Genomic DNA, 47,485 nt, shown 5'->3' with positions numbered 1-47,485 from the left:
CCGGGCGGCCCGGGGCCCGCGCGGCGGCGGGGGGGGGGCCGCGGCCGCCCCCACACCCCCCCCCCCCCCCCGGGGGGGGGGGGGGGGCGGCGCCCCCCCCCCCCCCCCCCCGACCCCGTTTCCGGGGACAGCCCTGCCCTCGGAAAGGCGTTTTAACAGCATTTTTCATGATGAGGAGTCACGTCCATGGACGCACACGACGCACGCCGTTGGCAGGACACCTGGCACGCCCGCCGAGCGGCCTTCCTCGACGAGTGCCGCCAGGCCCGCGAGGATTTGCTGCTCGAACTGAAGGACCCGCAGACCACGCAGCGCAGGGTCCTCGCGGACATCGTCCAGCTCTGCGCCGGCTCCCTGCACTGGAAGGAGCGGGGCTACGACACGGTGGCCGCCGACCTCGACTCCTTCCGCGCGGTGCTGCCGGTGATGCGGTACAACGACTTCGCCGCCGAGATCGACCGGGAGACCCGGACCAAGGGCGGCGTGCTCTCGTGCAGCCCGGTGCTGCGCTGGCTCAAGACCAGCGGCACGACCGGCGTACCCAAGCAGGTGCCGTACACCCTGCACTGGCTGCTCACGTACCGGGTGCCGGCGATCAAGGCGATGTGGGGCACCTACCTGGAGCACCACCCCGAGCTCCTCGCCCACCCGTACGCGACGCTGGACACCCAGACCACCCGCGAGGACGTGTACGACTTCGTGCACGGGGTGCAGCACCAGGCGATCAGCAACCGGCACCCGCAGATCAACACCCTGGACTGGAACCCGCCGTGGTACGAGTCGCCGTGGCTGGGCCCCGACGCGCCCGCCGGGCACGCCGCCCGGATGTACCACCGGGCCCGTCATCTCGTCGGCAAGGACCTGCACTTCATCTCCGCGATCAACCCGAGCACGCTGGTGTCGATGCGGGACCTGATCGCCGAGCACGGCCCGGCGCTGGTACGCGACCTGCGCGAGGGCACGCTGGAGGGCGTGCCGTACACCGAGCCGGACGAGCAGGCGGCGCGGCATCTCGAATCGGTCCTCGCACAGGGCGAGTTCAGCCTCAAGGACGTCTGGCCCTCGCTGACGCTGTACAGCTGCTGGCTGTCGTCCTCGGCCCAGCTGTACAAGGCCAAGCTGGAGGCGGTGCTGCCCGGCGTGGCCAAGATGCCGTTCATGAGCTGCGGCACGGAGGGTGTCACCACCATTCCGGTCGACGACTCGCTGGACAGCCAACCGCTCGCCGTGGGACAGGCGTTCTTCGAGTTCGTGCCCGCCGAGGTACCGCTCGGCGACCTGATCGAGCGGGGTGAACCGGTCGACACCCTGCTGATCGACCAGGTCGAGGTCGGCCGCGACTACCACCTCATCATGACCCAGGGGAACGGCCTCTACCGACTGTGGACCGGAGACGTCTACCGCATCGACCGGATCGTCGACGGCACCCCCTGGCTGCACTTCGTGCACCGCGACGGCGTCTACCACTCCTTCACCGGCGAGAAGATCACCGAGTCCCAGGTGACCGACGCCATCCAGCAGGGTATGGCGGCCGGCGGCCTGGACACCGGGCTGTACCTCTGCGGTCCCCAGTGGGGCGACCTGCCGCGCTACATCGTGGTCAGCGAGGCTCCGCAGCCCTGCGCCGAGCTGGACCAGCGGCTGTCGACGGCGGTGGACGAGGCGCTCAAGGTGATCAACATCGAGTACGCCTCCAAGCGCGACAGCGGTCGGCTCGGCGGTCTGGAGGTGATCACCGTCGAGCGCGACGCGATCTCGGCGCACATCGAGGCGCGCCGTCAGCAGGGCAACGCCACCCAGTACAAGTACAAGCCCTTCCAGAAGGACATCGACTTCGTCGCCGAACTCGTCCGCCGCTGAGCACTGTTCGAAACCTCACCCCACCTCCCGAAAGGAAACACCCCGTCATGATCGAGACCAAGAGGCCGCCGCAGAACACCCGCCGTGAGATCACCGACGTCCCCTCGGACGCCGGCAGCCTGGCCCTGCACGTGTGGCGACCGCAGAGCGGGCGCACCAAGGGCGCCGTCTTCTACTTCCACGGGCTGCAGAGCCACGCCGGGTGGGCCTGGGAGGTGGGCCCGCGCTTCGCGGACAACGACGTGGCCTTCTACGTCCTGGACCGGCGCGGCAGCGGGATCAGCCCCGGCGACCGCCAGGACCTCCCGGACGCCGAGACGCTGCTGCAGGACTACATACGCGCGGTGGCACAGGTGCGCGCGGAGATCGGAGAGGGCGTTCCGCTCTCGCTGTTCGGCCACTGCCTGGGCGGCTCCTTCCTGGCCGCGCTGCTGCAGCACCCGGATTTCGACACCCGCTACGACGCCGCCGTCTTCTGCTCGGCCTGGCTGGGCAAGCTGCACGCCACCCTGGACGAGGACGGGCTGCGCGCGCTGGCCGCAGAACGCGGCACCCAGCCCTGGGACGCCGACCTGAAGTCCTCCGACTTCACCGACGACCCCAAGTACCGCCACTTCATCGACCACGACGACCTGGCCGTCCGCACACTCACCCGGCGCTCCCGGGCGACGCTGCTGGAGCTGGAGCGCCGCTATCGCCGACCGTCCCGGACGCTTCCGGAGGTGCCGTTCACCTTCGTCTCCGGCATGACGGACCCCATCGTCGACCTGGACAGCGCGCACCAGGCCTTCGACGCGCTGGTGTCCGGACGCGGCACGATCACCAAGCTGCCGACGGACAAGCACTACCTCTTCTACACCGGCGTCGCCGACCAGCTGGTCGACTGGATGTCGGCCCACACCCTGCTGCAGGGGCTGGTCCGCGATGCCTGAGGCGGCTGAGGCGGTGGCTGAGGCGATGCCCGAGGCGATACCCGAGTTGATACCTGACACGACGTCGGATGCGGTGTCCGAGGCGGTGCTGTACTGGGTCAGGCTGCCCATGGCGACCCCGTTCGACCACCCCGCCGCCCGGCGCCGTACGTCCGACAGCCTGGTGCTGCGGATCGGCGTCGACGGGGTGTACGGCGTCGGGGAGTGCGCTCCGCGGCCCTACGTCACCGGGGAGACGAGCGACGGCGTCGTGGCGGCGCTGTCGCAGGTGCCGATGGACGCGCTGCTGGCCCGGATCGCCCGGACGCACCCGGCCGACCTGCTGCGACAGCTGCGCGCGGAGGGGTTCGCCGGGACCTTCGGGATCGACGGCGGCAACAACCTGGTGTGCCTGCTGGAAACCGCCGTCCTCGACCTGCTGGGACACCGACTGGGCCTGACCGCCCGGCAGTTGATCGGCGCTGAGCGGGAGAAGGGTGGTCAGGACGGCGAACGGCTGGCCGTCTCGCAGGTGCTCGATCTGAGCATCGGCGTTGAGGAGTTCCTCGCGTCCCGGGGGCCGTTCCACTTCGTGAAGATCAAGGCGTCCGACGACATCGACCGCGACGCCCGTACCGTACGCGCCATCCGGGACCACGTCGGTGACGGCGTCCCCGTCATGGTCGACGCCAACATGAGCTGGACGCCCGCGAACGCGGCGAGCAGGGCCCGTCGGCTGGGCGAGTGCGGTGCGACCCTCATCGAGGAGCCGCTGCCGAAGCGTGACTGGGCGAGCCTGCGCGCCCTGCGCCGGGAGTCGGGCCTCGGCATCATGCTCGACGAGTCGGTCTGCACCCTGGACGACGCCCGCGACGCGGTGGCGGCCGGGGCCTGCGACGCGCTCAATGTGCGGATCGCCAAGAACGGCGGCCTGTTGCGCGCCGCCCGGCTCGTCGACTTCGCCCGCGCGCACGGGCTCGGCTTCCAGATCGGGGTCCAGGTCGCCGAGGTCGGCCCGTTGATCAACGCCGGCCGGGCGCTGGCCTTCGGCAACCGCGACGCCATGACCGTCGAAGCGGGACAGTCGGACCGGTTCTTCCCCGACATGATCGTCGCACCCCCGCCGGCGGTGGACCGGCGCACGAACACCATCGCCCCGGCCGCGGGCCCCGGTCTCGCCATGTCCCTCAACGAGGACGCCGACCGCTGGGCCGTCCTGCGGTTCACCGGCAGCCGGACCGGCTGGCAGGACGCGACCCCGGCCGCCCGCTGACCCCGTCCGCCCTGATCGGTCCGCCCTGATCGGTCCGCCCTGATCGGTCCGCCCTGATCGGCCAGTTCTGACCGCCCCTGCTCAACTCCCGTACATACAAGCTTCCCTGGAGATCCCATGACCCCCTTCTTCGAGTGCGTCCACCGCGGTGAGCACCACTTCGGCTTCGGGATGCCCGGCCCCGGCGACCCGCTGCACCTGTATCCACTCAAGGACGCGGACCTGCACGCCGCCGTGACCGCGGCGGCCGGTGACGGCGCCGCACTCGCGGCGGCGCTCACCGCGGGCAAGGACCCCGTCGTCGTGCCGGCCGAGGAACGCGCCCAGGTGACGATGCGTCCCCCGCTGCTGCCCGCCTCGGTGGGCGACGCGATGGTCAGCGGTTTCATGCAGACCCACAACGTCAAGGTCGACGCCACCACGCAGGCCCAGCCGAACTGGTTCCTCAAGGGACTCGGCGACGTGCTGAAGGTGTCCGGCGACGAACTCTCGGTACCGGCAGGCGCGGTGACCGTCACCGAGGAGGCCGAGGTCGTCCTCGTGTACGTCACCGACGAGGCGGGCGACGTCCGGTACGCGGGGTACACGTTCGGCAACGACCTGACCGACATCGGCCGGTTCCGGCAGCACAACGGGCACCTGTCGTACGCCAAGCTCTGTGACGCGGCAGTGGCGCCGTGGCTCTTCCTGGGTCCGCCGCCCGCCTCGGTGACCGGCGAGGTGACGATCGAGCGGGAGGGGCGCGAGGCCTGGCGGGCCGACTTCACCACCGGCACCGACGCCATGCACTACCGGATCGCGGACATCCTCCCGGCGCTCTTCGCCCACCGGGCGCTGCGGTATCCGGGCCGGGTGCACTACGTGTACCTCGGGGCCGACCGCAGCAGCTTCCACGGCGGCTTCCGGATCGCGGACGGCGACCGCGTCACGCTCGACTTCTTCGAGCACGGCGTCGTCGTGTCGAACACGGTCGACTGGCCCCGGGCCGCGGCGGCGGGCCCGGTCGACCGGTGACCGCAGCCCGGCCGGTGCGCAGGCTCGGCTCCATCGAGGCGGAGCAGGCCTGGGCGCACCTCCTCGCGGAGGGAGCCGGCCAGGTCACCACCCGGGTCACGGTCCTGGCGGCGTTCGGCGCCCAGTACCTGGACCAGGTGGTGGCCCGATGGGCGCAGCGGTTCCCCGCGCTGTCGCTGCGCATCGGCGAGGAGGGCGACGACCTGTGGTTCCGGCACAGCGGCGACGACGCGCCGGGCCGGGCGAGGCAGGAGGAACTCGGACCCGAGCGGACGCCGGAGCAGTTGCTGGCCGAGGAGATCGGGATCGTCCTGCCGCCGTCCGGGCCGCTGTGGCGGCTGCGGATCGTCCATGCCCGGCGCGAGTGCGTGACCCACTTCTACCTCACCTGTCATCCCGCGATCAGTGATGTCCACACGGTCGGACGACTCGTGCGCGTCCTGCTCGACCTGTTGTTCGGGGAGGAGGACGGGCGCCTGGGGCCGCATCGCTTCACCGAGCAACTCGTGCCGGACCAGGACGATTTGACCTACCGGGCGTCGGCCGTGACGGCCGGTCCGGTCGTGCCGTGGCCCTTCGCCGCGGGGTCCGCGCCGTCGGAGAGCGCGGAGAAGGCGGAGAGGGCCGAAAGAGCAGCGGCCCGGGGCGAGACGCTCGGGAACGGGCTGTGGCAACTGTCCCTGTCGCCCCGTCAGCACGCCGGGCTCAAGAGCTGGTGCCTGGCCCGGCGGATCACGGTGGACCAGCTCCTCGTGGCCCTGGCGGCCACCGGGTCGGCCCGCGCGGCTGGCGACGAGCGGGTCGAGGTGCTCACCGCCCGGTCGCTGCGGCGGCGCTACGCCGAGAGCACCCGGCTCTCCGGCATCGGGTGCTGTACGGCCACCCTGTACACGCAGTTGTGTACCGGCGACGGCTCGCCGACCGACCTCGCCCGCGCCTACGCCGCTTCCGTCACGGCTGCCGACGCCGCCTGGCGGCCCGAGCAGCTCCCGCACACCCTCATCCGTGCGGCAGTCGCCGACCGGACCGGCGCAACCGGAGTGCGGTTCGCCTCCGAGGGGAGCACGGACACCGTCCTGGGCGGCCATGCCCGGCGGGTGACGGAGTTCCTGAGCGCGGTGCGACCGGGTGCAAGGGATGCAGCATCCCTCCAACTTTCGGTATTTCAAGGCAAGTTGAGAGTGCTCGCCAGTGGGGCAGGCGCAGTGGAGCTGGCCGCGACACTGCCGTACACGTTGACCAACTCGCCGAACTTGTGTTCACCTCTCCGCTCGGGCTAAGAAAAATAACGATCGTTCTCTATTGTTTTGCCATCGGGTCCTACAGGGCCACGCACCACGCACACCCGCGACGAATGGTTGGTGACCGATGGCGCTCCCCAAAGCGTTCTGGCTCCTCTGGTTCGGACAGACGTTCAGCCGCCTCGGAACCCTGGCGCCCGCGTTCCTCATCCTCTACCTGAAGCAGGACAGCATCGTCGACGCGCACACGACGCCGCTGATCGTCGGCCTGTTCGGCGTCGGCATCGTGCTGTCGGGGCTCGTCGGCGGGGCTGTCGCCGACCTGATCGGTGCACGGCGCACCATCGTCGCCGCCCAGCCGCTGACCGCGGTCACCGCGCTGGCGCTGGGGTTGACCACCAACCTGTACGCGGCCTGCGCCCTGTCCCTGGTCGCCGGCTTCCTGTCCGCGGTGGACCGGCCGGCCGGGGCCGGACTGATCGCCGAACTCGTGCCGCAGGACCAGTTCGCGAAGGCCTACAGCCTCTACATGGTGGGCTTCAACGTGGGCATGACGCTGAGCCCCGTCATCTCCGGTGTCCTGCTGACCTGGTACCCGCCCGCGCTGTTCTGGATCTGGGCGCTGTGCTGCGTCATCTACGCGGCCCTGGTGTGGCGGCTGCCCGCCGATGCGGTGCGGCAGGCCGGCCGGCCACGCGGATCGTCCGCACTGCGCAGCGCTCTGAAGGGCATCGCGGAGCCCTTCCACTCGCCGGTGCTGGTCGCCTTCCTCACCCTGACCTTCCTGCTGGCCTGCATCTACCTCCAGGTCAACTCGGCGCTGCCGCTGGACATGCGGGACGCGGGACTGAGCCCGGGCGGCATCGGATTCGTGCTGGCCGTCAACGCGGTCCTCTCCGTCGCCCTGCTGCCCCTCTCCCCCAGGCTCGTCAAGGGGCTGCCCGACCATGTGCCGCTGATCCTGGCGAGCGCGCTGTGGGCCATCGGCTTCGGTCTCAACGCCTTCGCCCACGGCATGACCGGCTTCATCGTCGCGACCGTGGTGTGGACGCTGGGCGAGGTGGTGTGGGCGCCCATGTCGGCGACGTTCATCGCCAACCGGTCTCCGGCCGGGCGGGCCAGCACCTACCAGGGGTCGTACTTCTTCGCCTGGAACGCCGCCTTCGTGGTGGGCGGCCCGGCGGGGCTGGCCGTGGCGAACTCCTACGGCTACGGCTCCCTGTGGTCCGCCACCTTCCTCCTCGGGGCCGTCGTCGCGCTCGCCTTCTTCTTCATCACCCGCCTCCCGGGCTTCGCGCTCGCAGACGACCTGGCGAAGCCGGGCCCGGAGGCCGAACTCACCCTCACGTCCCCGCAGTCCTCCCAGGGAGCAGAGTCATGACCGCACGCACCGCACCCACCCCACGCACCGCACTGCTGATCGGCGCCGCCGGCGGCATCCTCAGCGAAGTGGCCCTCGGCCTCGCCGAGGAAGGGCACACGCTGGTCCTGTTCGACCGCGACGAGGCGGCCCTCGAGGAGCTGGCGGCCCGACTCGCCGAGCACACCAAGGTCGAGACGGTCGTCGGCGACATCACCGACCTCCGCGCCGCCGAGCGGCAGTTGACCGACATCGTCGCCCGGCACGAGATCGGCATCCTGGTCAACGGCGTGGGCGGCGACACCCGCATCATCAACTACGCCGACCTGACCCAGGAGCACTTCGACCAGACCTTCCTGGAGAACGTGCTCAGCACCTGGATCGCCATCAAGGTCGTCGGCCCCGCCATGGCCACCGCCGGATACGGACGCATCGTCAACTTCGCGTCGGCGGGCGGCCGTACGTACAGCCACTTCAACAACGCGGCCTACGTCGGCGCCAAGGGCGCGGTCCTCGCGATGACCAAGCAGATGGGGTACGAGCTCGCCGGCAGCGGGGTCGTCGTCAACGTGGTCGCCCACGGGCCCATCGCCACCGCCCGGGTGGCCGGTGCCTTCGAGCGCCGCGACGCGGAGTCCAAGAAGAGCGTGCTCTCCCGGCTGCCGATGCGCCGCTACGGGACCGTCGCCGAGGCCGCGGGCAGCGTGCTGCACCTCTGCTCCGAGAGCGCGGGCTACTCCACCGGCACCGTGATCGACATCAACGGCGGCCTCTACATGTGAGCCCCGCCCCACTCCCTAAACGTCAAGACCATCAGGAAGGAACCCCCGTGGCGAAGTTCGTAGTGGAGTTCGAGTACAGCGTCGACCGCGAAGGGCGCCAGGAGCTGCATCCGGCGCACGCCGCCAACCTGTACGACCTGGCCGAGCGCGGCGTCCTCCTGCTGGGCGGCCCGCTGGCCGACGTCAACGCCGGCCTGCTGGTCTACGACGTCGAGGGCCGGGAGCAGCTCGACCAGCTGCTGGCCGAGGAGCCGTACGTGAAGGGCGGCATCGTCGCCCGGACCCGCGTCCGCGAGTGGTCGCCCGGCAAGGGCAGCTGGATCGAGGCGCTCAACCAGCCGACGCAGCACGCCGCCTGAGCGCCCCGCGCCGCCCCATCGATACGACTTGATACGAGAGAGGGTCACCTCACGTGCACACCGAGCCCGTCGGCCTCGTCTCCCTGAACCATGACCGGCTGCACGCCGGGATCGTCGATCCGGAGATGGACTCGATGCGGATCCTGAGCGAGACCGCGATGAAGTTCCCCGAGGCTCTGTCGTTCTCCTCCGGCGCCCCGCACGACGGCAACCACGACCTGTCGAAGCTGTCGTACTACATCGACCGCTACATCAAGCACCTGGAGGACCAGGGGGTGCCGCAGCAGCGGATCACCCGTCTGATGTTCCAGTACGGCCCCGTCAACGGCTTCATCCAGGACGAGGTCGTCCGGATGCTGAAGCACGACGAGGGGATCGACGTCAGCCCTGAGGCTGTCATGATCACTCACGGCTTCCAGGAGGCCACCCTGGTCGCCCTGCGCGGCCTGTTCACCTCCCCCGACGACGTACTGCTCGCCGTATCCCCGGCGTATGTCGGCATCCGCGGCGCCGCCCGGATGCTGGACATCCCGGTCCGACCGGTTCCCGAGGGCCCGGACGGACTCGACCCGGAGGACGTGGCAGCTGCGGCACGCGCCGTGCGCGCCGCGGGCCGGCGTCCCGTCGCGGTCTATCTGGTCCCGGACTTCTCCAACCCCTCGGGCACGGTGGTGCCCCTGGAGAGCCGCCGCCGGCTCCTCGAGGTGGCCGCCGAGGAGGACCTGATCATCCTGGAGGACAACCCCTACGGGCTGTTCGCTCCGGACGGCGAGAAGATGCCGACCCTCAAGTCGCTCGACGAGCAGCGCCGGGTCGTCTACCTCGGCTCGTTCGCGAAGTCCGCGTTCCCCGGCGCCCGCCTGGGCTACCTGATCGCCGACCAGGAGATCGAGGGAGCCGAGGGAGCCCAGGGAGCGGAGGGAACCGAGGGCACCAAGCGCACGCTCGCCCAGGAACTGTCCAAGGCCAAGGCCATGTTCACGGTCGGCTCCTCGTCTCTGTCCCAGGCGGTGATCGGCGGCATGCTCGTCGACCACGACTACGACCTGACCACGCCCACCCGTGAACTGGCGGCGGTCTACCTGGAGCGTCTCGACGCCACCCTGCAGGCGCTGGCTGAACACTTCCCGCCCGAGCGGTACGCCGAGCACGGCGTGCGCTTCAACACCCCGCACGGCGGCTTCTTCGTCGTGGTCGAGGTCGACTTCGACGCCGACCTCACCGCCATGGAGCGCTCCGCGCGCGACTACGGCGTCAGCTGGGCGCCCATGAGCATGTTCCACCTCGACGGCGGCGGCCGACGCGCCATCCGACTCGGCGTCAGCAACCTCGAACCGCAGGCCATCCGCACCGGCATCGCCCGCCTGGCCCGCTTCGTCGCCGACACCCCGCGCACCGGGGTCTGAAGGACGGCGACACCCGAAGTCCCAGAGGTCTCGTCCCAGAGTTCCAAGGTCTCAGAGGTCTCGAAGTCCCAGAGTTCCAAGGTCCCAGAGTGCCAAGGTAAGGACACCAACATGAGCAGTCTGACCGAACCGCCGGTCGCGGTCGTCGTCGACGGCTACTCCGCCGGGAACTACTACCCCGAGGCGTTCGGGCGGCTCGGCGCCCGGGTGCTCCACGTGCAGAGCACCCCCGAGCTGATCCCCTCCATGCTCGCGCCGGATCTCGGCGCGTACGCGGAGAACATCGTCTCCTGTGACGAGCAGGTGCTGGCCGACAAGCTCCGCCCGCACCACCCCGTCTGCGTCATCCCCGGCCAGGAGTCCGCCGTCATGCTGGCGGACCGGCTCAGCGAGGCGCTGGGCGTGCCGTCCAACGGAACGGCCCTGTCCCCGGCCCGCCGGGACAAGTACGAGATGATCGAGGCCCTGCGCCGGGCGGGTGTGCGCTGTGCCGACCAGTTCAAGAGCGGCGACGTCGAGGCGGTCGTCACCTGGGCCGAGGAGCGCGGCAGTTACCCGGTCGTCGTCAAGCCGCTGAGCTCGGCCGCGTCCGACGGCGTCCACATCTGCCACGACGCCGCGCAGGTCCGCAGCGCCGCCGGGACCGTGCTGGCCGTACCGGACATCTTCGGCGGGACCAACACCGAGATCCTGGTGCAGTCCTACCTCAAGGGCACCGAGTACATCGTCGACACCGTCAGCAGCGACGGCCGGAGCTACGCCTGCGGCGTGTGGCAGTACGAGAAGACGCTGCTGCTGTCCGGCAAGAACATCTACAACCGGGACATCCTGCTGGACGCGGACACCGATCCGGTTCCGGCGCTGATCGCCTACGTCGACGAGGTGTTGGCCGCGCTCGACGTGCGGTGGGGTCCCGCGCACGCCGAGGTGATCGTGACCGACGAGGGCCCCACCCTGGTCGAGATCGGCACCCGGCTGAACGGCAACATCGACGCCGGTTTCCACGACGTGTGCCTGGGCCACAACCAGGCCTCCCTCGCGGCGCTCGCCTACACGCGCCCGGAGGAGTTCCGGGAGCAGTACCTCGGGCGGACGTACCGCCGGGTCCAGCCGGCCGTGGTCTACAACACGCCGACGGAGCTGGACGGTGTCGTCGAGTCCGTCGAAGCGTCGGTGGTCGAGGGGATCTCCGGGCTCGGCAGCGTCCACCGCGTCGCCGTCAAGCTCGCGCCCGGCTCCCGCATCCGGCCCACCGTCGACCTGCTGACCAGCTCGCTGCGCGTGTATCTGACGGCCCCGGACGAGGAGCGGCTCACCGCCGAGTACCTCCGGGTGCGCGACCTGAAGGACGACGTCTACCGCGTGCGCTGACCGGCCGGCTCCCTTCCGGACCGCCACGGGTCGGAACCTGCCAGAGGTGTGAACCCTCACAGGTCTGAACCCCCCACAGGTCAGTACCCCTGCGCGTCAGTACCCCCCGCGCGTCAGTACCCCGCGCGCGTCCCAACCCCCGCGCGTTTTCCGCCCGTCGGGCGATCCCGCATGTCTTCCGCCCCGTCGGGCGATCCCCCGCACCACCCATCCTGTTGCGTCATGTGAGTCATGGAGGACAGCTGTGCACAGCCGTATCGGTATTTTCCTCTCGCCCGTCCACGAGACCGGCCAGGACCCGCACCTGGCGATCCGCCGCAACCTCGACCTGGTCGAGTACGTCGACGAGCTCAACTTCGACGAGGCATGGTTCGGTGAGCACCACACGCTGGGCTGGGGCCTGGTGGGCGCGCCGGAGACCCTGATAGCCGCCGCGTCCCAGCGCACCCGCCAGATCAAGCTGGCCCACGGCGTGGTTCCGCTGTCCGGCCACCACCCCTTCCACGTCGCCAGCCGCGCGGTGCACCTGGACCACCTCACCCGTGGCCGGTACATCCTGGGCGTCGGCCCCGGCGTCCCGTTCGACGCGAAGATGTTCGGCCTGGAGCAGCCGGTGCAGCGGCGCCGTCTGGAGGAGGCTCTGCCGACCGTGCTGGAGCTGGTCAACGGCGACGAGCGGATCACGCAGAGCACCGACTGGTTCGAGCTCAACGCCGCCAAGCTCCAGCTGCCGCGGTTCAGCCCGCAGGGCATCGAGGTCGCCGTGGCGACCTCCGGGACCTCGCAGTCCAGCCCGCGCCTGATCGGCCGTTACGGCCTGAGCATGACCTCTTTCGCGCTGCCGTTCGCGCTGATGACCCCGGGCGCCCCGGCCCACATCGGCCTGGCGCACCAGTGGAAGTACGCCGAGGAGGCCGCGGCAGAGCACAACCAGACGCTGGACCGCGACAAGTGGCGTATCGCCCTGCCCGTCCACGTCGCCGAGACCCGCGAGGAGGCGTACAACGACGTCCGCGAGGGTTACGACCGCTGGCTGTTCGAGTACTTCGGCAAGGCCGCGGGCCGCGACGTCATCGACGAGCACACGCCGCGTTCCAGGGCGCTGGAGGCCCGGGTCGAGGCGGGCGGCGCACTGGTCGGCTCGGTGGAGGACGTGGTGGAGGGCATCCGCCGGATGCAGGAGATCACCGGCGGCTTCGGCTCCCTGCTGGTCTACGTCGCCGACTGGTGCTCGTGGGAGAAGACCAACCGCAGCATGGAGCTGCTGGCGCGCTACGTCGCGCCGCAGATCAACGGCTCGGCGGCGCGTCCGCAGGAGGCCGTGGACTGGGCCATCGCCAGCCGTCAGAAGTGACCGCGGCGGGCACCGGGCGACCTGGCAGCAGGGCGCTCGGACGAGCCCGACCACGTCCGGGCGGGCCGGGGCCGGCCGACGAGCCGGCCCCACCGCCGGGCAGCAACCCCACCACACCCCACCCACGCCACGCCCCATCACGTCACACCCATCACGTCGACCACGTCGCCCGACGGCGGTGCCGGATCAGGGCAAGCCGGATCAGGGCAGGAGAGCGGAAGAACTGATGCTGGACCAACTGGATCAGATGGACCATCTCGACCAACTCGGCCAACTCGACCAGCGCTCGTTCCGAGACATTCTGGGCCGGTTCACCACGGGAGTCGCGCTGATCACCGCGCGGACCCCCGAGGGTCCCGTGGGAATGGCCGTCAACTCCTTCACCTCGGTGTCCCTCGACCCGCAGTTGGTCGCGATGTGCGCCGCGCACACCTCGACCACCTGGCCGGCCATCCGCGCCGCGGGCGGCTTCGCCGTGACGATCCTCGGCGACCGCCACGCGGAGCTGTGCCGGACGTTCTCGCTGCGGGGCACCGACCGGTTCTCCGGCCGGGACTGGGCGCACACCCGCGCGGGGCACCCCGTCGCGCCCGACGGTCTGGCGTGGCTGGACTGCCGCATCACCCAGGTCCACCCGGCCGGCGACCACGACCTGGTCATCGCCGAGGCCACCGAGGGCGCCCTGGCCGAAGAGGCGGGCCCTCTGGTGTTCCACGCCGGCCGCTTCGCGGAGCTCGTCGCCTGAGGCCCGCTCCGTCCCCTGTCGGGTCGGCGTCACCCGCTCCACCCCGACTGAAAGAAGGGCTGTTCCGCGTGCACGTGACCGATCATCCGCGAGCTCTCCTGCCGTCCCAGCACGGAGCGGAGGAGGGCGGCCTGACCTTCGTCAGAACCGCCCCCCGCCATCTCGTCGACCGCGCCGCGGTCGCCGAGGTGCTGATCACCGACTGGCAGCGGCTCGGTGCAGAAACCTTCCGCCTCGGTGCCCAGTGGCCGCGTGGGCACTCGTTCTACACGCCGCTCGCCGGTAGTTGGCACGATCCCCTGCTGATGGCCGAGACGCTGCGACAGGCCTCGTCCCTCGTCGGGCACCTCTACTACGGGGTGCCCGACGGACACCCCTGCTCCATCGAAGCGCTGGACGTCGAAGTGGTGCCCGCCGCGCTCCTGTTGGGGCAGCGCCCGGCCGAGGTCAGCCTGGAGGTCTCCTGCCGCGACGTCCGCCACCACCGGGGCCGGCTGGCCTCGATGACGCTGGAGGCAGGCTTCCTGCGCGGCGACACCTTCGCCGGAACGGGCCGCCTGGTCCTGCGGAACCTGGAGCCGCCCGCAGAGCCGCCCACGGACGCGGAGGCGGACGCGGAGGCGGACGTCCTGCCCGAGCTCTCCGAAGCCGTTCCCGCGGTCGTCGTGGGCCGACTGCACGAGCACGACGTGGTGCTCGGCATGAGCAAGCGGCCCTCCGAGCCGGGTACGTACACCTGGCAGCTACGTGTCGACCCCACCCACCCGGTGCTCTACGACCCATCGGCCGACCGGATTCCGCCGATGCTGTTCCTGGAGGCCGCGCGGCAGGCGGCGCAGGCGGTGTGCGCGCCGTACCGGATCCTGCCGGTCGACATCCGCAGCGCCTTCCGCGCACGGGCGGAGCCGGGCCTGCCCTGCATGGTGACCGCCATGCAACTGCCGTCGCAGGACGCCGGAGAGGACGCGGTGGTCCGGGTGACAGCGACCCAGGACGGCCAACTGGTGTTCGACAGCGTCGTGGTGGCGAGCCTGTGCGACTGAGGTGTGCCCCGGGGCAGACGCAGGCTTGAAAAAAATACAGAACGTTATGTATTCTTTTTCTGTCCGCCCCTGACGAAAGAACCCAGCTTGGGGAGATCTCACGTGCCCACGCACCGCTCGCATCGATCCCGACCGGACGTCACCGCCTTCGCGGAGAACCTGTTCGCGGTCCTGCCGCGCACCGACCAGCGCAAGTGGGCCGAGGTCTACCTGCGCGGCCTGCTCACCGTGTCCGGTCGCAAGTCGCTGCGCCAACTGGCGCTGGCCGTACCGGGTTCGCCCACCGCGTCGCAGTGCCTGCAGCAGTTCATCAACGCCAGCCCCTGGGACTGGGCGCCGGTGCGCCGGGAGTTGGCCCGCACCGTCGCGGCAGCGCAACCGCCGGACGCCTGGACGATCGACGCCGCCGTCATCCCCAAGCGGGGCGAGCACTCGGTCGGGGTGCACCGCCGGTACGTCCCGGAGGCCGGCCGCGCGCTCAACTGCCAGGTGGGGCTGGGGTTGTTCCTGTCGAACGAGGAGTCCAGCATCCCGGTGGACTGGGAACTCTTCCTGCACGAGAGCTGGCGCACGGACGCGGACCGACTCCAGCGGGCCCGGATTCCCGACGAGGTGTCCGGCCGCTCCGAACTGGCGCAGGTCCTCGACCTGTTGGACCGCCGACCCGTCGAGTCGGCGTCGCCCACGACGCCCCTGGTCGCCGACCTGTGCGAGCTGGCCTGCGCCGACCGCCTGCCGGCCGAGCTGGCCGGGCGCGGTGTGGACTACGTCGTGCGCGTCCCGTCCACCCAGCTCCTCGCCGCCGTCACGGCACCGGGCCGCCCGGCGGCGGCGCGCGCGGCCGTGGACCTCCTGCCCGCCCGGCCCGCGCGGCGCGGCGTGCCGATGCTCGTCTCGGTGCCGGTCCGACTGCCCGGCTCGGAACTCCCGCACCGGCTCTGGGCCCACGAGCCGCGGACGCCGGGTATGCCGGAGACACAGCCCCACGCCAGGCGCTACTACCTCACCAGCCTGGCCGAGGCCGGTGCGGACCGGATCATCTCGCTGCTGCGCCATCTGGAGCGCACCCGGGCCGCGATGACAGTCCTGGGCGACGGCTTCGGGATGCGCGACTTCGCGGGGCGCTCCTTCCTCGGCTGGCACCACCACATGACGATGACGTCCGCCGCCTACGCCTACAGCCGCATGACCGAAACCAGCCGCCTGCCCACGGTCCGTATCCCCCACCCCGCCCACCCCACTCCCTGCGCCGGCCTGCCCCGAGCCCGCACACTCACCTCCCGCCCGGGCCACCGGCGCGGCCGACCTGCGGCACGGGTGTAGCGACTACCTGCCGTAGCAGGTGCGGCGGTGACCGAGAAACCGAGCTGACTCTCCGTCAGTTACTGCCGGTGCTCCGGATCGCACGGAGGATCCGGTTCGCCCAGTCGGCGGGTCGCTCGTGGCCGAGAAGTTCGGAGAGCCGGTTCATGCGGGCTCGACGTTCGATCGGGGCGAGGTCGAGAGCTCGACCCAGGACGGTGCTGAGGTCTTCTATGGAGTGGGGATCGGTGAGCAGGGCAGCCTCTCCGAGCTCGGTCGCAGCGCCGGCGTGGCGGGAGAGGACCAGGACTCCCGGTTCGACCTGATCGTGGGGAAGCGCGCTCCGGGCGGCGATGAACTCCTTGGCGGTGAGGTTCATGCCGTCCTGGAGCGAGGTGATCCAGAGGACGTCGGCCGTCAGGTACTCGTCGACGACCTCGGTGCTGGACAGGCGGCGGGGCAGATAGTCGACCGGTTGCCAATGTCGTTGCCGCCACCGGGCGTTGATCTCGCCCACGCGTTGTTCGAGGTGCCGACGGGTGGTGTCGTACGCGGTGATGCCGGCCTCGGGCGGCGGGCAGACGAGCCGGAAGGTGAGTCGGCCGCGCAGTTCGGGTCGGCGGGTGAGCAGGTGGTCGATGGCGTCGACCTTCTGGATCGGGGCCTTGACGTAGTCGAGGCGTTCGACCGAGAGCACCACGTGGCCGGTGGCCGTTCGACGGTGTGGGGCGCGGAGGCGGGCGAGCTTCTCGATGACCGGCCGGTCGATTCCGAGCGGGTGGACGGCGGTCGGCGGCGGATGAGGCAGACCGGCGAGGGCCCCACGGAAGTGTGCGGCGAAATCGTCGGTGTGGAAACCGGCCCAGTCGAGGCAGGCCAGTGAGGAGCGCAGTTCGGCGGCGACCGGGAGGGCGGCGAAGGTCTCCGGGGCAGGGAACGGGGTGTGGTGGAAGAGCCCGGTTCTGAGGTCGGGTCGGATCCGACGCAGCAGACCGGGAACGAGCCACAGGTTGTAGTCGTGCAGCCAGACCGTGGCGCCCGGGGCGGCCTCAGCGCTGATGTGCTGGGCGAAGCGGTCGTTGACCGTGCGGTAGTCGGCCCAGAAGCGCTCGTCGAAGACCGCACGATCCGGCTCGGACATCAGGATCGGCCACAGCGCGTCCTTGCAGGTGCGGTGGAAGTAGCCGCTCCAGGTGGCCGGGTCCACCGGCACGGTTGCCAGGGGCGGGGAGGCGGGTCGCGGGAGCGGGGCCTGCTGGTCGCGCCCGGTCAGAGCGGTGACCCAGATGCCCTGCAGGCTGCCGCCGACGTCGGCGAAGGCGCTGGTCAGGGTGGGCAGGATGCCGTTGGGGCTGGTGGGTGGCTGCCAACTCTCGCCGTTCCAGTGCAGCGGCGGTCGGTGGTAGGCCACCACGAGGGAGTGTCGTCCTGCGGACCGCTCAGAACCGGGCTCAGAACCGGGAGCGGGACCGGGACCGGGACCGTGGGTCGGGCGGAGGCCGGGATCGTGACGGGAGTTGAGCCAGCCGAGGTCTCGCAGCGCCGCATGGATGCCTGCCGCGCCGGCCTGGCCGGGACGGTGCACGCGTGGGTCATCGGCGAGAGCCGTGAGCAGTGCGGGTTCGGCACCTGCGACGACCACTGCGTGCGCGCCGGTCCGGAACAGCGAGAGGTCGTTGAGCGAGTCTCCGGCGACCAGGATCGAGTCGGGCTGCCAACCCAGCTTCTCGGCCAGCGCCCGAAGCGCGTTCCCCTTGGAGGCTCCTGGCGGCAGGACGTCGAAGTAGCGGCCCGCCGAGTACACCCACGTGCAGCCGAGAGTCTCGACGGCTGCCGTGAGTTCCCCGGTGAGCCCGTCGGGGCCGAGGTGGTAGGAACAGCGGCCGTCTTGCACTACGCCGTGTTGGTGGACGAGTTCGGGAAAACGGCGCAGCGCGGCGCGGATCCGCTCCGCCCCCGGCCATCCGGCCCGCAGCTGTTCCTGGATCGGGTCGACGGGGGTGAGGTCGGCGCCGTCGATGACGGTGGCGCCGACATCGGCGATGATCCACCGTGGCCGAGGGACGAGCGGATCGCGAAGGACCTCACGGATGGAGGCCAGTCCGCGTCCGGTGGCGAAGACCAGGGTCAGCTCGCCATGACGGGCCAGGGCGTCCCGTAATCGACGCCGGTCGTCGCGAGTACCGCCGAGCAAGGTGCCGTCCAGATCGGAGACCAGAATCCTTGGCATGCAACGGACAGTAACACGATCACCACGCGCGGTGAAGTATTCACCTGATGTTGGTGATCACCGCCGGGGTGACCGGTCGAGGTGGCGGTCGAGTTCCGTGGCGCGCAGGGCCGCGCTGGAGCCGGGGCCGGTGGTCGCGGCAGCTCCGCAGACCGACGCGGCGGCAAGACAGTCGGACAGGCTCCAGCCGTGAAGAAGCCCGTGCACCAGACCGGCGTTGAAGCAGTCACCCGCCGCCGTCGGGTCGATGGCGTCGGCCCGGGACGCGATCGGGACGTCGAGGCGCTCGCCGTCCCGGACGGCGGTGGCACCGTGCGCGCCGCGCGTGACCACCAGGGTGGGCACCAGGTGGCAGAGGGCCGCGATCGCCTCATCCAGGTCGTCGGCGCCGGTCAGTCGCAGGGCTTCGCCGTCGTTCGGCGTGAAGACGTCGACCAGCCCGAGCACGTCGCGGACGGCCAGATCGTCGAGGGTCGCGGGCGTGTCGTGGCAGTCCATGACCACCAGCGTGCCGAGGCGCCGTGCAACCCGGAGCGCCGCTACCGTCCCCTCATCCCAACGCAGTTGGGGAAGCATCAGAACGCGGGGGCGGAAGCGCAGCAGCAGCGGGACGAGCGGCTCGGGGTCGATCGGGTCCTGGAAGCTCACCATCGCCCGGTCTCCGCCGGACGACAGGGCGACGGTCAGACTCCGTACCGGGAACGGGTGCCGACGGAAGGCGGCCTCGTCCAGCCCCTCCTGCTCGGCGCAGGACAGCACGTGGGCACTGAACAGGTCCGTGCCGAAGTCCGCACTCCACACGACCCGCCGTCCGAGCCGGTGCAGCGCCATCGCCAGCGTGTACGCACCGCCCGGCACCAGACCGAAGCCGTCCGCGAAGACCTCCGTCCCCGGCAGCACCGGCCGCCCCAGTCCGTGGAACACCAGGTCCGTGAAGTAGGCCCCGGCAACCAGGACTTCACACGGTCGCACGGCCCCGTTCGTCTCCATCCGGCGAGCATAGGGTCACCGAAACGGCCGCACGGGGTGAAACGGCTTCTCCTCCCGGTCACGCTTGTCGGTATCAGCGTCGTAGGACGTCACCTCAACCACCAGCTGCACCCGGTCAGCACTCGCCCACTCCTCCGGCCCGGCGAAGATTCCTCAGTAAGCGGTGGAAGGAGCTACCGGACGTGGATGAGACAGTCGGTCAGTGCGTCCTCGAACAGCGCATGCAGTCCATCGGCGTCGACTTCGACGCGGCCGACGACCAGCAGTGCGATCAGCCCGTGGGCGGTCGCCCACAACCGCAGGACGTGCTGCTCGGGATCAGGATCTCCCGCGGTCGCGAGCAGGTCGGTCATGAGGTCGCCGACCGCCTGCCCCTCCGCCCAGGCGTCGATGGCGGGCACACGCACGCCGCCCAGGCCGTACATGAGCTGATAGAGGTCGGGTTCGGTCAGGGCGAAGTCGAGGTAGGCATGCCCCGCACGCCGCAATGCCGCGGCCGCAGCCGCTGCGTCCCCAGCGTCGGAGTCGAGCCCGGTCTGTCGGCCGGCCGTGGCCATGGCGTCCCGGAGCCGGGCGAACCCCTCGCGTACCAGGGCGTGGAGGATGTCGTCGCGGCCGGTGAAGTAGCGGTAGGCGAAGTTCGCGGAGTACTCGATCTCCTCCGCGAGCCGGCGCATGGTCACCGCGTCCCACCCGTCGCGGCGGGCCAGGTCCCGGGCCGCGGACAGGATCGTCTCCCGCGCGGCGGCCCGTTCCCGGTCCCTCCGACGCTGCGCCGGCGTCAGTTGTCCGTCAGACGTCACTGGTCGCCGTTCTCGCCGTTCTCACTGGTCTCGCCGGCGAGTTGGGCGAAGAACGCCTGACCGTCGATCTGGTCCCAGTGCTCGACCGCCATCCCGTCGACGACCCGCCAGATGTCGATCGAGTTCATCTCCACCGGGCGGCCGGTGGGCGGCATCCCCAGGAACGGACCCCGGAACGTGGCCCGGTAGGTGAAACGGCCCGCGACGCGGTCGCCGTCGACCAGGACGTCGTCCAGGGTCACCTCGGTGTCGGGGAACGCGGCGAACCACGTCCTCCAGAACTCCCGGTTCGCCTCGCGGCCGTCCTCGACGTGGAAGTTGTGGTTGATGTAGTCCTCGGCGACGAAATCGTCGACCGCGTCGGGGTCGCGACCGTTCATCATGTCCGCGAACGCGTGGGCGACGGTCTGGGCGCGGTCCTGCGTAGTGCCGGTGCTCATGACTCCACCTTTAGATCGGTTACGACGTAACCAGTGTGTACATCGTAACCGATCTAAGTCAAGCGATCTTGTCCGGCATGCGGACGCGTCAGATCCGTTCGGCGGTCAGCTGCCAGCTCGGCAGCAGCAGCCGGCCCTCGTCGTCGATGTCGAGGGTGCTGAGGTCCATCGCGGAGCCGCCCTTCTCCAGGAGGCTGCGGACCTTCTCCTTGGTGAACGTCGTGGCGTATCCCCGGCGCTCCAGCCGGTGGATCGTCCACCCGTCGCTGAAGGTCTCGCGCAGGTACTCCTCGGAGTTCCGGTAGGCCGGGATCTCCGCGGGCAGCCGGTCCGAGAAGCACAGCAGGTGCAGTCGCGCTCCGGGCTCGCAGATCCGGTGAACCGCGGAGATGTAGCTGCGCTGCGCCTCTTCGTACAGGCAGTGCATCAGCGCGCTGTCCACCACCGTGTCGAACGGGCCGACGACCCCCTCCATGGTGGTCGCGTCGGCCACGACGAACTCGGCCTTCAGCCCGCGCTCACGGGCCTTGTTCCGGTTCTTCTCGATCACGCTCGGGGACACGTCGATCCCGGTGACCTGGTAGCCGCGCTCGGCGAAGAACAGCGCGTTGTCCCCGAGTCCGCACCCGGCGTCCAGCACGCGGCCGGTGATCTCGCCGGCCTGCTCCAGCTCGCGGATGACCGGCTGCGGCTCCTTGATGTTCCACGGGATCATGTCGAGACTGGCGCCGATCTCGCCCGGCTGGGTCTTCCCGTCCCGGTACAGCTCCTCGTAGTCGTGCGGCTGCAGAAGCTTGAGGTCCTGCTGTCCTGCCATGAGTGATTCACCTTCCACGTGGGGCGTTCAGGCGGCGCGGCGCTCGTCGGCGCGGCGGTCAGGCGGCGCGGCGGTCAGGCGGCGCGGCGGTCGTCGGCCGGTCGGCGGCGCAGGCTCGCGCGCTCCAGGGCCGGGTGCGTGTAGGCCGGGTCGAGTGCGCCGATGTCGGTGCCGGGCGGGACGATCGCGTCGATCTGGTCGAGCAGGTCGTCGTCGAGGGTGGTCTCGGCGCCTGCCAGCAGGTTGTCGAGGTGTTCCATGGTGCGGGGCCCGATGATCGCGGAGGTCACGCCGGGGTGGGCGATCGCGAAGGCCATCGCCAGGTGCGCCATCTGCAGACCCGCCTTGTCGGCGAGCGGGATCAACTGCTCGACGACATCGAGCCGGTGCTCGTCGCTGAGGTGCTTGAAGCCGTACTTGGCCCGGTGCGTGTCCGCCGGCCGGCCCTTGCGGTACCGGCCGGTGAGCAGGCCGCCGGCCATCGGGCTCCAGACCAGCGCGCCGATCCCGTACTGCTGGCAGACCGGCAGCACCTCGCGCTCGATGCCGCGGTTGAGGATCGAGTAGGCGGGCTGCTCGGTGCGGAAGCGCTGCAGGCCACGCCGTTCGGCGACCCACTGCGCCTCGACGATGTCCGAGGCCGGGAAAGACGAGGAACCGATCGCCCGCACCTTGCCGCTGCGGACCAGGTCCGACAGCGCCGAGAGGGTCTCCTCCACGTCGGCCGTCGGGTCCGGCCGGTGGACCTGGTAGAGGTCCAGGTGGTCGGTCTGCAGGCGGCGCAGGGAGTTCTCGACCTCGGCGATGATCCAACGCCGGGAGCTGCCGCGGTGATTCGGGTCGTCGCTCATCGGAGCCCAGACCTTGCTCGCGAGGACGACGTCGTCGCGGCGGCCCTTGAGCGCCTTGCCGACGATCTCCTCGGACTCGCCCTTCGAGTACATGTCGGCGGTGTCGACGAAGTTGATGCCCGAGTCCAGAGCCTTGTGGATGATCCGGATCGAGTCGTCGTGGTCGGGGTTGCCGATGGCCCCGAACATCATGGCCCCCAGGCAGTAGGGGCTGACCTGGATGCCGGTCCGTCCCAGTGTGCGGTACTTCACGCGGTCCTCTCAATCGACGGAGAAACGGACGGTCACTCAGACCGTCTGCCGGGCAACCAACTCGTAGAAGGCGGTGACGGTGTGGGCCTGCCGCAGTTCGCTCTGGGGCAGAACCACCTGGAACTGCTTCTCCACCTGCGCGACGATCTCGATCAGGTTGAGGGAGTCGGCCTGGAAGCGGTTGACGAAGTCCTCGGTGGGGTCGATCTCCTCCGGACTCAGTGCCAGGACCTCCGCCACGATCGCGCGGACCCTGGAGATCGGGTCTGAGATCCGGTCGTCGGTGTCGTTCATCCGCCATCCTTTGTTCGCGCCGTTGCTGGTGTGGTTGCGAGCAGACTCGCGGCCGGACGGGAGACGACCAGGACCGAGCCCACGGTGAGGACGGTTCGGTCGGCCGCCCGTGTCTCACCGGTGAACTCACCGACCGCACCGGAGTGGTGGTTGAGCCGCACATGGTGTTCCAGGACATCCCCGGGGATGGCCGGCGCGGCGTAGGTGAGGTCGCGGATGCCGACCATCAGCGGGATCTCCTCCGGCGGGCCGAGTTCGGCGAGCGACCACAGCAGGGAGACGGCCTGGCCGAACGACTCGAGCAGGAGCGCCGACGGATACGCGAACCCGTCGATGCCGGTGCCGTCCTCCAGGTCCCGGTAGCAGGCTTCCCCGCCGGTGACCGCCTTGGTGGCGACGAGCGCGTCGGGCGGCGAGAACTCTCGGACGGTGTCGAGCAGGAGCATCGGGGGACGCTGCCGGAGCCGGCCGCGCACCTGGCTGTGGTCAAGCATGGGACGTCACCGGTTCGAGCGTGACGGACAACTCGGCCGCCATCCGGCCGTCGGCACGCGCGCCTCGGGCGTGGACCCCGACCCGCCCGCTCGCCTCGGGAGTCACCAGCAGCGAGAGCTCCAGTTCGTCGCCCGGAAGCAGCGGGCTGGCGAAGCGGGCGCGGTCGATGCTGCGCAGTTGAAGCTCAGCCCCGCTGGCGAAGCAGGCTGCCTGGCGCACGGAATCGATCAGGAGAACCCCCGGCAGGATCGGGAAGTCCGGATAGTGCCCGGCCATCTGCGCGGTGGCCTGATCCACGGGCATGCGCAGCGTCACCCGGGTGCCCTCGGGGGTCTTCTCGGTCCGAGGCGGGCGGCCCATCGCGTCGAACACCGTCGCTCGTCGGGTAGGCATGGCGGTCCTCAGCCCAGGCTCGGTCGGGAAAGGAGGCGCTGCGCGAGCTCCTCCACGTAGTCGGTGATCGTCTCGTCCCGGTCGAGGTAGGGAACCACCTCGCGCGTCTGCTCGTAGAGCCGCCGGGTCGCGGCCGACAGACCCTCCGTGCCTCGGATGTCGACGGCCTGGCAGGCGCAGAGCAGCTCGAAGGCGACCACGTAGGCGACGTTGTCCAGCACCTCCCTGGCACGCCTGGCAGCGACGAAGCCGAAGGAGACGATGTCCTGGAAGTCCGCGGTCGAGCTCAGCGACTGGATGGACATGGGCATGGCCTTCGCCCGGGTCTCCGCGGTCAGCGAGGCGGTCATGAACTGACCACCCATCAGCCCCAGTCGCAGGCCCGGGTCCTCCCGGCACAGGAAGGCCGGCAGCCCCTCGCTGTTGCTCTTGTCGAGGTAGCGGTCGATGCGGCGGTTGGACAGGTTCATCAGCGTGGTCATCGCGATCGCCAGGTGATCCATGGCCATCGAGACGTACTGCCCGTGGAAGTGCCCGTTGTGGAACACCTCGGCCTCGTCGGGGTCGACCAGCGGATTGTCGTTGGACGAGTTGAGCTCGTCCTCGACGACCTGCTCGATCCAGGCGAGGCTGTCCACGACCGGCCCGAGGATCTGCGGGGTGCACCGGATCGAGTAGGCGTCCTCGATGGACTGCGATCCCGCCTTCGTGTCGTCCCCCATCTCGCCCGAGAGAAGGTGTTCGGTGTCGAGTTCGTCGACCGCGAGCGTGGAGTCGGCCAGCGTGTTCCACAGGAACTCGGCGACCGCCTGCTGGCCCTTGTGCGGCTTGAGCTTGTGGACCCGCGGGTCGAACGGCTTGGTCTTGCCGGCGAGGCCCTCCACCGACAGCGCCGAGACCAGCAGATACGACTGCAGCAACCGCCGGGCCCGCGCAACGTTGATACTGCCCAGGCCCACCATGCCGGAGGTGCCGTTGATCAGCGCCAGGCCCTCCTTGTAGCTGAGCTCCATCGGCTCGATGCCGACCCGTCGCAGCGCCTCGGCGCCCGGGAGGACCTCGCCGTCCAGCCTCGCCTTCCACTGGCCTATGCAGACCAGGGCGATCGCGGCCAGGGGTCCGAGGTCGCCGCTGGTGCCCAGCGACCCCTTCTCCGGCACGCACGGCACGACACCCGAGTTGCGGATCGCGATCAGCTTCTCCAGGTTGGTCAGGGAGATGGCCGAGTTGCCGCGGGACAGCGACACGATACGGGAGGTCATGATCGCGCGGACCGTGGTGTCGTCGAGGCGGTCGCCCACGTTGGTCGCCACCGCGTTGAGCAGGTTCTGCTGGAGCTGCCGTGCCTTGGAGACCGGCACCAGCCAGTTGACGAACCCGCCCATGCTGGTGTTGACGCCGTAGATGACCCGCTCCTCGGCGACGAACTTCTCCAGCATCTGGCGGGATGCCGTAACGCGTCCGCGAACAGCGTCGTCGATGGCCACGGGGTCGGCGGAGACTGCGGTCGACTCGATCTCGGTCAGCCGAACGCGCTGGCCCAGGGACAGGGTGTACGTCACGTGTCTCTCCTAAGCGTTGGTGGCGTGCTGTGCATTCGGTGCGCGCCGCGGAGCGGCCAGTGATCGGGTGAGCACCGCGCGGTCGACCTTCCCGTTCTCGGTCAGGGGGAGCTCGGGCAAGGCGTGGATCGATCGGGGCACCATGTAGGCGGGCAACTCCCGCGCGCAGAAGTCGAGTGCCGCGCGCACGTCGAGTTCCGCTTCCGGGCGGTCGAGGACGACGGCCGCCATCAGGACGTGGTCTCCGGCGCGCGGCACCAAGGTGGCCGCGGCTGCCGTCACCGTGGGAAGGCGCGTCAGAGCGGCCTCGATCTCGCCCAACTCCACCCGGTTTCCACGGATCTGCACCTGGTAGTCGGACCGGCCCAGGAAGTAGAGCTCGCCCTCGTCGCCCAGGCGGGCCAGGTCGCCCGTGCGGAGCACCACCTGACCGTGTCGCGGCTCGGCCGGGTCGGGCACCAGCACCGCGGCCGTGGCCTCGGGGTCGTTCCAGTAGCCGGTGAAGAGCGACGGGCTGCGCAGATAGATCTCCCCCGTCAGGCCGGGCTCGCTGACCACCTCTCCCTTGCGGCCCACGAGGGTCATCTCGGCCCCGGAGTGGGCGTGTCCGATCGGCAGCCGGTCCTGATCGGCCGGCAGCGGATTCGGGACGTCGGTGAACGAGGCGGCCATCGACTCCGTCGCTCCGTAGCCGTTGACGAGTCGTACGCCGGGAAGCGTCTCCTGCAGCCGCCGGAGCTCGGGGATCGGGAACTCCTCCCCCGCGAAGACGACCGAGCGCAGCTGCCCGAGCTCTTTCAGGAGGTCCGGATCGACGCGCAGGACCGGACGCCAGAGTGACGGAACGCCGTGAACCTGGGTGACCTCGGCGTCCTGCAGAAATCCGACCATGCGCCGCGGCGAGTCGAGGTTCGCGCGCGGTACCGGGACGAGCGTGCCACCTGCGGCGAGGGCGACGCCGATCCCGAACAGCGCGAAGTCGAACTGGAGCGGTGAGGTGCCGGCCACCCGGTCGTCGGGTGCGACCAGCCCGTCCGACAGCATCGCGCGGAGGAACGTGACGATCGACCGGTGGCTCATCACCACGCCCTTGGGGGTGCCGGTCGACCCGGAGGTGAAGATGATGTACGCGGTGTCGGTGGCGAGCACGTTCCGCCGCCGGCGCACCCTGCGCGTCGGCGGGCGCTCGACCACGAGCCCGCCCGGGCCGAAGTGCGCGCTGCCGACCCCGGCTGTCGGCTCCCGGTGCTCGAGGCCCTCCGCCCGTGCGTGGAGCGCGGGTTCGACCGACCCCAGGATCGAGCGCAGGCGGGCGTCCGGCGACTGCGGGCTCACCGGCACGAACGGCAGACCCAGCTTCGCGCAGGCGAGCAGCAGGGCCACCGACACGGCCGAGGTGTCCGCCTCGACCACGACGCGGTCACCGACATCAAGGCCGAGGCCGTCCAGGACCGCTGCGTACTCCTGGACCTGACGGTCGAGACGGCGGTAGGAGATCTCCTGCAGAGCGCCGTTCTCGTCCGCCTCGACGATTGCCGGCTTCTCCGGAGTGGTCGCTCCAGGCCCCATGAGCAGCCGATAGAGGTTGTCCGCGGAAGGATGCGTGCGTTCCATGGCTTCTCCCGTCTCAGTCGAGTGGTTGTGGCCAGCAGAGCCGCTGGTCCTGCCGTGTCGCTTCGGGGCCTTGGGAGGAACTGTCGGGCACAGCGTGCGAGCCGGACTGGAGCCGGTCTGGAATGCCCGGTCTAGGCGAGTGCCTGAAGGCACTCCTCGAAGAAGGCGAGGGCGCGCAGGTGGTAACTGCGCGCCGCCCAGCCGAGACTGATGTTGTGGCCTGCACTGGACTGGCGCTCCACCCGGACGACCGGGGCCTTGCTGAGCCGGGAGGTCAGCTCGGCCAGGTCCGGCTCGTCGTGCAGCCACCAGGCCTCGTGCTCGGCGAAGGTCAGCCGCAACGGGACGTCGATCCGCGGCGCCAGTTCCTCGAACATCTCCGGCCACAGGTCCACCTCGGCGGCCTCGCGGACGGGTATCGGGGCGACCAGGGCCTCGGCCGCGCGGAAGGTGCCCGGGGGGTAGAGACCCAACGGCCCCCAGTTGTGCTCCCATTCCAGGTGGCGGCGGAGCCGCTTCCGGTCGGCCGACGGAGCGCTGTAACGGTGGCCGACACCGGAGGCGTCCACGGCGAGCAGGCCGGGGGTGCGCGCGGCGGTCACCAGGGCGAGCTTGCCGCCGTAGGAATGGGCCAGCAGCACGAACCCCCGTCCGACAGCGTGCCGTTCGGCGAACGCGTCGAGCGCCCCGGACAGGGCGGCGGCCTGCTCGTCGAGGGTCAGGCCGTCCGGCACCTGCTCCGCGGACTGCCCGTACCCGGGCCGATCGAGGGCCAGCACCGTGAAGCCGAGCTGGGCGCCCAACGTGAGCAGGGACAGGTCCGGCTGGGCCTGCCCGTCGAAGTAGCCCGCGCGCATGCCGCCGCCGTGCACGGCGACGACGGTCGCCCGCGGCGGCCCGGCGGGCGGCTCGGCCAGCAGGCCGGAGAGCGTGAGGCCCGCGGTCCCGGTCCCGGTGTCGATCCCGGCTCCGGTCTCAATCCCGGTCCCGGTGTCGGTCTCGGTCCGGGTGTCGAGAAGGATCGGCCGCACCCCGGCCGAGTGGGTCGGCAACGGCTTCTCCCGGTCCGTCCTGGACCGGCTCACGGCTGGTTCGGGGTGAGTCGTGGCGGCACCGTCCAGGTGAGACCTGACGACTCGGCGGCTGTCGCGGGGCCGGCCCAGGGATCCTCCTCGTGGATGTCGAGGACCTGCTCGCGCAGCCACAGGTCGAAGGGGTGCTGCGACTCCGTCCAGCGCTTCCTGGTCCGCTCCGGGTCCGCGGTCTCGAACTGCACGATCACGTGGTCCCGGTCGGGCCGCGGGTCGATGCGGAGCACCTCGTGGGTGATGCCCAACCTCCGCCGGGAGGCCTCGTACTCGCGTCGGCGCGGCCCCTGCAGCTCGGCGGTGAGCCGGTGCCAGTCCGTGGACCTGCCGCTGTTCAACGGCACGGTGCGCACCACGGACCGGACGCCCGGAGCGGTGTGCCGGCCGCCCTTGCGGGGCGCCAGCATCCGCATGCCGAGCGCGGCGAACATGTTGGACGCCACACCGTGCTCCCAGCGCTCGGCGATCCGGCCCTCCTTGTCGAACCGCCAGAGGACGATGCCGACGGAAAGGAACGCACGGCCGGTTGGAGCCATGCCGAGCAGTTCGCCCTGGTGGGTGCCGCGCCAGGTGTTGTGGATGACGACCATGTCGTCGTGTGCGCTGATGTCCTCGATGGTGACGTGGAAGTCGGGGAACGCCTCGCGCAGGCCGGCGATGGTGTACTTCACGCCCTCCGTGCCCTCGGGCGCGCCGGGCAGGCCCGCGTGGTCGACGATGTCCGGCCGGTACACCTCGTCCACGAGCGAGAAGTCACCCTGGTTGACGAACTCGGCGAAGACGCGCCGGATCGTCGCCTTGTTACGTTCCTCGGTGCTTTCCTCGGTGCTGTCCTCGGTGTTTTCCGACGCCGCCGGGTCCGTGGCCGCAGTGGTCACAACAGCAGTCCTTTCAGCGTGAGTTGAGTGCGAACGCGCTCACGTCGCGTCGGCGACTGCGCGCGGGGCCCACCGCGTGGCGTAGGCGACGTGCTCGTTTTCCGCCTGCTGGAAGGTCTTCTTCCAGCCGAGTTTCATCACCCGGTCGCGCAGCCAGATGGCGGCCGGGTTCTGCAGCGAGCCGATCACGCCGATGCGATGCGCCAACTCCTGCATCGGCGCGGTGCGTTGCTGCCGCTCGGCCTCGTAGGCGCGCAGCGCCTGGGTGACGGTGGCACCGGGTGCGGCGAGCTGGTCGGCCAGTTCGAGGGCGTCCTCGATGGCCAGGCAGGCGCCCTGCCCGATGTTGAAGCTCATGGCGTGGGCGGCGTCGCCGAGCAGGGTGACCCGGCCCCGGCCCCAGACCGCGTCGGGTTTGCGGTCCACGACATCGCCCCGAATGATGCTCTCCGGAACGGTCGCGTCGAGGATGCGCTCGACCGGGGCGGTCCAACCGGCGTGCCGGGCGCGCAGCATGTCCAGGGTCTGCTCGGGCGTGCCCTCGTCGCGCTCACCGGCCGGGCCGTTGGCGACACTCATCCAGTGCACGACGCCGGGGGCGATGTCGTAGTACGTGAAGCGGACCCCGGGACCGAACAGGGCTCGGAAGCTACCGGGCTGGAACTCCTCGGCTGACATCTTCGCGTGGCCACGCCAGGCGATGTAGCCGGTGTAGTCGGGCGGCTGGGGGCCGAGCAGTTGGGAACGGACGGCGGAGCGGACGCCGTCGGCTCCGACCAGCAGGTCGCCGTCCTCTGAGGTGCCGTCGGCGAAGCGGACGGTCACCCCGTCGGCGTGCTCGGTGTACCCGGAGACCTCGGCGCCGGTGACGATACGAGCGGTCACGGCCTCGCGCAGGATGCCGTGCAGGTCGGAGCGGCTGATGGCGACGGTGGGCTGCCCGTAGCGCTCGACGAACTGGCCCACCGGGTACTCGCCGATGACGCGACCGGTCGAGGTCGCGAAGTGGCACACGTCCTGCGCGGGAGCGATCTTGGCGACCTGGTCCGCGACCCCGAGGTGGGCCAGCGCCAGCATGCCGTTGGTGAAGATGTGCAGACCGGCGCCGCCGTCGCGCAGTTGGGGCGCGCGTTCGAAGACGACGGAGTCGATGCCCTGCTGTTGGAGGGCCAGTGCGGTCGCGATGCCGCCGAGCCCACCACCGGCGATGAGAACCTTGCGTGCCATGGGTCCCTCCTGGAGGTCAGTGCGTCTGGTTCGGGCGTCTGGTTCGGGCGGATGGCGCGGATGCTTCGGGGTCTACGTCGGATAACTGACGGATGATCAGCTCGGCAGCGATGCGTGCCAGGTCACCGAAAGCCCGGTGTAGACGTACCGGCTGGCCTCGATGCCGAGCAGCACGATCCGGTCGCCGGGCCGGATACGCCCCGAGGTCCAACCCGCGTCCAGCGACAGCGGCACCGCGGCCGAGCCGGTGGCCCCGACGTCGGCCAGGTTCTCCACGATCCGCCCGCTGAGTGCCTGGATGTCCTCGGCTGACAGTCCGGCGCTCTCGTACTCGTCGGCGAAGTAGTCGGCGTTGCCTTCCGGCAGCACGATCGCGTCGAACTCGCCGAGCGTCCGGCCGTCCTTCCTGGCCATCTCCTGGATCGCACGGACGAACACGTGCGGGCTGAACGCGGTGGTCCCGGGTACGTCGAGCTTCATCTGGATCAGCTGGCGGCGGCGCAGCTGCTCTGCCTGCGGCACGTCCGTGCCGCCGCCGATGATCTCCATGCCGGGCTTGCGCAGGCCACCCACGCAGGCATTGACGAAGGCGAACTCGTCGGCTGCGTCCGCCGGTTCAGCGACCGGTTCGGCCCGCAGGACCACGGCTCCCGCACCGTCACCGAACGTGTACAACGTGAGCCGGTCCCGCATCCGCACGCGCGCCGGGTCCTTGTCCAGGAAGAGCGGCGCCAGGATCGGCGAGCCGGCCTCGCTGCCCACCACGAGGGCGGTGCGCGCCGTCCCGTCGGCCAACTGCCGCCGCGCCAGGTCCAGCGCCTGGACCCAGCCGGCGCAGGCCCCGCGGATCTCGATCGCGGCAACGCTCTCCAGGCCCAGGTAGTGCTGCAGGGTGGTGGCGACGCCGGGCAATGTGTACTCCGGCGTCGCCGTGCACACCACGATCAGGTCGAGCTCGTCGGGCTCGACCCCGGCCCGTTCCAGGGCCTGCCGGGAGGCACGCTCGGCCATCCGGCTGTTGTTGATCCGGTGCTCGCCCGTGGCCGGGTCGATCATCCAGTACCGGGTCTTGACCTGGATGCCTTCGAGGACGTCGTCCGGCAGCGGCCCGACGAGCTTCTCCAGCGCGGCGTTGTCGATCGGATCGCCGGGCACGTACCCGCCGGTGGAGAGAATCTTCACGTCGTACGCGGTGGTCATCGGGCAGACTCCGTTCCGGGCAGGTGAGCGGGGCAGACGGGGCAGACGGGCGACAGGACCAGCGAGGTGTGGGTGCCGCCGAGGGACGAGCTGTTGATCAGGACCGGCCCGTGGTCCCCGCCCTCGCGCCAGGCGCCGACGGCGAGGACCGCCGACAGGTGGGCTCCAGCGCCGACCGGCTCGCCGAGCACCCGCTTCGGGGCCTCGAACCGCACCTGGTCCACGCCGAACACCCGGTCCACAGCGGCCTGTTCGGCACGGTCGGCGGCGGCCAGTCCGGCCGCGTTCGCCCAGACCGCCGACACCTGGTCAGGCCCGACCCCGGCGCTGCGCAGTGCCCCGCGCATCGCCCGCTCCACACCGTCGCCGGACGGGTCCCAGCGGCCGATGCCGCAGGCGTCCGACGCGGTCGCGTGTCCCCGGACCACGGCGAGGATCGGGGCGCCGCGCCGCTCGGCACTCGCCCGGCGCTCCAGCACCAGCGCGATGCCGGCCTCGGCGAGCGTGTACCGCCGCCCGGCCGCCGAACCGAACAGCGGGATGCTGCGGTACGCGTCCAACGTGGCCGGCGAGAACGCCTCCACCGCCGGCACCAGCAGGCACTCGGCGCGTCCGGCGCGCAGCATGTCGTACGCCACGCCCAGCGCTGCGGCGCCCGCCGCGTGACCCGACGTCAGCGTCGACGTCGGCCCCTTGGTACCCAGGCCCATGGCGACATGGCCGGCAGCGCCGTTGAACACGGTGTTCGTGAAGACGGCCGGGTTCGCTTCCTGCGCGCCCTCGGCCAGCACCGGGACGGTGAACCGTTCGCCGCTCTCCATCGGCCCGATCCCGGTGCCGAGCACCACACCGGTCGCGGCGACGGCAGCCGCGTCGCCGTCCACCGCCGCGGCGCCCAGGGCTGCCCGGCTCGCGGCGACCGCCAGCTGGGAGACCTTGTCCATGCGCCGGCGCTCCCTGGCGGTGCCGGCGGCCGAGCGGTCGAACTCGACCCGGGCCACCCGCAGTCCGTCCTCGAAGGCACCCTGCCGACGCCCGGACGCGTAGGCCTCCCAGAGCGCCTCGCCCCCCTCACCGGCCGAGGTGATCACACCGAACCCGGTCACCACGACCTCGTCCGGACCGACGGCCGGAGCCGGCGCGGAGGGGCCGCCGGGGCGGGCGAAGGCGATGGTCGCGTTGGCGCCGGCGAACCCGAAGTTGTTGGACAGCGCGGTGTCCAGCACCATCGGGCGGCCCGTCCCCGGCACCGGGTCGAGACCGCACTGCGGATCCACTCCGCCGAAGTTCGCGGTGGGCGGCGCCACCTGGTCGCGCAGGGCCAGCACGGTGACGATGCCCTCCACCGCACCCGCCGCGCCCAGCAGATGGCCGATCATCGACTTGGTGCTGGACAGCGAGGTCTTCACGGCGGCGGCCTCGCCGAGCGCGGCACGCACCGCGTTGCTCTCCGCCGAGTCGTTCTTCTCCGTGCCGGTTCCGTGCCCGTTGACGTACCGGACGTCGTCAGGGGTCAGGCCCGAGGTCGCCAAGGCCGCGCGGATCGCCCGGGCCGCGCCCTCGCCCTCGGGGTGCGGCGCCGTCGGGTGGTGGCCGTCGGCGGTCAGGCCGTAGCCCAACACCTCGGCGACCACCGGGGCACCGGTGCGCTCGGCCGCCTGCCGCGACAGCAGAAGGAGCATCCCGCTGCCCTCGCCCAGGGTCAGGCCCGACCGGTCCTTGGAGTAGGGGGCTGCGGGCTGCGGGGAGAGCGACCACAGACTGCTGAACCCGGCGAACGCCGACTCGGTGAAGGCGTCACTGCCGCCGACGAGCATCGCGTCGGCCGCGCCGGCCCGGATCACCTCCAGGGCGTGGGCGATCGCGTGCGCGCTGGAGGCGCAGGCGGTGTTGACACTCAGTACCGGACCCTTGAGGCCGAAGGCGGCCGACAGCGCCTCGGCGGCGGCCTGAGGCGGTACGAAGGTGTAGCGGCGCCAGTCGGGCGTGCCGCCCAACTGCACCTCGCGCAGGGCGAGTTCCGCGCTGCGCCAGCCGGCGTGACAGGTCCCGTACGCGACACCCCAGCGCTCGGCCGGGATGTCCGCACCGACCCGCAGGCCCGAGGAGGCCATGGCCTCCTCGGCAGCGGTCAGCGCGTAGTCGACGGACAGATCACGGGAGTCGACGCCCGGGGCGTAGTCGTAACCGGGCGAAGAGGGTTCGGTGACCTCACCGCCCAGGGTGGTCTGATAGCCGTCCATCGGCAGGCGGCGCACCGGAGAGATCGCGACCTTCCCCGCGCGCACCCCGTCCCACAGGGCCTCGGCCGAACCGCCGTGCGGGGTGATCGCCCCCACGGCGACGATCACTACGCCGACGGCCCGGTCAGGAACGTCAGCGACAGGAACGTCAGCCACAGAAGCGTCAGTTGCAGGAACGTCAGTTTCAGGAACGTCAGTCATGCGTCTGCTTCCTTCTCCGACAGGGCTGCACGGCTGCACGGCCGCTCACGCCAGCCTGGACAGGGTCAGCGCCACGGCCTGCCCCTCGATCCCCCGGGCCAGCGCCATCGCATGGGACGGCCTGGACTCCCGGGCGCTGCCACGGACGTGGTCCAGATCGCACGCCGGGTCGGGGTTGTCGAGGTTGAGCGTCGCGGGCAGGACTCCGTGGTGCAGGGCCAGTGCGGCCACGGCAGCGTTCAACGCACCGCCGCCGCCGACGAGGTGGCCGGTCTGCGGCTTGGGCGTGCTGACCGGCACCGACCCGGCGGCCTGGCCCAGCGCGGTGCGCAGGGCGATGGCCTCGCCCGTGTCACCGAGCCTGGTCGCGGCGCCGTCCGAGGCGATGTAGCCGAGGTCGTCGGCGGCCAGCCGGGCGTCCTCCAGCGAGCGCCGCACCGCCCGAGCCAGGCCGCGGCCCTCGGGGTCCGCCGCAGGAGGCGTACGGGCGTCGTGGCCGGCGCCGTAGCCGGTCAGCTCGGCGTAGATACGGGCGCCGCGCCGCAGCGCCGCCTGCTTCTCCTCCAGCACCAGCAGTGCGGCGCCTTCGCCGGGGAGCCCGCCGCTGCGGTCCCGGTCGTAGGGCCGGTATGCCTGCTGCCCCCGGTCGTTGCGGGTGGTCAGGATGCCGAGCCGGTCGAGCAGCGTCATCGACCACCAGCTGGTGGCGTCGTCGTAGCCGCCCGCGAGCGCCACGTCCGCGTCCCCGCGGCGCACCGCACGCATGGCCCGCCCGATCGCGGTGGCACCCGCGTCCGCATAGCCCGCGAAGAAGGTGCTGGAGCCCCGGATGCCGTACGTCTGCGAGATGTTGAACACCGCACCGGCCGGCAGCCCTTCGACGAAGAACAGCGGTGGCATGATGACGTCGCCGTGCCGGCCGAGGTGTGCCATGTCGGCCGTGCCGTCCGGCCGGCGGATCACCTTCAGCTCGTCGATCAGCTGCTCCATGCGGCCGAGCGACTTGTTGCCGCCGAGGTACAGGCCGGCCCGGTGGCCGAGCTCGTCGCCGCCGGCCTGCTTGTGCGGCAACCCCGCATCGTCCAGGGCGAGCCGCGCGGCGGCCAGCGCGAGGCGGTCACCGCGGTTGACGGTGCGCAGCTGGCGCTTGGTGGCGAACCGGGTGGGGTCGAAATCGACGATCTCGCCGCCCAACCGGGTCTGCAGCGGCGACGGGTCGTAGGCCCGGATCGGGCCGATCCCGGATTCGCCGGCCACCAGCGCCTTCCAGTTGGCCTCGGGACCCTCGCCCAGCGCGGTCAGCAGGCCGATGCCGCTGATGACGACCTGGCGTCCGGTGCCGTTCATCGGCTTCATCAGCGTTCCTCCGTCGAGCTGTGGGGCCGTCCCGAGCTGTGGCGTCGTCATCTCTCCTCCTCGTAACGCCCCACGACCAGCCCGACGTTGGTGCCGCCGAAGGCGAACGCGTTGACGAGGGCGTGCCGCACGTCGCGCCGGCGGGCCGTGTTCGGGACGAAGTCGAGGCCGAGCCGGCGGTCGGGCGTCTCCTGGTTGATGGTCGGCGGCACCACCCCGTGGTTGATCGCCCCGATCGCGGTGAACAGGCTCAACGCCGCGGACGCCGCGGTGAGATGACCGGCCATCGACTTCGGCGAGCTGATCAGCAGCCGCTCGGCGTCGTCGCCGAACACCCTCTTGATCGCCGTGGTCTCCGACAGGTCGTTGCCCGAGGTGCTGGTGCCGTGCGCCACGACGTAGTCGATGTCGGCCGGTTCGAGACCGGCGTCCGCGATCGCCGCCTGGATGGACTCGATGGCCCCGCTGCCGTCCGGCGGCGAGTCGGTCATCCGCCAGGCGTTCAGGCTGGTGCCGTAACCGAGGATCTCGGCGAGGATCCGTGCCCCGCGGGCGCGGGCCGCTTCGAGTTCCTCCAGTACCAGGACGACGCTGCCCTCCCCGAGGACGAACCCGGACCGCTCGGCGTCGAAGGGGCGGCTGGCCCGCTGCGGATCGTCGTTGTACTCGTGGGTCAGAGCCCCGAGCAGGCCGAAGCACAACACGTCGAGCCAGGTCGTCAGCGAGTCGTAGCCGCCCGCGAGCATGAGCGTCGCATCGCCCTCCTGGAGGGAGCGGAAGGCCTCTCCGACGGCGTGCCCGGAGGCCGAGCAGGCGGTGGACACACCCAGCATCGGGCCGGTCGCGTCCAGCATCCGGGCCATCGCCGCGGAGGCGATGTTCTGGCTGTAGGCCAGCGCGTCCGAGGGCGCGTACGTGGTGAACGCGTCCTCCCTGCCGGTCCGGTCGCGCAGCGCCCCGACATCCACCAGCCACTGCAGGTCCGGCCGGTCCACGCACGCACCCATGGCCACGCCCATGTCCGCGCCGTCGTACGTCTCCTTGTCGACGCCGGCGTCGCGCAACGCCTCCCACGCCGCGCCCACACCGAAGGTGCCCGGACGCAGCAGATGGCGCAGGCCGACCGAATCGGGCACCGCGTCGGCGAGGCTGTAGTCCTTGACCTCACCGGCGATGGTGACCTGGAAGCCGGTGGTGTCGATCGTCGTCAACTGACCGACCCCGCTGCGTCCTTCGGTCAGCCCTTGCCATGTGCTCGGAGCGTCGTTGCCCAGCGGTGTGACGGCGCCCACGCCCGTGACGACCACCCTGCGGTTCGTCATCATCGCCCTTCCTCAAGCGTCATGTCGGTCGTCTCCTTCTGCCGTGTCCGTGGTGCGAGCTGGTGCTGGAGCCGGCTCCGGGTCAGGAGGGCCGGGCAGGCACACCATGACGGCGTGTGCCACGGCGACACCTCCGGTGTGGCTCAGGGAGATCTCGATGTGGTGCATCCCGAGGGACCGGGCGACGGACTCCACCTCGCCGTACAGCCGCACACTGGGGCGTCCGCCGCGGTCGTTGACGACCTCGATGTCCGTCCACTCCATGCCCCGGGCCATACCGGTCCCGAGGCACTTGAGTACGGCTTCCTTGGTGGCCCAGCGGCCCGCGAGGTGCTCGCCGGCCCGTCTGCGCCGAAGGCAGTAGGCCAGCTCGCGGTGCGTGAACACCCGTTCCTGCAACTCGGGTTGCGAGGCCATCAACTGCTCGACCCGGGCCACCTCGACCAGGTCTATGCCGGTCCGCACCCACAGCGGCGGGGCGGGGCGGTCCGGCGACCGCCCCGCATCCGGTTCAGCCAGCGGGCGTGGCGAGCGCCGCACGCTCGGTCACCAGATCCGTCAGGTTCTGCACGGTGAACAGGGTCAGCACCTCATCCGCCGTGAGCTTGCCGGCCAGCTCCTGCACGTCGATCTGCGGCAGCGACTTCTTGAGCTGGGCCAGCCCGACCTCGTTGATGACGTCGTCCTCGTCGGCGAACTCCTCGTCGGGTATCCCGCCCTGGAGCAGTTCGGCGATGTCCGAGACCTTGATCTTCACGTCCGACGCCTTCTCGACGCGGAACAGGATGTCGAGCAGGTCGATCGACTCGGCGCCCAGGTCGCCCAGCAGGGTGGCCTCGGGTACGGCCTCATCGACATCGATGCCCAGCGCGTCGGCGACGGCCTCTTGGACGATGGTGGCGAAGTCTTTCCCCTCGTACGACATATGTCCTATACCCCTTCGTGGAATCGCTGGTGGTGGACGGACCAGGCTGCTGCGGGCGATTGTTGACCAGCCGTCAAGTCCTTGGGACGTCAGGACGTCAGGACAGCGTCGGTTCCTGCGAGTTGTCCGATGTCAGTTCACCGAGCAGCTTCGTCAGGCGACGCTCGTCTCCGGTGGAGCGGGTACGGGCCTCATCGATCGTCCGGCGGGTGAGTCCGCTGAGCACCCGGCCGGGGCCGATCTCGGTGTACGCACCCACTGGGTGCCGTGCTGCGGTGCGCAGAACCTCAACCCAGCGGACCGGTTCGGTGAGCTGACGCCGCAGCAGCTCCCGAGCCTCCTCGCCGGAGCGGACGTAGGTGCCGGTGACCGAACTGATCACGGGAAGGTCGGGATCGGCGAACGGACGGGCCGCGAGCGCCGCGGTGAACTCCTCCTCCACCGCCGCCATCAACGAGCAGTGGAAGGGAGCCCCGACGTCCAGCCGCACGACCTTTTCGGCGCCGGCGTCCAGCGCGGCCTTGCCGGCCATGTCGACGGCATCGGCGTGCCCCGATATGACGGTCTGCAGCGGCTCGTTGTAGTTCGCGACCTGGACCAGACCGGCGCCCTCTGCGCTGGTGCAGGCCGTCAGCACCTGCTCCGCGGGCAGGCCCAGCACGGCTGCCATCGCGCCGGGCGCCTCGCGGGCCACCGCGCCCATCAGCCGGCCGCGCAACTGCACCAGCTCGAGGGCCGACTCCAGGGACAGCACCCCGGCTGCCACCAGGGCCGGGTACTCACCGAGGCTGTGACCCGCCGTCGCCGCGGGCCGGTAGCCGACGTCCCGCAGCAGCTCCCAGATGGCAAGGCTGGTCGTGACGATCGCGGGCTGGGTGATCTCGGTGCGGGCGAGTTCCGCCGCACTGCCGGTCACGCAGATCCGCGACAGCGGCTGGCCCAGGATCTCGTCGGCCTGGGCGAACAGCCGCCGGGCTGAGGGATGGGCGTCGAGCAGGTGCCCGGCCATTCCGGGCCGCTGCGAGCCCTGTCCGGGGAACATCGCCAGGCAGCCGGCTGTCGTGCCGTGGCCGCCTGGACCGGTCCTACCGGTCATCAGCTATTCCTTTCGTGGGTTGCTGCGGGGGTGCGATGCCAGTCACTTCCGGTGCGGCGGCGGGCCGACGAAAGGGTTCATCAGCTGCGCGGGGTATTCGGCGCCCAGTTCCCGGCGCAGCTTCTCCGGCTCTGCCGCCGCGCCGAGCCGCCGACGCACGATGACGCCGGCCGCATCGTCGGTACCCATCAGGGCTTGCCCGTGGAGAGGTGGCGGGCGTCGGTGTCCGGGGCGGTCCTAACTAGGAGGGATGCACGTCCTGGAGACGACGTCCGGAACAACCACTGAGGTCCCTCCCTGTCCCGCTCTGCCGCTTCGGCGCCGTCGGATCAACCTTCGGGCTCAGGGTTGGGCGCAGGCCTGGAACACTCCTTGACCGCAGCTATATCCCCAGGTCAGCGCCGCGAGACCGGAAGCGGGACCAGGGCCCGGCACAAGGCCCGCGGCCGACTCCGCCGGCGGACTCCAGGAAACCCAAAGGCCCAGGTCGCAGTGGACTGCGACCTGGGCCTCAAAGGAGCCGCCTTCGGGATTCGAACCCGAGACCTACGCATTACGAGTGCGTTGCTCTGGCCAACTGAGCTAAGGAGGCGGGGTGCCGCGCTACGGCAGCACTCCTGTTTCAGGGTACCTCCTCGTGTCGCATCGTGTCGCCACGTCCGACGTCTTCGCTGATCAGCGCCCATCTGTCCGCCGCCGTGATCTTGCGCTGGTGATCAGTTATAGGGCTCGCGGTGCCGGTTGGTGTCGGACTGTCCGAAGGCGTCCGGCCTCCCTCTGGCCTCCCCTGGCCTCCCTGCCAGGGTGCCGAGCCCCTGGTCCCTCCGGGTGACTGCAGCCTCTCGCCGTCTCGCTGGCCACCCTTGGCTTCCACTACGCTCCGTTACGCTCCGCCTGTCGGAGCAGCAAAGGAAGCGCGCTCACGCTGCCGGTGGTTTGTGCCTGGGTTCGACGTTGCTGAACGCGCAGAACCATGCGGCGGGTCGGTAGTCGCCAATGCCCAGCCTGCGATTCACCTCGTTCTCCGGATCCTCCAGTCCGTCAGCATTCGGCTGGAAGAGCATCAACAGGTCGCTGTCCTGGAACAGGGCTTCGCGGCATGCATTCCAGTCATAGTCACGAGGGTCCGCCGGGAGGCCGCTGACCACTGGAGCCGTCCGTCCGGGATCACTGCGGAGCAGGCTGTCTGCATGGACGATCGCGAGTTCGAGCGCCATCTCCTCAGCTGGCGTCCGGGGCATCGGGATCCCCACGGCGAGGTCCTCCGCAAGAGCTGGGAACGCTTGCAGGAAGCACCTCCGCCAGTCGGCATTCTGGCTCCACGTGAAGCGAGGGAGTAACGCGAACACGCCGCCATCCGCTGCGGAGGCGAGCGGAGTGTCGATCAGCACCTGGAGCTGCTCGCTTCCCGCCTGCCCCAAGCCGAGAAGCGAGGCGCGAAGAACGGCCGCAGTCCGCGCGGTAAGAGGCGGGATGCAGGGAATGGCTATCGGCGCTGCAAACTGCTCGGCGGCGCGCTGGCCAAGGGAGGACACAGTCAGTTCTTCGCCGAGCGCCTCAACGCCGGCCACCTCGTCGAGCAGACAGTCAGCGTCGATGACGTACTGGAGTGCGGCCGACGAGCTGTGGGCGATTTCGGCGAGTGCCGCCTCGCGGCTCGCCGGGTCGGGGAAGTGCGCCTGGAGCAGGGACCGCCTGGCGACTTCGGCGAGCGCCGCCGCGTCGTTCACACGGACGCTCAGCGTCACCGTGATTTGGAGGGCCTCGCCACCGTTGTGGGCGTCGGCCGTGCCGCTCTCCGTCATGCTCGGAGAGTAGGGCAGACGGGTGCCTACAGGTCGACACCTCGGCAGACAGTACCCGGTCATGTGATCTGTGCAACAATCGCTAGCCTTGGCCAGCGTAGGCAAGTACCCTGTCCGGCTCAGACCCGGCAGCGCGCCGGGCAGGGGGCGGGGGACGTAGCTTGGCTGAGCTTGCGCTGTTCAGGTCCGAGGATGGTCGCGCTGTGCCGCTGGTCGGCTCGGCCGTCGGGCTGGAGCGAGATCTTCAGACGTACATCGAGCGCAACATGCTCGCACTCCTCGGCGTGCGGTTCGTGGCGTCGGAGCACTACACCGGCGCGCAGCACGCTGGCCGAGTGGACTCGCTGGGTCTAGACGAGGACGGGTCGCCGGTCGTCATAGAGTACAAGCGCCGTACCGATGAGAATGTGATCTCCCAGTCCCTGTACTACATGTCCTGGCTGCGTGATCATCGCTCGGAGTTCGAGTCGCTGGTCGCCGCGCGCATCTCGCCCGAGGCCGCTGCCGAGGTGGACTGGAGCAGCCCCCGGATCATCTGCATAGCTGCGGACTTCTCCCGCTACGACGCCCACGCGGTCCGGGAGATCGGCCGTCGGATCGACCTCGTCCGCTATACCCGGTTCGGTGAGGACCTTCTCGCTCTGGAGCTGTTCGTCTCCGTGGCCGGCAGTGGTGCGCGCACGCGCGCGGACGCCACCGCGGTCGGTGCTGCGGAGCCGCGGTCGCGCACGGTCGGCAATGCCCTGGCCCAGGCGCCGGAGGACCTAGTGGCCCTGTACCGGGACCTGGACGCCCGGCTGCTGGAGCTGGGCGACACGAGCAGCGTGACACTGGCCCAGTACGTGGCCTACCGGCGGAGCCGGAACTTCGCCTGCGTCAAGGTGCTGACCGGAGAGGAGACTCTCGTGGTGTACCTGCGGGTGGACCCGAGCACGGTCGAGCTTCAGGAGGGGTTCACCCGCGATGTGAGCCGGATCGGCCACCACGGCACCGGCGATCTGGAGGTGCGGATCCGGTCCGTTGAGGATCTCGACCGGGCCGCTGACCTTCTGGCCGCCAGCTACCGGGCCGCTTGATCATCCGACCCGCCCCGTGACGAAGTGGACGATCCCTCAGTGACCAGCTCGGCTTTCAGCCTGCCGCCCGACGCGGTGGACGTCCCCGTCCAGGTCGACGAGGACCAGTTGTACGGCCGCATCGACTGGCGGTCGGCGGACTGGCCCTGGCGGCCCTCTCCCGCAACCCCTCTGGAGTACGGGTGGTACAGGGCCACCACGACGTGGCGGCACATCCTTCAGTCGGCTTTCCAGACCGGAGGCGATCCGGATCGATGGCTGCGCGAGTACCCGGAGTTCGCGGCGGCCGAGCTGGTCAGGCGAGCCGCCGGGCTCCGCTCGATGCTCTACGTCAAGAAGATCGAGTGCATGACGGAGCCAGGGGCGGCCAACCGGGCCCTGTTCGTCACACCCCTCTACCAGCACGGCGTCGAAGCGAGCGGGAAGGTGGGCTTCGCTTACGAGTTGGGCATGACGATGGCTCACTGGATCACTGTCGTCATGTCCGGACTCAGTGGCACCAAGCACTTGGAGCTGGAGGAACCTCCGGACATGGATATGGCGGGTCGAGGCCGCCTTCCGGACCTCTGGGGCTGGCACGCCGGCGAGGACATGAACTGGCTGATCGAGGCCAAGGCGGGCCGGCACTTGGGCGGCGAGCGCGGTCAGCTTGCCAGCGGTTGGCAGCAGCTCAGCGCAGGCAGTGCTCGGATGGGTGCGGTGCGGCATCGCAAGGTTCTGTGCGGTGCCTTGTTGCCGGACCGCACCCACTGGGAGACCGAGCCATTGACGATGGTCGTCCGCACGGAGGTGGTGACCGGCGCGGCCTCCCGCTTCGCACCGTCCCTCCAGTCCGCTGCCCGGATGCGAGAGCGCGACGAGGCGGCTCTGCGGGATGTGGTGGCGCTGGTGGAGCGTGAGTTGCTGGTCTACCTGACCTTGGTCCACGGTCCCGTGGTGGATCTCCGTGTCGAGCGCCCTGCTGTGGCTTTCGGTGATGCTCGTCCCGACGGCACGCTCTACTTCGAACGCCAGAGGCTGGGTGGCACACCGCTGGTGAACCATCGCGAGTTCCTGGTCGCCCGGCTCCCGGGGACCGATGTCACCGTGGGGATGTCGCAGAGGCTGGTCGCGGCCTGTCGGGTGTGGGTCGAGAGTCGTTACGGGTTCGAGGGGAGCCGGGCTCGTTGGGACCTCGACGGTGTGCCGTACGGTCTCCGCCCCGGCGATGATGCGGAGCGCGGCGACTTCGCTTGGCTCGTGCAGAGGTACCGCGACGCCCGGCACCGGGTGCTTGACGCGTACCGTCATCCCGCCCAGTGGAGCCAGCTGCTGGATCACCGGGCGGTAGAACGCCGTTCGGGTCGCGACCGTCACGGCGAGCTGCTCGAACATGTGACCTTGGATACGTACGTGGCCACTGAGGGGCTCGACCCGATCGTCTTCGCTCACTGACGGACGTCGGAGTGCAGGTCCTGGTTCAGCGGCTGCGGATGGTGTTCTGCGCCTGCGGGGCGGGGCTAGCGTGTCCTGCGGATTGCGTCGGTGGCCGCCTTGGCGATGGCGGCGGGTGCGCTGGAGGGCCGGGGCAGGTGGAGGAGGGTCGTACCTGGCAGGTGGCGGGATTCGTCCGTCATGGTGAGCTGCAGTACCGCACAGCCGGCGGCGGTGAGGCGTTTGATGCGCGAGACCGCATTGGGGGTCTCATCGCCGAAGTAGAGGGCGTCGGTAACGATGACGAGAAGGCGGCCGGCACCCGGGCGACCAAGATCCAGGGCGTGGTCGAGGGCGTCGATGGCGTCGCCGAGGCTGTGGCCGCCGCCGTCGGCCTTGAACTTGGTCACGCGTTCCGGTGCACGGTGCCCGGGTCGGGTCAATGCGGTCAGGTTGTAGTCGTAGGCGACGGTGGCGGAGCGGGAGTCCGGGTCAGTCAGGGCTGCGGCGCGGGCCACGATCCAGGCGGCGGAGGCGACGGGTCGGCAGGCGTCCTCCATGGAGCCGGAGACGTCGACTGCGATGCCTACCCGCAGCGGCGGAGTAGGAGAGCTGCGGCGGCGGGTTTGGGTGAAAGGCTCGGCAGTGGGGATCGATCCGGCGGCGCGCTGGGCATCGCGGGCGAGGGCCCGGCCCATGTTGAGGCGCCCGGGAGGAGTGGGGCTTGTGGACCGCTCCTCGGTGCGCTCCCGGTAGGCAGCTGCTCGCAGGGCACGGCTCAGACTCCCCGCGGCGGCCTGCTCGGCTGGCGTGGGTGCGCGGGTGCCGGTGATCGGGTTGCGGGAAGGCTGCGGTGTGCCGTCGGGGCTGACGGTGGTGCCTCGGGGGTTGAAGACGGACGAGGCGGTGGCTGCGGCCTTGCGTCGCCGGTCGGCCTGTTGGACGCGGCCCTTGGCCTGTGCCTGAGACTGCGCGGCCACGGCGCTCTTGGCAGCGAGTTGGGCTGCCAAGTCCGCGGCGTCGTTAGCGGCCATGCTGTCCAGGGCGATCGTCACGGCCGCGGCGAGCAGATCGGTGAGGTCGATCGGGATGGTCAGGGCAGGTGCCGCCGCGTCCAGGGCGTCGCACCAGTCCTCGGCATGGCTGAGCATGGTGCTGGTGTCGTCGTCAGCGCACTGGTGGGCTGAGGTCCAGATGCCAGTGAGGGTGGCCAGCAAGTCGGCGCCCAGGACGCTTTCGCACAGGTCCGCTACAGCTTGGGTCTCACCGGGGTCCAGGATGCCGACGTCCCGGCGCCCGAGGATGAGGGCGGCCACGGTGGCGGCCTGGTCGATCCCCTCGATTGTGGGGCGGGCGATGTCGGGCATGACCAGGGTTCGGGCGCTGGAGCGCAGGTAAGTGCGGTCTGTGGGCCGCCTGGTGAGGTGGCGGCCCTCCGCGCGGCTCTCCTCCAGCAGGAGCGCGGCTTCGACGATGCGGTCGTCCGCGTCGGGTGGTTGCTCCCAGACCGAGTGGGCGGAGTGGGCGGCCTCGTGGACGAACACGCCCCAGGCGGCGGGGTAGCGATCCTCGTCGCCCACGATCCGCGGGTTGATCTCGTGGGGTTGCAGGGGGTCGAACAGGCCGGAGTCGATCTCGATCTCCGACAGGGTGGGGAAGTAGGCGGCCGGTGCTCCGCTGAGGGTGCCGGGGCGGCAGGTGACGAGCAGGTCTTGGCGGCCGGACAGGGCGACCAGTCGGTCGCTGAGTTCGGCTCCCACGCGCAGCCAGGCAGCCGGGGAGGTGCGGGGCTGTGCTGCGGGGGCGCCGTCGTCGTCCCAGCGGGCTAGGTCGGCGTCGTCGTCGGGCGTGGTGGTGGAGGGTTGGATGTGGTGGTGGGCGCTCACCGTGAGGGGCTCCGTTGGGTGGTTCCGGCGCCGTGCGGAGGCTGCTGGGGGGCTGCGGCGTAGTTGGCGGGAAGCTGGTTGCCAAGGGTGAGGGGCACGATTCCCTTGATGCCCGAGATCTTGGTGACGGCGGCGGACACGATGTCGCGGTCCTCGATGGGTGCGATGCCGACGAGGTTGGCGAGCGCCGCCTTGAACCCGAGGACCGCCTCGGTCTTTCGAAACGCGATCAACTCCCGCAGCTGGGGTGCCCAGCCCAGTTCGCCGAGTTCGACCTTGCTGGCGAGGTGTCGGGCAATTCGGACCACGCGAGCGTCGATTTGCAGGGCGACGGCGAGGTCGTAGTCCGTGCCGACCTGGATCTGCACGCTGAATCGGCTCGACAGCGCCTCGGTCAGCACAGCGCCGTGCACTCCGGGGTTGTGGCCCGCGACGACGTAGAAGCCCTCCTTTGCCTTGATGGTCTCCCCCTTGTGGGCCTTGACCTGGATCTGGCGGCGGCCGTCCATGGCGGGGTAGAGCGCGGCCAGGACCTTGGGGGAGATCAGGGTGGCGTCGTCGATGAGCAGGGCGCGGCCCTCGGTCATCGCGGTGACCAGCGGGCCGTACTGGAAGACGTAGCTTCCGTCGTCGTCTTGGGTGTACTCGCCGATCAGGTCGCCGACCGTGGTGTCGCCGTCGCCCGCGACGGTGAGCAGGTCGGGGAAGGCCGCCTCCACCAGGCTGGTCTTGCCGGTGCCCGGGGGACCGTACAGCAGCACGGGGACATCGGCGGCGCGCAGGCGGCTGAGGGCCTCGACGTCGGGCAGGTCGGCCAGTTCCCGGGGGTGGTAGAGCTGACCTCCCGCGCGCCGGATCGGGCCGACCTGCTTGAGCGTGTTCGCTGCCGGCGCGGTCGTCGTGCGGGCGGTGGCGGCGCGGGCGCGCGGTGAGTGGGTGCCCGGTGGGCTGATCACCGCCGCCTGGGCGGCTGCGGCGGTCTTCTGATTCGCGCGGAACCGCGGCTGGCCTGTGCCGACCTGGTCGGCCTCGCCGCGCTTCGCCAGGGTCATGGCGGCGTTGCGGACGGCACCGTGGGAGTGCCCCAGTTGCCGGGCCAGGTCGGAGACGGTGAGCGAGTCCGTGGGACGGTCGGCCAGCAGTTTGGCCAGTTTGGCGCGTAGTTCACCGCCTTTGGTGCGTCGCGGCAGGGAGGTGGGCGGTACGGGTGTGGTCACGGCGGGAGTCCCCCAGGGTCAGCGGCTACGGGCGGGGTTCTGCGCCTTGTGGGCTTGAGGCGTTGCGGCGGGTGCGCCGGTGCCGGTGGCGACCGGCCCATCGGGGCGGGGACCGGTGTTGATCGTGGAGCGGGCGTTGCTCGCTGCTTGAGCCAGGGACCGCTCGTAGTGGTCGATGGCCGCCTTCGTGGAGACACCCGGGGCCGGGGTGATGCTGGCTGGCGGCTGCCATGGCGGCTGCTGGACCGGGACCTGGACCCAGACGGTGCCGGCCGACCGGGCACCGGGCGGAAGGCTGCCGGGCTGCCACATCGGCTGGGGCGGCCTCGGCTTCATGAGGTTGACCAGGTTGTCACCGATCCTCTCGAAGAAGCGGTCGACGCGGCCGAGGAAGCGCTGGAACGGGCTGGAGTTGGGCATCGTTCCCGGTGTCGCTGGCTGGACCACGGGCACCCGGGTGGTCAGCGGCTGGCCGGGGACCGGGTGGTTGATGTCGCGGCTGATGTCGTAGGGGATGTGAGTCAGGTCGAGCGCGAGCGAGAGGCGCGTGACGGTGTTCAGGGCGTAGTCCAGGGGCGCGCCGAACGGCAGGACGTACAGACCCTGGTGCTCTAGGAGGTGGAAGCCGCTGTTGGACAGTAGGCCGTGGGCCTGGCCCTTGCCGGGTGTGGCGGTGGTCGCCACGACGCCCAGCACAGGGTGGCGGTAAACCGCCACGGTGGGGTCGGTGTCGGGCACTTCGGGGTCGAGTTCCTCGGCGGCCTCCCGCGTGCGCTCGGCCTGGTCGTCAACGAGGGGCCCAGTGCCGTGGACGATGTACCCGGCTTGGTGGAGCAGGCGGGCGCAGGTCTCGGCGACGGCGTGCTGCTCGTGTTCGGCGACCGCGATCGTGTGGGGGGTTCCGGTGCCGGCCCTGGTGAAACCCAGCTGCTCCAGGGCGCGGGCGAGGTTGACGTCGGGCTGGCTCATGCGGGCGACGATCTCGCCCGGTCGCTGCCCGGTGGACAGGGTCACGGTGGTGTCGGTGTAGATCGTTTCTCCTCAGTGGAGGTGCTGGCTGTGCGGCCCGCGGGTCAGGGCCGGTGGGGAGGGTGCTGCCTCGCTGGTGCCGGCTTCGCCGCCGGGAACGCCACGTCGGGATCGTGGTCGGACTGCAGGTCCAAGGTGGTGCGCACCTGAGCGGTGGCGGCCCGCGAGGTGGGCGTCGCCTCCCGCTCGTGCCGGCTTGCCAGGTCCAGGTCGAGGACCGCGCCGCGGGGGCTTAGCGGGGGGAGGCTGCTCGTCATGGCCTCGTAGAAGGCTTTGACGATCTTGTGTGGGGTGTGGTGGCTGAACGTGCTGTGCCAGCGTTTCGCGCCGACGCCGTCGAAGGCCCACCCGGCTTGTTCGGCGGGCTGCTCGTCCGGGTAGGGCGGCGGGTGGACGATGACCGACGCCGTGCCGTCCGGGGCGCGGAGCATGGTGTTGCCCCCGCCGGTCCAGCTGGTCCAGCCCTGTTTGTGGGGCAGGATCAGCGGGTCGGCCTCCTCCTCGTACGGAAAGCAGGGGTCGCTGCAGATTGCGTCGGCCAGCTCTGCGGTGACCGCTGCGATGTACTCCTGCGGGGTGCTCCCGTCGAAGGAGAGGTGCCACAGCGGTGCCAGCAGCGCTTGCTTGGACGCCGCGATCTGCACGATGAGGTCGGGGGACTCCTCTGGCATGACGGCGAGGCGGACGCGCTGGCAGGGGCTGGTGAGGTGGTACTGGCCGATCGTGTCGTAGACGGCCGACCAGTGCCTCGCGCGAAGGGG

43 protein-coding genes, 1 tRNA gene and 1 pseudogene (1 of these 45 only partly in view) are annotated in these 47,485 nt (G+C 70.5%); 16 read left to right on the top strand and 29 right to left on the bottom strand.

Features of this window, described 5'->3' with window-relative positions; translation table 11 throughout:
- The first annotated feature begins 186 nt into the window (after positions 1 to 186).
- The 14 genes from ABH940_RS28055 to ABH940_RS27990 all read left to right on the top strand — a co-directional run bounded on the left by ABH940_RS28055 (position 187) and on the right by ABH940_RS27990 (position 16,042).
- Positions 187 to 1,860, top strand: coding sequence for a GH3 auxin-responsive promoter family protein (locus ABH940_RS28055; protein ID WP_370106534.1), 1,674 nt, complete (start codon positions 187 to 189; stop codon positions 1,858 to 1,860).
- Positions 1,861 to 1,907: 47 nt separating this feature from the next.
- Positions 1,908 to 2,792, top strand: a complete 885-nt coding sequence (locus ABH940_RS28050) for an alpha/beta fold hydrolase (RefSeq protein ID WP_370106533.1) — start codon at positions 1,908 to 1,910, stop codon at positions 2,790 to 2,792.
- Positions 2,785 to 4,044, top strand: coding sequence for a mandelate racemase/muconate lactonizing enzyme family protein (locus ABH940_RS28045; protein WP_370106532.1), 1,260 nt, complete (start codon positions 2,785 to 2,787; stop codon positions 4,042 to 4,044). The genes ABH940_RS28050 and ABH940_RS28045 overlap by 8 nt, the downstream gene beginning before the upstream one ends.
- Positions 4,045 to 4,161: 117 nt before the next feature.
- Positions 4,162 to 5,058, top strand: a complete 897-nt coding sequence (locus ABH940_RS28040; protein WP_370106531.1) for an FAH family protein — start codon at positions 4,162 to 4,164, stop codon at positions 5,056 to 5,058.
- Positions 5,055 to 6,338, top strand: a complete 1,284-nt coding sequence (locus tag ABH940_RS28035) for a hypothetical protein (RefSeq protein WP_370106530.1) — start codon at positions 5,055 to 5,057, stop codon at positions 6,336 to 6,338. The genes ABH940_RS28040 and ABH940_RS28035 overlap by 4 nt, the downstream gene beginning before the upstream one ends.
- 88 nt (positions 6,339 to 6,426) lie before the next feature.
- A complete protein-coding gene (locus ABH940_RS28030; protein WP_370106529.1) occupies positions 6,427 to 7,680 on the top strand; it encodes an MFS transporter in 1,254 nt (417 codons plus the stop codon).
- A complete protein-coding gene (locus tag ABH940_RS28025; RefSeq protein ID WP_370067267.1) occupies positions 7,677 to 8,441 on the top strand; it encodes an SDR family NAD(P)-dependent oxidoreductase in 765 nt (254 codons plus the stop codon). Before ABH940_RS28030 ends, ABH940_RS28025 begins: the two co-directional genes overlap by 4 nt.
- A gap of 47 nt (positions 8,442 to 8,488) precedes the next feature.
- A complete protein-coding gene (locus ABH940_RS28020) occupies positions 8,489 to 8,800 on the top strand; it encodes a YciI family protein (protein WP_370106528.1) in 312 nt (103 codons plus the stop codon).
- 53 nt (positions 8,801 to 8,853) lie between these two features.
- Positions 8,854 to 10,206: a PLP-dependent aminotransferase family protein gene (locus ABH940_RS28015; protein WP_370106527.1), complete on the top strand. Its 1,353-nt coding sequence runs from the start codon at positions 8,854 to 8,856 to the stop codon at positions 10,204 to 10,206.
- A gap of 111 nt (positions 10,207 to 10,317) precedes the next feature.
- Entirely contained in the window at positions 10,318 to 11,577 is a 1,260-nt protein-coding gene (locus ABH940_RS28010; RefSeq protein WP_370106526.1) for an ATP-grasp domain-containing protein, read from the top strand.
- Between the two features lie 244 nt (positions 11,578 to 11,821).
- A complete protein-coding gene (locus ABH940_RS28005) occupies positions 11,822 to 12,931 on the top strand; it encodes an LLM class flavin-dependent oxidoreductase (protein WP_370067259.1) in 1,110 nt (369 codons plus the stop codon).
- A gap of 226 nt (positions 12,932 to 13,157) precedes the next feature.
- Complete coding sequence (locus ABH940_RS28000; RefSeq protein ID WP_370106525.1) at positions 13,158 to 13,676, top strand: flavin reductase family protein; 519 nt, start codon at positions 13,158 to 13,160, stop codon at positions 13,674 to 13,676.
- Positions 13,677 to 13,744: 68 nt separating this feature from the next.
- Positions 13,745 to 14,719, top strand: a complete 975-nt coding sequence (locus ABH940_RS27995; RefSeq protein ID WP_370106524.1) for a ScbA/BarX family gamma-butyrolactone biosynthesis protein — start codon at positions 13,745 to 13,747, stop codon at positions 14,717 to 14,719.
- Between the two features lie 102 nt (positions 14,720 to 14,821).
- Positions 14,822 to 16,042, top strand: coding sequence for an IS701 family transposase (locus ABH940_RS27990; protein WP_370067253.1), 1,221 nt, complete (start codon positions 14,822 to 14,824; stop codon positions 16,040 to 16,042).
- Positions 16,043 to 16,097: 55 nt separating this feature from the next.
- On the opposite strand, the gene ABH940_RS27985 is transcribed toward ABH940_RS27990, so the two are convergent.
- From ABH940_RS27985 to ABH940_RS27865, 25 genes and pseudogenes are all read right to left on the bottom strand, one after another.
- Positions 16,098 to 18,251, bottom strand: a complete 2,154-nt coding sequence (locus ABH940_RS27985; RefSeq protein ID WP_370106523.1) for an HAD-IIB family hydrolase — start codon at positions 18,249 to 18,251, stop codon at positions 16,098 to 16,100.
- A gap of 57 nt (positions 18,252 to 18,308) precedes the next feature.
- A complete protein-coding gene (locus ABH940_RS27980) occupies positions 18,309 to 19,241 on the bottom strand; it encodes a carbohydrate kinase family protein (RefSeq protein ID WP_370106522.1) in 933 nt (310 codons plus the stop codon).
- Between the two features lie 42 nt (positions 19,242 to 19,283).
- Positions 19,284 to 19,388: pseudogene (locus tag ABH940_RS27975) on the bottom strand (Uma2 family endonuclease); the annotation flags it as partial.
- Positions 19,389 to 19,414: 26 nt separating this feature from the next.
- Entirely contained in the window at positions 19,415 to 20,044 is a 630-nt protein-coding gene (locus tag ABH940_RS27970; protein WP_370106521.1) for a TetR/AcrR family transcriptional regulator, read from the bottom strand.
- On the bottom strand, positions 20,041 to 20,484 hold the full coding sequence (locus ABH940_RS27965; RefSeq protein ID WP_370067245.1) for an ester cyclase: 444 nt from the start codon (positions 20,482 to 20,484) through the stop codon (positions 20,041 to 20,043). Before ABH940_RS27965 ends, ABH940_RS27970 begins: the two co-directional genes overlap by 4 nt.
- An 88-nt stretch (positions 20,485 to 20,572) precedes the next feature.
- Complete coding sequence (locus ABH940_RS27960; RefSeq protein WP_370067243.1) at positions 20,573 to 21,301, bottom strand: class I SAM-dependent methyltransferase; 729 nt, start codon at positions 21,299 to 21,301, stop codon at positions 20,573 to 20,575.
- Between the two features lie 74 nt (positions 21,302 to 21,375).
- The gene (locus ABH940_RS27955) at positions 21,376 to 22,404 is read right to left on the bottom strand and encodes an aldo/keto reductase (RefSeq protein ID WP_370067241.1); all 1,029 of its coding nucleotides are present in this window, start codon (positions 22,402 to 22,404) and stop codon (positions 21,376 to 21,378) included.
- 36 nt (positions 22,405 to 22,440) lie between these two features.
- On the bottom strand, positions 22,441 to 22,698 hold the full coding sequence (locus ABH940_RS27950) for an acyl carrier protein (RefSeq protein ID WP_370067239.1): 258 nt from the start codon (positions 22,696 to 22,698) through the stop codon (positions 22,441 to 22,443).
- The gene (locus ABH940_RS27945) at positions 22,695 to 23,192 is read right to left on the bottom strand and encodes a 3-hydroxyacyl-ACP dehydratase FabZ family protein (protein ID WP_370106520.1); all 498 of its coding nucleotides are present in this window, start codon (positions 23,190 to 23,192) and stop codon (positions 22,695 to 22,697) included. Before ABH940_RS27945 ends, ABH940_RS27950 begins: the two co-directional genes overlap by 4 nt.
- A complete protein-coding gene (locus ABH940_RS27940) occupies positions 23,185 to 23,586 on the bottom strand; it encodes a 3-hydroxyacyl-ACP dehydratase FabZ family protein (protein ID WP_370067235.1) in 402 nt (133 codons plus the stop codon). Before ABH940_RS27940 ends, ABH940_RS27945 begins: the two co-directional genes overlap by 8 nt.
- Positions 23,587 to 23,594: 8 nt before the next feature.
- Positions 23,595 to 25,148: a phenylalanine aminomutase (D-beta-phenylalanine forming) gene (locus ABH940_RS27935; protein ID WP_370067233.1), complete on the bottom strand. Its 1,554-nt coding sequence runs from the start codon at positions 25,146 to 25,148 to the stop codon at positions 23,595 to 23,597.
- Positions 25,149 to 25,157: 9 nt separating this feature from the next.
- Entirely contained in the window at positions 25,158 to 26,762 is a 1,605-nt protein-coding gene (locus ABH940_RS27930; protein ID WP_370106519.1) for an AMP-binding protein, read from the bottom strand.
- A gap of 131 nt (positions 26,763 to 26,893) precedes the next feature.
- Positions 26,894 to 27,724 carry an alpha/beta hydrolase gene (locus ABH940_RS27925; protein WP_370106540.1) on the bottom strand — a complete coding sequence of 277 codons (831 nt, stop codon included), beginning with the start codon at positions 27,722 to 27,724 and terminating at the stop codon, positions 26,894 to 26,896.
- 119 nt (positions 27,725 to 27,843) lie between these two features.
- The gene (locus ABH940_RS27920; RefSeq protein WP_370106518.1) at positions 27,844 to 28,728 is read right to left on the bottom strand and encodes an ester cyclase; all 885 of its coding nucleotides are present in this window, start codon (positions 28,726 to 28,728) and stop codon (positions 27,844 to 27,846) included.
- Positions 28,729 to 28,767: 39 nt separating this feature from the next.
- Positions 28,768 to 29,955 (bottom strand): FAD-dependent oxidoreductase, encoded by a 1,188-nt coding sequence (locus tag ABH940_RS27915; RefSeq protein WP_370106517.1) that lies wholly within the window; start codon positions 29,953 to 29,955, stop codon positions 28,768 to 28,770.
- Positions 29,956 to 30,051: 96 nt separating this feature from the next.
- Positions 30,052 to 31,155 carry a 3-oxoacyl-ACP synthase III family protein gene (locus tag ABH940_RS27910; RefSeq protein WP_370106516.1) on the bottom strand — a complete coding sequence of 368 codons (1,104 nt, stop codon included), beginning with the start codon at positions 31,153 to 31,155 and terminating at the stop codon, positions 30,052 to 30,054.
- A complete protein-coding gene (locus ABH940_RS27905) occupies positions 31,152 to 33,554 on the bottom strand; it encodes a beta-ketoacyl synthase N-terminal-like domain-containing protein (RefSeq protein WP_370067221.1) in 2,403 nt (800 codons plus the stop codon). Before ABH940_RS27905 ends, ABH940_RS27910 begins: the two co-directional genes overlap by 4 nt.
- 90 nt (positions 33,555 to 33,644) lie before the next feature.
- The gene (locus tag ABH940_RS27900; RefSeq protein ID WP_370067216.1) at positions 33,645 to 35,006 is read right to left on the bottom strand and encodes a beta-ketoacyl synthase; all 1,362 of its coding nucleotides are present in this window, start codon (positions 35,004 to 35,006) and stop codon (positions 33,645 to 33,647) included.
- Positions 35,003 to 36,277 carry a beta-ketoacyl synthase gene (locus ABH940_RS27895; protein WP_370067214.1) on the bottom strand — a complete coding sequence of 425 codons (1,275 nt, stop codon included), beginning with the start codon at positions 36,275 to 36,277 and terminating at the stop codon, positions 35,003 to 35,005. The genes ABH940_RS27900 and ABH940_RS27895 overlap by 4 nt, the downstream gene beginning before the upstream one ends.
- A 12-nt stretch (positions 36,278 to 36,289) precedes the next feature.
- Positions 36,290 to 36,742: a holo-ACP synthase gene (acpS, locus tag ABH940_RS27890; RefSeq protein ID WP_370067212.1), complete on the bottom strand. Its 453-nt coding sequence runs from the start codon at positions 36,740 to 36,742 to the stop codon at positions 36,290 to 36,292.
- A gap of 46 nt (positions 36,743 to 36,788) precedes the next feature.
- Positions 36,789 to 37,202: an acyl carrier protein gene (locus ABH940_RS27885; protein ID WP_370067210.1), complete on the bottom strand. Its 414-nt coding sequence runs from the start codon at positions 37,200 to 37,202 to the stop codon at positions 36,789 to 36,791.
- A gap of 97 nt (positions 37,203 to 37,299) precedes the next feature.
- Positions 37,300 to 38,298, bottom strand: a complete 999-nt coding sequence (gene fabD / locus ABH940_RS27880; protein WP_370067208.1) for an ACP S-malonyltransferase — start codon at positions 38,296 to 38,298, stop codon at positions 37,300 to 37,302.
- 42 nt (positions 38,299 to 38,340) lie between these two features.
- Positions 38,341 to 38,487, bottom strand: coding sequence for a hypothetical protein (locus tag ABH940_RS27875; RefSeq protein WP_370067206.1), 147 nt, complete (start codon positions 38,485 to 38,487; stop codon positions 38,341 to 38,343).
- Positions 38,488 to 38,816: 329 nt separating this feature from the next.
- Positions 38,817 to 38,890, bottom strand: a tRNA-Thr gene (locus tag ABH940_RS27870).
- 328 nt (positions 38,891 to 39,218) lie between these two features.
- The gene (locus tag ABH940_RS27865) at positions 39,219 to 40,103 is read right to left on the bottom strand and encodes a hypothetical protein (RefSeq protein ID WP_370106515.1); all 885 of its coding nucleotides are present in this window, start codon (positions 40,101 to 40,103) and stop codon (positions 39,219 to 39,221) included.
- A 203-nt stretch (positions 40,104 to 40,306) separates the two neighbouring features.
- Here ABH940_RS27865 and ABH940_RS27860 point away from each other — a divergent pair, with 203 nt between their 5' ends.
- Together ABH940_RS27860 and ABH940_RS27855 are read left to right on the top strand one after the other, a co-directional pair.
- Positions 40,307 to 41,179 (top strand): endonuclease NucS domain-containing protein, encoded by an 873-nt coding sequence (locus tag ABH940_RS27860; RefSeq protein ID WP_370106514.1) that lies wholly within the window; start codon positions 40,307 to 40,309, stop codon positions 41,177 to 41,179.
- 39 nt (positions 41,180 to 41,218) lie between these two features.
- Complete coding sequence (locus ABH940_RS27855) at positions 41,219 to 42,613, top strand: hypothetical protein (protein ID WP_370106513.1); 1,395 nt, start codon at positions 41,219 to 41,221, stop codon at positions 42,611 to 42,613.
- A 65-nt stretch (positions 42,614 to 42,678) separates the two neighbouring features.
- On the opposite strand, the gene ABH940_RS27850 is transcribed toward ABH940_RS27855, so the two are convergent.
- The 4 genes from ABH940_RS27850 to ABH940_RS27835 all read right to left on the bottom strand — a co-directional run.
- Positions 42,679 to 44,478 (bottom strand): VWA domain-containing protein, encoded by a 1,800-nt coding sequence (locus ABH940_RS27850; RefSeq protein WP_370106512.1) that lies wholly within the window; start codon positions 44,476 to 44,478, stop codon positions 42,679 to 42,681.
- Positions 44,475 to 45,629, bottom strand: a complete 1,155-nt coding sequence (locus tag ABH940_RS27845) for an AAA family ATPase (protein WP_370106539.1) — start codon at positions 45,627 to 45,629, stop codon at positions 44,475 to 44,477. The genes ABH940_RS27850 and ABH940_RS27845 overlap by 4 nt, the downstream gene beginning before the upstream one ends.
- An 84-nt stretch (positions 45,630 to 45,713) precedes the next feature.
- Positions 45,714 to 46,709: a hypothetical protein gene (locus ABH940_RS27840; RefSeq protein WP_370106511.1), complete on the bottom strand. Its 996-nt coding sequence runs from the start codon at positions 46,707 to 46,709 to the stop codon at positions 45,714 to 45,716.
- Between the two features lie 59 nt (positions 46,710 to 46,768).
- Positions 46,769 to 47,485, bottom strand: the 3' portion of a protein-coding gene (locus tag ABH940_RS27835) for a DUF317 domain-containing protein (RefSeq protein ID WP_370106510.1). Its footprint extends 69 nt past the window's final position; 717 of the gene's 786 nt are visible here — the last part of the coding sequence; the start codon falls outside the window, past its right edge — the gene reads right to left on this strand; the stop codon is at positions 46,769 to 46,771.

This window comes from Streptacidiphilus sp. BW17 (assembly GCF_041262485.1).
In the GTDB taxonomy this organism is placed as follows: Bacteria; Actinomycetota; Actinomycetes; order Streptomycetales; family Streptomycetaceae; genus Streptacidiphilus.
Note: the sequence above shows the minus strand (reverse complement) of the source record. Positions and strands in the feature narration are given on the sequence as shown.

Excerpts from the sequence above, each read along its gene's own strand:
- ABH940_RS28055 (WP_370106534.1), top strand. The coding sequence starts at position 187 with ATGGACGCACACGACGCACGCCGTTGGCAGGACACCTGGCACGCCCGC.
- ABH940_RS28050 (WP_370106533.1), top strand. The coding sequence starts at position 1,908 with ATGATCGAGACCAAGAGGCCGCCGCAGAACACCCGCCGTGAGATCACC.
- ABH940_RS28045 (WP_370106532.1), top strand. The coding sequence starts at position 2,785 with ATGCCTGAGGCGGCTGAGGCGGTGGCTGAGGCGATGCCCGAGGCGATA.
- ABH940_RS28040 (WP_370106531.1), top strand. The coding sequence starts at position 4,162 with ATGACCCCCTTCTTCGAGTGCGTCCACCGCGGTGAGCACCACTTCGGC.
- ABH940_RS28030 (WP_370106529.1), top strand. The coding sequence starts at position 6,427 with ATGGCGCTCCCCAAAGCGTTCTGGCTCCTCTGGTTCGGACAGACGTTC.
- ABH940_RS28025 (WP_370067267.1), top strand. The coding sequence starts at position 7,677 with ATGACCGCACGCACCGCACCCACCCCACGCACCGCACTGCTGATCGGC.
- ABH940_RS28010 (WP_370106526.1), top strand. The coding sequence starts at position 10,318 with ATGAGCAGTCTGACCGAACCGCCGGTCGCGGTCGTCGTCGACGGCTAC.
- ABH940_RS28000 (WP_370106525.1), top strand. The coding sequence starts at position 13,158 with ATGCTGGACCAACTGGATCAGATGGACCATCTCGACCAACTCGGCCAA.
- ABH940_RS27985 (WP_370106523.1), bottom strand. The coding sequence starts at position 18,251 with ATGCCAAGGATTCTGGTCTCCGATCTGGACGGCACCTTGCTCGGCGGT.
- ABH940_RS27980 (WP_370106522.1), bottom strand. The coding sequence starts at position 19,241 with ATGGAGACGAACGGGGCCGTGCGACCGTGTGAAGTCCTGGTTGCCGGG.
- ABH940_RS27965 (WP_370067245.1), bottom strand. The coding sequence starts at position 20,484 with ATGAGCACCGGCACTACGCAGGACCGCGCCCAGACCGTCGCCCACGCG.
- ABH940_RS27960 (WP_370067243.1), bottom strand. The coding sequence starts at position 21,301 with ATGGCAGGACAGCAGGACCTCAAGCTTCTGCAGCCGCACGACTACGAG.
- ABH940_RS27950 (WP_370067239.1), bottom strand. The coding sequence starts at position 22,698 with ATGAACGACACCGACGACCGGATCTCAGACCCGATCTCCAGGGTCCGC.
- ABH940_RS27945 (WP_370106520.1), bottom strand. The coding sequence starts at position 23,192 with ATGCTTGACCACAGCCAGGTGCGCGGCCGGCTCCGGCAGCGTCCCCCG.
- ABH940_RS27940 (WP_370067235.1), bottom strand. The coding sequence starts at position 23,586 with ATGCCTACCCGACGAGCGACGGTGTTCGACGCGATGGGCCGCCCGCCT.
- ABH940_RS27930 (WP_370106519.1), bottom strand. The coding sequence starts at position 26,762 with ATGGAACGCACGCATCCTTCCGCGGACAACCTCTATCGGCTGCTCATG.
- ABH940_RS27915 (WP_370106517.1), bottom strand. The coding sequence starts at position 29,955 with ATGGCACGCAAGGTTCTCATCGCCGGTGGTGGGCTCGGCGGCATCGCG.
- ABH940_RS27910 (WP_370106516.1), bottom strand. The coding sequence starts at position 31,155 with ATGACCACCGCGTACGACGTGAAGATTCTCTCCACCGGCGGGTACGTG.
- ABH940_RS27900 (WP_370067216.1), bottom strand. The coding sequence starts at position 35,006 with ATGACGACGCCACAGCTCGGGACGGCCCCACAGCTCGACGGAGGAACG.
- ABH940_RS27895 (WP_370067214.1), bottom strand. The coding sequence starts at position 36,277 with ATGACGAACCGCAGGGTGGTCGTCACGGGCGTGGGCGCCGTCACACCG.
- ABH940_RS27885 (WP_370067210.1), bottom strand. The coding sequence starts at position 37,202 with ATGTCGTACGAGGGGAAAGACTTCGCCACCATCGTCCAAGAGGCCGTC.
- fabD (WP_370067208.1), bottom strand. The coding sequence starts at position 38,298 with ATGACCGGTAGGACCGGTCCAGGCGGCCACGGCACGACAGCCGGCTGC.
- ABH940_RS27875 (WP_370067206.1), bottom strand. The coding sequence starts at position 38,487 with ATGGGTACCGACGATGCGGCCGGCGTCATCGTGCGTCGGCGGCTCGGC.
- ABH940_RS27865 (WP_370106515.1), bottom strand. The coding sequence starts at position 40,103 with ATGACGGAGAGCGGCACGGCCGACGCCCACAACGGTGGCGAGGCCCTC.